The following is a 55,034-nucleotide window of genomic DNA, read 5'->3' on the forward strand; positions in this document are numbered from 1 at the left end:
GCCGCAGCGTGCGCGGCAGCAGGTAGGGCGCATCGCTTTCCAGCATCAGGCGGCCACGGGGAATTTCTTTGACCAGCGGATGCAGGTGCGTCCCACGGCGCTCATCGCAAATCCAACCGGTGATGCCGATATGCAAGTCGAGGTCGAGGTAGCTGAACAGCGCCTGTTGTTCGCCGGTAAAGCAATGCACCACCGCGGCGCTCAGGTGGTCGCGGTAGTCTTTGAGGATTTCCAGCAGGCGTTGGTTAGCGTCACGTTCGTGGAGAAACACTGGCAATTTCAGTTCAACGGCCAGGGCCAGGTGTTCTTCGAGGACTTTTTCCTGCTGTGGGCGCGGGGAAAAATCCCGGTTGAAATCCAGCCCACATTCGCCCACCGCACGCACACGGCTTTCGCTGAGCAAACCGCGCAATTGCCGCGCGCTGTCGCCGTTCCAGTCGCTGGCGGAGTGGGGGTGGATGCCGGCGGTGCTGAACAGGCGTTGGCCGTTTTCATCGAGTTTTACACACAATTCCAGGGCCTGTTCGCTGCCCTCGACACTGGTGCCGGTGAGCACCAATTGCTGCACGCCGGCGGCGTAGGCGCGGTCGAGAACGGCCTGGTGCCTCTCGTCGAAACTGGGGTTGGTCAGGTTGACGCCGATATCAATGAGTTGCATGGTGCTATCTCCGCCTGCGGCCGGAAAGCATATCAGAGCTGTAGATTTATAAGAAAAACGAAGAACTACAACGAGTTATAGCTGTCTTTGAACGTCGCAAGTGACATTGTGGTTGGCTACGCGCCCGCCGCGGTGCCGCCGTTGCGTGCCTTGCCAGCGCATAAAGCGCTCTGTTTCTGACCCCCAGCCCCTCGTCTTTCACGAAGGCGCTGGCCAGTATTCTTTCCGGAGAGCGGATGATCCGACCCTCGGCGTTGCTTATGTTGTGCCTGACGTTACTGCTGCCCATGGCGGCGGTCGCACGTTTGGACGGGCCGCTGGAAGTGACCAAGCCTGGCAAGGTCCGTGATCTGGCGCAGATACGCGCCAGTCGCACCCTGCGCGTGCTGGTCAACCAGAGCCGTAACAGCTCCGGTGAGGTCCAAGGCCAGGCCATTGGTGTCGAATACCACCGCCTGCGCGCCTTCGAACAGTACCTCAATGGTCACGCCCGTGACGGTGAAGAGATCAACCTCAAGATTATTCCCAAGGCCAAGGATCAACTGCTTGGCGCACTGGCCCGCGGAGAAGGCGATCTGGTCGCGCCCGGTGAATTGCTCGATGTGAAGGCCGCGCACAGGATCAGCACCAGTGACCCGATTGCCAGCGACGTGCCGTTGTGGCTGGTGGGAGTCAAGGGCGAACGACGCTTTACCAAGCTTGAGCAACTGTCCGGGCGTACCCTGGCGCTGACCACCGGCAGTGCGGCGGCGGATGCGATCAACCAAGTCAACCAGCAGTTGGCCCTGCACAAGCGGCCGCCGGTGAAGGTGGAATGGGTCGACCCGACGTTGGCCGTGGAAGATGTCTTGGAGATGGTCCAGGCCGGGATCTTCCACCTCACCATCGTCGAAAAACCGATTGCCGAGCGCTGGTCGAAAATCCTGCCTAAGTTGCGCTTTGATCGGCAAGTGGCGATCAGCGAACCGGGCGATGAATTCTGGTTCGTGCGCCAGGATGCCTCGATGCTGCGGGCCAGTATTGACCGTTTCCTCAAGACCTACCGAACCCCGTCCGACCAGGACGTGGCGTTCCAGCGTATCTATCGACGCCTCTATCAAGTGCGCAACCCACTGGCTCGCGCCGACCGACAGCGCTTGGAGAAACTGCGCCCGGTGCTGCAAAAGCATGCTCGCGAGCAGGGCATGGATTGGTTGAACCTGGCGGCGCTGGCATTCAAGGAATCGGCCCTTGACCCTGGCGCACGCAACAGCGGCGGGCCTACCGGGCTGATGCAGATCACGCCGTCGGCGGCGCAGCGGGTGGGCGTCAACAATATCGAGAGTCTGGACCGCAATGTGCAGGCGGGCGCGCGATACCTGGCGATGATCCGTCGCAAGTTCTTCGCCAGCCCCAAGCTGAACGAGCGTGAACGCATGGCCTTTGTGCTGGCGGCCTACAACATGGGGCCGGAGCGGGTGCAGGGCATGCGCGCGGAGGCTCGCCGCCGGGGGCTTAACCCTAATCAGTGGTTCTTCCAGGTCGAACGCATTGCCATGGAGCAGGTGGGAATGGGTGGCGTCAGCTATGTTAATAGCGTGAACAAGTATTATCTGGCGTTTGATCGGGAGCGGGAGTCCCTGGAACCGGTGACGCCAAAAGTCGCCTCACGCAAATAATCGGTTTTGTCGATAATTATTAAGCATTTTTTGCGCTTTTATCATTGTCTTATCCGATTAATATAGCGGCCAACCAACCCCTACTTTGAAAAGGATTAGCCCCATGAGCCCACTGATCAACCGCATCCTGTCCACCCGCGCCGGTTACGGTCTGACCATCCTGCGAATTTTTGTCGGCATCATCTTCGCGGCCCATGGCTCGCAAAAACTCTTTGGCTGGTTTGGTGGTGGCGGCTTGGCGGGCACTGCGCAATATATGGAAAGCCTGGGCCTGACACCGGGCACCTTGATGGCGGTGCTGTCGGGCGGTACGGAGTTCTTCGCAGGCTTGGCACTGATCATCGGTTTGCTGGCGCGCCCGGCAGCACTGGGCCTGACCTTCCTGTCGCTGGTAGCGATCTTCTCGGTGCATATCCATAACGGGCTGTTTATGGCTAACAATGGTTATGAGTTCGCACTGGCCTTGCTCGGCGGCTCGCTGGCGGTGCTGCTGGAAGGGGCGGGCAAATTGTCTGCCGACCGCGCCATCGCCAACTGAACCCTATATAAAACTCGGAAAAAGCCCGCCATCGGCGGGCTTTTTCGTTGCTCGGGATTCTTGACACTGCCCCACCGGCTTCTCTAGGATGATGTTCATGCGCCGATTTAAACAGCTAATTGCGGGGCGCCACTGGGCTCAATGTAGCCCGACAGAAGATGCACTCATTCAGAGTGAGGCTTCGAAATACCGCTAAAGCGCTGGTTCGGTGTTGCCTCTCACCTGCCCGCAGACTTTTGAGGCAGAGACACGACACGATGAATGCACTACGCCCCCTCATACACCTGGCCCCGATTACCGCGGACCTGACCCAACGCAACCCTAAAATTCTACTGGGCGGCAAGCACCAACCGACACTGTTGCGTTACCTGGACGGCTGGCCGCGTCGTACGGGGCGGCCTTCGGCGTTCCTGATCCAATTTGTGGAAGACGGCAATTCCCTGGCCCGCTTTGCCAGCAACAGCTTCGACCTCGCGGTTATCCAGGCGCCCAGCGCCAGTGACGCCGAGGCGGTTATCCGTCAACTGACGCGTATCGCCCGGCAAGGGCTGATTGCTCGTCGTTGACGCTTTGCTGTTGAGTTCTCAGCGAAGTAAAGCGCCAGCATGTGATCGACGGCGACGTTGGTACACAAACACTGCCCAGGCGATCAGGCACAACAGCAGCGGCACTGCGGCAATCATGAGCAGCTTCAGGTTGCGTTCCGTTCGGTGTGCTTGCGCGTAAGCCTCGACCTTGAGGGCATGCAGCTCCATGGGCAGTCGCAGGCGTTCCTTATTGAGCGCCTGCAACTGGGTATTGCCATTTACCGCCTGGGTGCCAAGGGTTGCGTTTGGCGGGTTCAATCGTTGCCACTCCTGCTCTGTTCGTTGAAGCCGTCGTTCAAGTTCACTCGCCTTTTGTGTGTAGGTTTGTGCTGCGGCGTCGCGCATGTGCTCCAGAGGGTTCTGAGGTTGGCCGGCTGTTGCGCGAGGGAGGATGCCGGCGAGAACATCGGGAGCCGCCAGGTTATCCAGTGTATTCAGTAGAAACGGCACGTTGCTGTTGGGCGCAGACTTGATGGCCGCGTCCATGAGTAAGTCCGTGTCGGCGACCACCACCACTTGGATGTTTGCGGTTTTTTGCAAACCGGACGGATTCCCCTTCATGCCGTCGGGAAATGCGGAATAGGCCGGCCCCTCGAGACGAGCGGCTATCAGCTGGCGTTGGCCGGGAGTGGCCGTCTCATCGAGCAGTGAGTCGGGGCTGGTAGCTGATGCAAAGCGCCTGGTATCCACTAGCGCAGACTGCCTGGAGCTTTGCAGCAGAGGGGTGAGGGTCGTACGGCTTTTTCTCAGTCGAGAAAGTGCGCCGCTGCTCGAGACGATCACTGAGTTCAATTTCCAGGCGCTGACGTCATTCACCGTCATCGCCTGCCGTGGCAGGCTTAACCTGGCAGGATGCAGGACCGTCTGTTCTCCCGGGCCGAATGAGGCCGATGAGGCGTAGAGATTATCGACCAGTAGCTTGTCCGTCGGCATCTGTATGCCCCATGCGGTCAGCAACCCATCCAGCCTGGAGTCTGCCGGTACTGTGCTGGCATCCATCTCGCTCATGGGGTCGATAAACATCATCAGCTTGCCGCCACTCAATACAAACTGTTCAATCCCATACAGGGTTTGCTCTGGCAGCGCGCGAGGATGCACCACCATCAGCGTTGTGATCGATTCAGGGATGCGTTCGGTGTTCGATGCCAACTCGACAAGGTTGAAGTGCCGCTGCATCTGCTCCAAAACTATTCCAGCAGGCTTATTCAATGGCAGCCCGGACAGAAGCCCGACAGTAGCGCGCTCGGGGTGCATCAACTTGTAGATCAGGTGGCTGATTTCATACTCAAGCAATGGCTCGTCGTCGAGGTCGAATAGGTCGATACGTTGTGCTGCCTGGCCTGCTCGCGTACCTATAAGGCCAAGAAAGCCGTGTGTACCGTCAAGGCCGAATAAGCCGGCTTTGTAGGCATCCTCTGAATAAGGTGAGGGATCAATAATGTGCAGGTTAATCATGCCTTTTGCCGCTTTTTCGTACTCCTTCAGTAGGTCTTCCACGCGCTCGCCATAGCGTTTTAAAGCTTGGCTTTTCTTCGGGCTGTTGCTTGAGTTGAAGTAATACAGGTCCAGTGGGTCTTCAAGCGTTGCGAGTAATTGCCGCGCCGGGGGCGATAACGTGTGGATTTTATGCTGTGAGAGATCCCAGCGGACATCGGGGAGATTGCTTACCCAAGTCAGATTAAAGGCCAGGAAAAGTAGCAGTATGACCATAAGTGTCATACCCGTACGAAGAACTGACCGCATACGTTGCTTTCCTTTTCAACTGGTTTTGTGGTTGAGGGTGACAATCGTTGCCGACAGAAAGGCAACGATCATGCTGATGAAGTACAAACTGTCATGGAGTGTAAACTTGCCATTGTCGATAGCGCTGAAACGCGCGATCGGATTAAGCGCAATCAAGCTATCGATCACCCAGATAGGTGCCTGATGATCAAGTGCATCCAAGACCGAAGAAAGCGCGCTGGCGATAAACAGCAAGCCCAGCGTCACTATAAAAATAACGATGCGCCGGTGCGTCAGTGCGCAGATAAAGCAGCCGACAGATAGGTAACTTCCTGCCAGCAATCCGCTGGCTAGAAATTGTGAAGTGATAACGATATTGTCCGCGGCGCCCAAGTAGTTGGCGACGATCACTACAGGAAACGTCAAGGTCAGGGCAACACCACACACGACCCATGCGGCTAGAAATTTCCCGATCACACGTTCGAACGTAGTAATGGGCAGCGTTTGCATAATATCGCGCAAGCCTGCGTCGCGTTCGTCCGACCAGAGTTGCGTTGATAAGGTGGGGATCAGCAGCAAATAGAGCCAGGGGTGTAACTGGAAAAAGACCTGCAAGTTACCGCTGTTTTGATCCATCCACTGGCTTGTATACAGCCCCATTGTTGTGCACAGCACCAGAAATGCAGCAACACTCAGGTATGTGCTTGGCGTGCAGGCATAGCTGGCGATCTGACGTTTGAATATGACGGGCAGCAGCTTCAAAGTGATACCTCTTGGCTCAGATGGTGAACAACTTCGTTCAGGCGCCCTGGCTCCAGATTCAGTGACGTTATGCTCCAGCCGCGGCTGGCGATGAGTGCGTTAATAGGGGGATAGATGTTGTGCCCCGGCATGGCCAGAACCGTCACCCTGCCAGGCGTGTGCCGGTCTTCTTCGATACCTGCAACGCCGGGTAATACGGCCAGGGCCAGTAGATCCAGAGGCGTTTCTGCGGCCAGGGTTACGGCTCGGAAATGTCGGGAGTTACGCTGCAAATCGGGCAGTGAGGTGTCAGCCATCAGGCGGCCTGCGGCGATAACCAGAGCGCGTTTGCAGATACTGGAAAGCTCATTACAGTGACGGGACGCAATGATGACCGTCATGTCTTCGGTCAAGGACTGGATAAGTGTCCTGAATTTAAGCAGTTGGTCAGTCGCCAGCCCCTCAGTCGGTTCATCCAGTAAGAGCAGGCTGGGGGTATGCAGGATCGCCTGGGCGATAGCGACTTTGCGCTTTAAACCGATGGAGAGTGTATGGATGGGGGCGTTGAGTACGCGTGATAACTCCAGGCGCATGGCGGCCCGATCCACCCGACTGCGTTTTTCGGCTCCGCTGAAGCCTCGAGTGGCAGCAATGAAATTGAGCACGTTTTTGACGGACATCGTGTGATGACTGAGCCCCCCTTGGGGTTGATAGCCGAGGGCTTTGCGAGCTTCAAGTGGATGAGTCTGGGTACTGAACCCCTGGATGTTGATATGCCCGCTGGAGGGCTTTACCAAACCGGATATTAAATTCAGCAGCGTCGTTTTACCTGCTCCGTCCTCCCCTAAAAGGCCTATGCATTCCTGGCGTTGGGCACTAAACGAAAGGTCAGTGATGACTTTCATTTTTCCCTGGTACTTTGTCAGGCTGCTTATCTCGAGCATCTTTTTACCGAATAAGTTTTGCAGAGCGTATGAAAATACGTCCGCCATGAGCGGTTGAGCGGCGAAAGGTTACGTTCAATCATTTGAATTGGGAACGTGGGGACATGTTTATCAGATAGTTCCTACGTCAAAATGGATAACTTGCTGAAACAATTGCGTTGTTTCGAGGCTACTAATGGGCGGATGTTTATCGGCTCTTTATGTGAGTCTTATTTTTTTGATATGAGGCCTGATTATCATGATGCTTCTACGTACTCTCGTGCTTGAACGCAGTGGTGAGGACGCGCCGGTCAACGGTGCATTGCTCTGTGGGTTTGCTGTCGCGCAAACCGACTCCAACTTTCTGGTCTATAGCCTGGATGAAGAGACCGAGCCCGGTAACTCCAGGGTCTATATCGCCGCGTTACGTAAGAAGCTCGACCGGTATTTTCTGGGTGGTGTTGAGTCCAAGGAGGACTTGCAAGTGGCCATGCAGGTCTTTAAGCAAATTTTGATGGCGGCCGCAGCCTCCGGCACTAAGACAGGGGCTGTTATCGAGACCGCGATTCCCTTTCATTTCATTGATTTGAAAGGCTGCAAGTTGCCGCCTGCCAGGCCTGAAGATCACCATTCAATGATCATCAAGAAGGCCTTGGTGATGAAGGTGATCACCTTGGGCATGTCTGCGCCCTCGTTACCTGCGATAGAAAGTGCTTCGTTGATCGTGCCGTCCATTCGCTTTTCGTCGCAAATGATCTCGCCGCCCAAGAACCCGCCTGCTCCAAAACCCATCGAGCAGCCGGTACATGAGCCTGTTGTTGCAGAACAGCTGGCCTCCTCCATTGTTAGTGCGCACGTAGTGGAGCCCCCTGAGCTCAGTGCGTCGCCTGCTCAATTTGAGCTAAGGGAACCTGCGCCGACAAAACTGCCGGTTCCGATGGAACACGCATCGATGCTTGAGGTTGACAGCACGCTGACCAGCCTTGCCAAGGTCGCCCAGGAACTGACGCAACAAAAACGCGTGGTCATTGAGCGTGAGGAGGCGCTTGAGCAGTGGCACGCTCGACTGCAGCAGGCGCAGGGCGACCTCGACGAAAAGAGCCGTGAGTTGGAGCAGCGCGATTCGCACTTGCAGAACCAACGAATAGAGTTTGACCAAGAGGCCGAAAGGCTGACGCAGGCGATGTCGCACTTGGTGGCTATGCGGCAGCGCCTGCAGGGCGTGCTCCTTGAGTTGGATCAAACCTTGGGTGGCTAGGCGTGAATCCATGTGTGCTCTGGCCTGGCTACTTTCCAGGGTTCATTTATCATCAACCCCTGCCAGTCGACGCCAGAGCATGAGGCCATGGCGTATCGGCACCATTGGACACTGCCTGGGGATGCAAGCGTTTGAGTACCAAGCTGATTACCAAAGAAGGTCATGAAGCGCTGAAAAAAGAGTTGGATTATTTGTGGCGCGAAAAACGCCCGGACACCACCCGCAAGGTGACCTGGGCTGCTTCCCTGGGGGATCGCAGCGAGAACGCGGACTACCAGTACAACAAGAAGCTGCTGCGTGAGATAGATCGGCGCGTGCGCTATTTGCGCAAGCGGCTTGAAGACATGCGGGTGGTGGAGTACATGCCCGAGCAGGAGGGCAAGGTGTTCTTCGGTGCCTGGGTCGATATCGAAAATGAGCAGGGCGAGACCAAGCGTTTTCGTATTGTCGGCTATGACGAGATTTATGAGCGCATGGACTACATTTCCATCGACTCACCGATGGCCCGCGCGTTGCTGCGTAAGGAAGTTGACGATGAGGCTATCGTGCAGACCCCGAGCGGCGACGTATGCTGGTGGATTACCGCTATCGAGTATGTGAAGTAGACGATGGCCGGCACGCTGGGGCGCGTGCTGGCCATCGGTCGTTTCAGCCTTCGCGCAGCACCGTCAACGGGCTGGCATTCAACGCGCGGCGCGTACCAAATACCCCAGCACCCCCGATCAGCACGGCACCGATCACCGGTAGCAGTAACAGCCACGGGTGAGGGTGCCAGGCCAGGTCAAACGCATAGCGGTACAACACCCATGTGACCAGCTCCGTGCCCAGTGCCGCGAGCAGGCCGCTGACCGCGCCCAGCAAGCCAAACTCGATGCGCCGTGCCTTGACCAGCAACTTGCGCTCTGCACCCAGGGCACGCAACAGCGCCCCTTGGCGAATGCGCTCATCCAGGGTGGCCTGTAAGCCCGAAAACAGCACCGCCATGCCTGCCGCCAGCACGAACAACAGCACGTATTCCACCGCCAGGGTTACTTGGGCGAGGATGCTGCGTAGCTGCTCCAGCAAGGCTTCGACCTGCAGGATGGTGACGGCTGGAAACGCCCGGGACAGGTCGACGATCTGCTGGTCATGCCCTGGCGCCAGGTAGAAGCTGGTCAGGTAGGTCGCGGGCAGGTCTTTCAAGGTGCCCGGTTGGAAGATCATGAAGAAGTTGGGTTGGAAGTTATCCCAGTTGATAGTACGCAAGCTGGTGACGCGCGCTTCGCGATTTTCCCCGCCGATGGTGAACACCAGATGATCGTCGAGCTTGAGCTTCAGGCTTTGCGCGACCTTGGCTTCCACTGACACCCCGGGGATTTCATCACTCGGTTGCTGCGTCCACCAGGAACCTGCGGTCAGCACGTTGCCCGGCGGCAAATCCGCCGCCCAGGTCAGGCTCAAGTCGCGCTGTACGGCGCGGTCGCCGCTGGAGTCTTTGCTGACGATCTGCTGCACCGGCTCGCCATTGATGCTGATCAACCGGCCCGGCACCACCGGGTACAGCGGCGCCGCTTGGGCCTGCACGTCCAGCAGGCGGGCACCAAAGGCATCCTTGTCGGCCGGCAGGATGTTCAGGGCGAAATAATTGGGTGCATCCTTGGGCAGTTGGTTTTGCCAAGTGTCCAGTAGCTCACCACGTAGCAGGGCGATCAAACCCATGGACAACAGGATCAAGCCAAACGCCAGTGACTGCCCAGCCGCCGCCAACGGGTGGCGCAGTAATTGGCCCAGGCCCAGGCGCCAGGGCAGGGAGGCGCGCGCCAACATGCGCCGCAGGCTTTGCAGCAGCAACAGCAGCAAGCCGCCGAGGATCAACGCAGCGACTACACCGCCGCCCAGCAAGGCGAAAGTCAGCACCAGGTCGAGGCTCAGGCGCCACATGATCAGGCCAAGTGCGAACAGCGCAGCGCCATACACCATCCAGGTGCTGGAAGGGATAGGCAGCAGGTCACGTCGCAATACCCGCAGCGGTGGCACACGGCCAAGCGCTGCCAAGGGCGGCAGGGCGAAGCCCGCGAGGGCTACCAACCCGGTGCCGATGCCTGCAACCGCCGGCAGCAGCCCACCAGCAGGCACGTCCGCGGGCAGCAGATCGTGCAGGAAATAGAACAGGCCAAACTGCGCCACCCAGCCCAGCAGGGCACCGGCCAGGCTCGCTGCCAGGCCCAGCACGCTCAGTTGCAGGCTGAACAGCAGCATTGCTTCGCGTCGTGACAAACCGAGGCAGCGCAGCAGCGCACTGGCGTCGAACCGGCGGCTGGCAAAGCGGTTGGCCGATAACGCCACGGCCACGCCAGCCAGCAGCACTGCCACCAGGCTGGCCATGTTCAGGTAGCGCTCGGCCTTGCCCAGGGCGCCGCCGATCTGCTGGTTGCCGTCGCGCGAATCCTGCAAGCGTTGATTGGCGGCGAGGCCTGGCTTGACCAGGTCACGATAGGTTTGCAGCGCCGTACTGCCTTGGGGCGCGCGCCACAGTTCGCGGTAACTCACACGGCTGCCGGGTTGCACCACGCCGGTAGCGTCCAGGTCTGCCAAGTTGATCATCACCCGTGGCGTGAGACTGTAGAAGTTGCCGGCGCGATCGGGCTCGTAAGTCAGTAGGCGGGTCAGGCGCAGGGGCTTCATGCCCACATCGATACTGTCGCCGACTTTCAGGTCCAGCGCCGTCAGTAGCCGTGCTTCCACCCAGGCTTCACCGGGCTTGGGGCCGCCGCCTGGGGTTTCAGCACCAAAGGGCTCGGTCGCACTTTTCAACTCGCCACGCAGCGGGTACTGCTCGTTGACCGCCTTGATGCTGGAGAGCTGAATGCCGTTATCCGTGGCGATAACGCTGGAGAACTCGACGATGCGTGCGTGATCCAGGCCTAACTCAATGCCGGATTTGATTTGCTCGGGGCGGGCCGGCGAGCTGCCTTCGAGCACCAGGTCGGCCCCGAGGAACTCGGTGGCACGCAACAGCATGGCGCCATTGAGGCGCGCGCCGAAGTAGCCGATGGCAGTACTGGCGGCCACGGCCACCACCAAGGCGAAGAACAGCACGCGCAGTTCGCCGGCGCGGGCATCGCGCAGCAATTGACGCATGGCAAGGCTGAACAGGCGCAACAGCGGCAAACGTGCCATCAAGGCTCCAGGGGCGCGACCATCAGGCCGGCTTCAAGGCGGATCAGGCGTCGGCAACGGTGGGCCAGGCGCTCGTCATGGGTGACCAGCACCAGGGTCGTGCCGCTCTCTTTATTGAGTTCGAACAGCAGGTCGCTGATGCGCTCGCCGGTGTGGCTGTCGAGGTTGCCAGTGGGTTCATCGGCAAACAGCACGTCCGGCTCGGCGGCGAAGGCTCGGGCGATGGCGACCCGTTGCTGCTCGCCACCGGACAATTGTCGGGGCGAATGGGTCAGCCGTTGGCCCAGGCCGACGCGCTCCAGCAGGTGCTTGGCGCGCGCGCGGGCGTCTTTACGGCCGTCCAGCTCCAGCGGCAGCATGACGTTTTCCAGGGCGTTGAGGCTGTCGAGCAACTGGAAGGATTGGAAGACGAACCCCACGTGCTCGGCGCGGATGCGCGCGCGCTGGTCTTCGTCGAGGGTGCTCAAGGCTTGCCCGGCGAGCGTGACTTCACCGCTGCTGGGCAGGTCGAGGCCCGCCAGCAGGCCGAGGAGGGTGGATTTGCCGGAACCGGAGCTGCCGACGATAGCCAGGCTATCGCCCTTGTTCAGTTCCAGGCTCAGTTCGTGCAGGATAGTCAGTTCACCTTCCGCGCTGGGAACCACTTTGCTAAGGTTCCGCGCGGTGAGAATGCTTGCGCCCATGGAGAATCCGATGCGAATGTGGTTTTTGAGTGCTGGCCTGGCCTTGATGTGCATGGCCCAGAACGCAGCGGCGGGTACAGTCCTGATCGTTGGCGATAGTATCAGTGCCGGTTTCGGCCTGGATACCAGCAAAGGGTGGGTGGCGCTGCTGGAGCAACGGCTCAAGCAGGAAGGGTTTGACGATAAAGTGGTCAACGCTTCCATCAGTGGCGATACCAGCGCTGGAGGCCTCGCGCGGCTGCCGGCGGCGCTTGCAGAGCATAAGCCGGACCTGGTGATCCTTGAGCTGGGTGGCAACGATGGCCTGCGCGGGCAGCCGCCAGCGCAATTGAAACAAAATCTTGCGTCGATGATCGATCAGTCCAAGGCGGGTGGCGCCAAGGTGCTGTTGTTGGGCATGCAATTGCCGCCCAATTACGGGCCGAAATACACCACGGCGTTTGCCGAGGTGTATGGCGCCCTGGCCAAGGAAAAAAGCATCCCACTGGTGCCGTTTTTCCTTGAGGGCGTAGGCGGCCATCCCGAACTGATGCAGGCCGATCAGTTGCATCCGGCGGTCGGCGCCCAGGGCAAGTTGCTGGAAAATGTCTGGCCGACGCTAAAACCACTGCTATGACGCTTTTCTACCGGCAGGCTTTCGGCTAAGGTGGCGCCCCCCCGATCTGGAGCCCCCGATGTCGCGCCCTGCCTGGTCCCTGTTCAACTACCAACTGATCGAGCCTGACGAGCAGTTGGATCTGTTCGCCTGCCAGGAAGTCCGGGTGCATCTGGTCGCGCGTCAACTGGAGTTGGGCGGCTCGATCGACCGTACGCTGTGCGGCACTTTATTGCCGGCACAACCTCGCTGGTCGTCGGTGGATCGCTCGATCTTCCAGGACCAGCGGCTGTGCCCGCTGTGCCGGGCTATTCTTGAATCGCAAAAGCGCGGCACGCCGCTGATCTGGCCGGAACTGCGCTTCGAATAATGGAAGCAGCTGCAGGCTTCTGGCTATAAGCTGTAAGCTAGTGACTGAAAGCTTGCAACTTGCAGCTCGCTTTTAACCTACCCGTCGTTCTGCGAAGGATTTACCGGATGTTTTCGCGCCTCTCCGTCGTTACTTGCTGCCTGTCTCTCGCTGCCCTGTGTGCAGCCGGTTCGGCTTCAGCCTTGCAGTTGCCCCTGCCGCCGCCGGGTGAAGACATCGTCGGTCAGGTCCAGGTGATCAAGGCCAAGTATGAAGATACCTTTGCAGACCTGGGCACTACCTATGACCTGGGCTATTCGGAAATGGTCGCGGCCAACCCGGGTGTTGATGCCTGGCTGCCCGGTGCAGGCACCGAGATTGTGCTGCCCACGCGGTTTATCCTGCCGCCTGGCCCTCGCGAAGGCATCGTGATCAACCTGGCGGAATACCGGCTCTACTACTATCCCAAGGGTCAGAACGTGGTGTACACGTTCCCGTTGGGCATTGGCCGAGAAGGCTGGGGTTCGCCGATTGCCCACACCAGCATTATCGCGAAGACGCCAAACCCCACCTGGACGCCGCCTGCGTCAATCAAGGCCGAGCACGCCGCCAATGGTGACCCGCTGCCTAACGTGGTGCCGGCCGGGCCGGACAACCCGCTGGGGCCGTTCAAGTTCACCTTGGGCACGCCGGGCTACTTGATCCACGGTTCCAACATGAAATTTGGTATCGGTACGCGTACAAGCCACGGCTGCTTCCGCATGTTTAACAACAATGTGCTGGAAATGGCCGGCATGGTGCCGGTCGGTACGTCGGTGCGCATCATCAACGATGCCTACAAGTTCGGCAGCAGTGGCGGCAAGGTCTACCTCGAAGCGCATACGCCGCTGAACGATGATGGCACGCCTTCTGTGGTCGACAAGCACACCGCGGTCATCAATGCCTTGCTCAAGCGCGAAGACCTGGCCAACAGCCTGCGGGTCAACTGGGATCAGGTGCGTGACGTGGTGGCGGCCGAAGATGGTCTGCCCACGGAGATTGGTGTGCCCGGTGCCAACACGCCAGTGGTGTCCAGCACGCCGGTCGACCTGCAGCAGTAAGCCTGCAGGGTCTATAACCCGTCCCGGACTTGCGCCGGGGCGGGTTTTTTATTGCCTGCGATTCGACGGCGCTGCGTTCAACCTGCAGGCCGTGTCATCGTTCACGACTTTCGCGGGCAAGCCCGCTCCTACAGGGGAAAGGGCAAAATCCAGGCAATAAAAAAGCCGACCCAAGAATGGGTCGGCTTGATAACAACCCCGAGGGATTATTACTTGCGGCTTGCTTTTTCAAGCATGCGCAGAGCGCGCTCGTTAGCTTCGTCAGCAGTCTGTTGTGCTTTTTGAGCAGCAGCCAGAGCTTCATCAGCTTTACGGTAGGCTTCGTCTGCACGAGCCTGGGAGCGAGCTGCTGCGTCTTCAGTTGCAGTCAGACGAGCTTCGGTTTCTTTGGAGACGCTGCTGCAACCGGTAGCCAGAACTGCGGCCAGAGCCAGAGCAGAGAATTTCAGAACGTTGTTCATCGTGTTCCCCTTCAAGGACTTTCTATTAAATGGCTACTTTCTCAGAGTGAGCTGATAGCCGGCGTACATACTACTCATTACTTGTAGTAAGTAAACTGACGTAGCGCAAGAAGCAAAAAAAATTCTTGTGCCGATTCTATTTTGGCTAATCTTTTGGCGGTTTGTATAAAAACCATCCAGATTTTTTCATTCTGACGGGAGCTGGGTCCAAGCTGAAAGGTCCGGCCCGCATGTGTCAGTGCGGCTAAACAGGTAAAGATTTATATATCCACGTTGACACTTATTTTCAGTTGGCCTTTACCGCCCCCGGCATCTTTTGCGCATGTAGAGGTGACTTTAAGAGCGCCAGTTCGTCTCAAGCTTCAACTGCCGGCAATGTTCAGGCTATCGATCTCTGATTGATCGGAGCCCTTTCTGTAACCGCCAGCGGTAGGGGATGACGAGTGCGCCTTGAGCAATTTCAGGATTGGTGCCTACTATTCCCTACGTGCTGGTTGTGAGCGCTTAGGTTTTCTCGTTGTCGAAACCGGCACGGGGTGGCGTAGATGTTCCTTCGCCGGAAAAACATCGGTAAGGTAGGGGTCGAAATCCAAGACCCGCGAGGAGTAGTGATGAGCGAGGCGTTGTCCATCCACCATGACCAGGCTGGTCATCAGTTCGAGACCAATGTGGACGGTCATCGTGCCTATCTGACCTATATGGACCTCGGGAAGCAAACCCTGGATATCTATCGCACCTTCGTGCCCAACGCTCTGCGGGGCCGTGGTATTGCGGCGGCATTAACCGAGGAAGCGTTGAAGTTCGCCGAAGAGGCTGGCTACACGGTCATCCCGTCCTGCTCCTATGTCGAACGCTACATGGAGCGCCATCAGCGCCATGCCGCGAAGCTCTGAATATTGAGTAAGGCGGGACGCGGAGCGTCCCAGGCTGCATACCCACGCAGAGCGGGGGAGCGATCAACCGCAGTATGAAAAACGCCGGGCTAAGCCCGGCGTTTTTGTGTGCGCTCGATTCAAATGCAGGAGCAGTGATTCAAGTGCGTTTGCGTTTGGGCAATACGTCCTTGAGCTTGGCGTGCATGCTGCGCAGGGTGGTCTCGGTGGCGCACCAGTCGATGCAGGCATCGGTGATCGACACGCCGTACTGCAAGTCGGCCAGGTCTTTTGGAATCGCCTGGCAGCCCCAGTTCAGATGGCTCTCGACCATCAAGCCGATAATCGACTGGTTGCCTTCGAGGATCTGGTTGGCGACGTTTTCCATCACCAGCGGCTGCAGGGCCGGGTCCTTGTTGGAGTTGGCGTGGCTGCAGTCGACCATGATGTTCGGCTTGATCTTGGCCTTGCTCAATGCCTGCTCGCAGAGCGCAACGCTGACCGAATCATAGTTGGGCTTGCCGTTGCCGCCGCGCAATACCACGTGGCCATAGGCGTTGCCTTTGGTGGTGACGATGGACACGCCACCTTCCTGGTTGATACCCAGGAAACGGTGCGGGCTGGACACTGATTGCAGCGCGTTGATCGCAACCGTCAGGCCGCCGTCGGTGCCGTTCTTGAAGCCCACGGCCGAGGACAGGCCGGACGCCATTTCGCGGTGGGTCTGGGATTCGGTGGTGCGCGCGCCGATGGCCGACCAGCTGATCAGGTCCTGCAGGTACTGCGGCGAGATCGGGTCGAGTGCTTCGGTGGCGGTGGGCAAGCCCATTTCGGCCAGGTCCAGCAGCAACTGACGACCGATGTGCAAGCCGTCCTGGATCTTGAACGAGTCGTCCAGGTACGGGTCGTTGATCAAACCTTTCCAGCCGACGGTGGTACGCGGCTTCTCGAAATAGACGCGCATCACCAGGTACAAGGTGTCGGACACTTCAGCCGCCAGCACTTTGAGGCGCTCAGCGTATTCGTGGGCGGCCTTGAGGTCGTGGATCGAGCAAGGCCCGATCACTACAAAGAGGCGGTGGTCAGTGCCGTCGAGAATGTCACGGATGACTTCGCGGCCCTTGGTCACGGTCTGCAGGGCAGCGTCACTCAGGGGGATTTCGCGCTTGAGCTGATCGGGTGTGATCAGCGTCTCGTTGGATTCGACGTTTAGGTCATTGATCGGTAAATCAGCCATCGTGTTACTCGTCAGGGTCACGGGTGCCGGCCGCCAGCCATCCCCGTGCGGCGGAGCACAGCATGATTTGAATGCAGGGGCAGGGGGAGGAACCTTAGCGCGTAACACGGGCCCGCGACAATGGGCAAAGCCGGGTTTAATCCAGCGCTGGCGCCACAACCGCCGCATGGGAGAACTCACCCGCATGGCGCGAGACCCACTCGCGGGCCATGGCTTCGAGTTCTGCAGGCGACGGCTCGGCGTGTTCGTGCAGGCGGCAGTAGCGTTCGATCTGGCACACTTGTTCACCCATTCGCGCACCGAACAAGGCGTGCTCATCGGTAAAAGAGATACCGACGCGATAGCCCTTTTCGACCTTGCGGCACCAGGCTACATAGCCCGGATAACGGGCGCTGGGGCCCAGGGAAGGGATACGCAGATCAACCGCCGTACCCTGGCGCCAGGCACGCGGGCAATTGCAGGCGACGCCGCCCAGGCCGATAGTGTGCAGGCGTTGGCGGGCAATGGCAGGAGCGGGACGTTGGATTAACTCGACAGCGACATCATCAGGGTGAGGTAAAAAACGACCCATGTACACGGACTCCGAGCACCGTCCAATTGACGGCAGCAGCAGTATAGTGAAGGAACTGGAATTGACCGACCTGGATATTGACCAGCAGTTGCTGGGATTGCCAGGTATTTCTCTTGTAGTGTTTACCAGTGTCGGCTGTTCCAGTTGCCGCTGGGCACGTCAGCAGTTGCCGGGTTGGCGCTTGCCGCTGGACCGCGTGTGCTGGGTCGATGCCGGGCACAACGGCGGTGCGGTCGAGCGCTACCAGATCTTTCATTTGCCCGCATTGTTCCTCGTGTGCGAGGGTCAATTTCTTGGGCAATTACAGACACGTCTTACCCATACCGACCTTACCGAAGCGATTAATCAAGCCCTTACCCGTACTCCAGAGGAACTGCCATGACAGCACAGTCGCCCCGCATCGGCATTATTGGCACCGGCGCCATCGGTGGTTTTTACGGCGTGATGCTGGCGCGTGCCGGGTTCGATGTGCACTTTCTGTTGCGCAGCGAATACGCGGCAGTCAGCGAGCACGGCCTGCACCTCAACAGCACGCTGCATGGCAAGTTGCACCTGCACCCGGTGCAAGCCTATGCCCGCGCTGCGGACATGCCAGCGTGCGATTGGCTGCTGGTAGGCACCAAATCCACCGGCAATGTGGACCTCGCGCCCACCATCGCCCAGGTTGCCGCGCCGGATGCCAAGGTGGTGCTGCTGCAAAACGGCCTCGATGTCGAAGACAGCCTGCGCGAACACCTGCCGCCGTCGCTGCACCTGCTGGGCGGCCTGTGCTATATCGGCGTGCACCGCTCCGGGCCGGGCGTCGTCGAGCACCAGGCCTTGGGCCGGGTGAATCTGGGCTATCACAGTGGCACGGCGGCCAACGATGAGACGCGTCAGAAGGCGATTGTCGAAGAGGGCGCCGCGCTGTTTCACAAGGCTGGTATCGAGTCCCAAGCCATGGCCAATGTGCACCAGGCGCGCTGGCACAAGTTGGTGTGGAATGTGCCGTACAACGGCCTCTCCGTGCTGCTGGGCACCGGCACCACCGCGATGATGGCCGATGAATCCAGCCGCGAGCTGATCCAGGCATTAATGGCCGAAGTGGTCAAAGGTGCGCGTGCCTGCGGGCATGAAATACCCGCCAGTTACGCCGAGCAGATGTTCGCCATGACCGAAACCATGGACGACTACCTGCCCAGCATGTACCACGACCATGTGCACAAACGCCCCTTGGAACTGGCGGCGATCTACGCCCGGCCATTGGCCGCTGCGAAAGCGGCGGGGTGCGAATTGCCACGTATGCAGGCGCTGTATCAGGCCTTGAGTTTTATTGATCGGCACAACCGTTGATTCGGGGGAAACACCATGGCAAAGGGATTGGGCGACAAGCTGGTACTGGCGATTTCGTCGCGGGCACTGTTCGACTTGAGCGAGAGCCACAAGATATACCTGGCCGAAGGTGTGGAGACTTACCGCCAATACCAGATCGAACATGAGGAGGAAATTCTCGAGCCCGGCGATGCCTTCCCGCTGGTCAAGAAACTCCTGAGCCTCAACGCCAGCCTGGGCCGCGCCCGGGTCGAGGTGGTGCTGGTGTCGCGCAACAGTGCCGACACCGGCTTGCGCGTGTTCAACTCGATCCAGCATTACGGCCTGGACATTTCCCGCGCCGCGTTTGTCGGCGGGCGCAGCCCTTATCCTTATCTGGCCGCCTTTGGTTGCCACCTGTTTTTGTCGACCCATGCCGAAGATGTGCGCAGTGCGTTGGATGCCGGGTTTGCGGCGGCGACCATTCTCTCGGGCGGCCCGCGTCGGGCCTCGAGTGAAGAACTGCGGATTGCCTTCGACGGCGACGCAGTGCTGTTTTCCGATGAGTCTGAGCGTGTCTATCAGGCGGGCGGCCTGGCGGCGTTCCAGGCCAGCGAGCGCGAGTCGGCGCGCGAGCCTTTGCACGGTGGTCCGTTCAAGGGGTTCCTGGCGGCCCTCAACCTGTTGCAGCGTGAGTTTGCCGACGAGGCGTGCCCGATCCGCACCGCGCTGGTCACCGCGCGCTCGGCACCGTCCCATGAGCGGGTGATTCGCACGTTGCGCGAATGGGACATCCGCCTCGACGAATCGCTGTTCCTCGGCGGCCTGGAGAAGGCCGCGTTTCTGGAGGCGTTCGCCGCCGATGTGTTTTTCGATGACCAGGCCGGTCATTGCGAGAAAGCCAGGGAAGTGGTGGCCACCGGGCATGTGCCCCATGGCATCAGTAATGAGTTGAAAATCCACACTGAGAGCTAAGCCGAACTCCCGTAGGCGCTGCTAAGCTCATTCAATCCCCGCCATCCTGGCCCTCCAGGAGGTTCTATGATTCGTTCGATGCTGTACGCCACGGATCTTGGTCTGTATGCGCCCTATGTCATGCAACATGCGCTGGCACTGGCCCGAACGTTCAAGGCGGATTTGTATGTGATTCATGTGGTCGAGCCGATTGGGCTGTTCGCCGAATCGGTGTTGCAGAGCTACCTTGATGAGAAGGCCTTGAGTGAATGGCAGAGCCAGGGGCTGACCACGGTGATGGCGACGATCGAGCAGCGGGTGCTGGACAGTTTTCGCGAGGAGTTGGGGGAAGGGGAGCAAGACCTGGAATTGATTCGCTCGGTGCGGGTGATCCAGGGGGACCCGAGCGAAGTGATTCTCGACCAACTGCGCAAACTTTCCGTCGACCTGTTGATCGTAGGTAGTCATAGCCACGCAACCGCAGCGGCCACACCGCTTGGACGCACCGCTGCACGGGTGTTGCAGCTGTCTACGGTGCCGGTTTACCTGGTGCCGTCGTTACAGCGTCGACGCAGTGATGACATCTGAGCGGTAAAAACGATAAAAAAGTTCTAGATTTATCCGTCTAACCTTTAATATAGTTATATACCGTCGCTGATACCCGTGGCGTCTATCTGCTTTGAGGGATACATATGAAGCTTCAACAACTGCGCTACATCTGGGAAGTGGCGCACCACGACCTCAACGTTTCCGCTACCGCTCAAAGCCTTTACACCTCGCAACCCGGTATCAGCAAGCAGATTCGCCTGCTCGAAGACGAGCTGGGCGTCGAAGTGTTCGCACGCAGCGGCAAGCACCTGACCCGCGTCACCCCGGCTGGCGAGCGCATCATCACCACCGCCGGCGAGATCCTGCGTAAAGTCGAAAGCATCAAGCAGATCGCCCAGGAATTCTCCAACGAGAAGAAAGGCACCCTGTCGATCGCCACCACCCACACCCAAGCGCGTTATGCGCTGCCGCCGGTGATCCGCGATTTCATCAAGCAGTACCCGGACGTCGCCCTGCACATGCACCAGGGTTCGCCGATGCAGATCGCCGAGATGGCCGCTGACGGCACCGTCGATTTCGCCATCGCCACCGAAGCCCTCGAGCTGTTCGGCGACCTGGTGATGATGCCGTGCTACCGCTGGAACCGTTGCGTCGTGGTGCCACAAGGTCACCCGTTGGCCAAGCTGCCGAAACTGACCCTGGAAGCCCTGGCGGAATACCCGATCGTGACTTACGTGTTTGGGTTTACCGGCCGTTCCAAGCTCGACGAAGCCTTCAGCCATCGCGGCCTCACACCGAAAGTGGTGTTCACCGCTGCCGACGCCGACGTGATCAAGACTTACGTTCGCCTGGGCCTGGGCGTGGGCATCGTCGCCAAGATGGCGGTCGACACCACCCTCGACAAGGACCTGGTCGTGCTCGACGCCAGTGAACTGTTCGAGTCCAGCGTGACCAAGATCGGCTTCCGCCGTGGCACGTTCCTGCGTGGCTTCATGTGCGACTTCATCGAGAAGTTCGCGCCGCACCTGACCCGCGAAGTCATGGCCAAGGCGATCCAGTGCCACAACAAGCAGGAACTGGAAGAGTTATTCGACGGCGTAGAACTGCCGGTTCACTGAGTGGTTTATCTGGCCTCGGTAACCGTAAAGTGTTGCCGAGCGCCCGCCACCAGAATCTCCACCTCATCCCCTTCGAACTTGCCCAACAGGCTTTTGCCCAGGGGCGAGCGCGGGGTGATGACGGTCACCGGTTGCCCAACCACATCGACCTTCAAGCCTGCCGCGTCCGGCGCCAGAAACAGCCATTGCTGGCGACCGTTTTCGTCTGCCAGGCCCAGCAGCGCGCCGACTTCTATCCCGCGTTGCTCATCGTAAGCCCGTAGCTGCAGGTTCTGGCACAGCGCCAGCGACTGCTTGATTTCCTCGACCCGTTTGGCTTGCCCGGCCGCCAAGTAGGACGCCTCCAGCCCGAGCGTGTCGTACTTGTTTTCGGCGATGTTTTCTTCGCGGGTCGCGGTCTCGTAGGCGGTCTGCGCGGCACGTTGAGCGATGTCGAGATCGACAGTGAGTTTTTCCAGGATCAGCTGGAGGACAGCGTGCTTATTCATGGGCATCAATCGCAGAATTGCAGGACATTCGCCTTGCTCTTTTCATTGGGCGCGTTCTGGTCCTGTTGCAGCCAGAACTGGCATTTGGGGTTGGCCAGGTTGCGCGCGTTGTTGCGCGCCTGGTCCAGGGTTTGCTGCTGTTCCTGCTTACGCAGGTTTTCCTGGTACTGCTCGAACATGCGGTTCGGCGGCTCAGGCGCCACAACGGTGGCGGGCTTGCCCAATTGCTGAACGGCCTGAGCCACCGGCGCCAGGCTTTGCGGAAACACATAGCGCGACGCCAGCCAGGTGGTCAGCACAATGGCGATAAACCCCAGCCAAAGGCCGAACGCCACTGCAATACTGAGCTTGAACAGCGACAACGAACGATCAGACATGATGGCCTCCTGGCGGCATTTACGGCGTGGTGGCGATTGTCGCACAGCCACTGTGCAGAATAATCGCGATCAAGCCTTCTGCATCGGCGCATTTATGCGGACAATCGAGCCTTTGAGCGTTGGAGCCCGGAATGAAAGCCCGCTGGGATATTTTTTGCAGCGTCGTCGACAACTACGGCGACATTGGCGTGACCTGGCGCCTGGCCCGGCAACTGGTGGTGGAGCACGCGTGTGAAGTGCGCTTGTGGGTCGATGACCTGCGGGCCTTCGAGCGCATGTGCCCCGAGGTTGATGTGCAGCGCGACCAGCAGTGGCAGGAGGGCGTGGAAGTGCGTCACTGGCCGGCGCAGTGGCGCGATACACCCTCTGCTGACGTGGTTATCGCCGCGTTTGCCTGCCAATTGCCGCCCGAATACATGGAAGCCATGGCCGCGTGCGAACGCACGCCGTTGTGGATGAACCTGGATTATCTGAGCGCCGAAGACTGGGTAGTGGGTTGCCATCGCCTGCCGTCGGTGAAGTTCAAGGGCGTGCAGAAGTACTTCTTCTTTCCTGGCTTTCGCCCGGGTACAGGTGGGCTTTTACGCGAACGCGGGTTGTTGGCGCAGCGTCAGGCCTTTCAGCAGGATCGCGCTGCGCAGCAACAATTCCTGCAAGCGCTGGGCGTGTTTCCGGCGGCGGGTGCGCGTTTGATGTCGTTGTTCGCCTACGAAAATGCCGGGCTCGCCAGTTGGCTGGACGTGCTGGCGACGGACGGGCGTGCCACTCATCTGTTGGTGCCGGAAGGGCGCATCCTTGGCGATGTGCAGCGCTGGCTCGGTGTAGAAGGGCTGGCGGCGGGAGCGGTGCATCAGCGCGACGCCTTGACCGTGCAGGTGCTGCCGTTCGTGCGCCAGGAGCAATATGACCGCCTGCTGTGGTGCTGCGACTTCAACGCCGTGCGCGGCGAAGACTCGTTCGTGCGCGCCCAATGGGCCGGGCGGCCGTTGCTGTGGCACATCTATCGCCAGGACGAAGACATCCACCTGGATAAGCTCGATGCCTTCCTGCAGCTGTACACGGCGGCCTTGTCGCCCGCCGCCAAGGCCGCCGTGGTTGCTCTTTGGCAAGCCTGGAACGTTGGTGGCGATATGGCACAACCGTGGAAAATGCTGCTGGAGCACTGGCCGCAGGTGTGTCAGAACGCCCAGACGTGGTGTCTGGAACAAGGCTTGCAGGCCGATCTTGCGACGGCGCTGGTACAGTTTTATGAAAGTTGGATATGATACGCCACCTTGATTTTTGTAAATCCCATCCAAATTTCGGATATATGCAATGAAAACTGGTAAAGAACTGAAACCCGGTACAGTGATCCGTCTCGAAAACGACCCTTGGCTGGTTCAGAAAGCTGAGTTCACCAAGTCTGGTCGTAACAGCGCAATCATGAAGACCAAGCTGAAGAACCTGCTGACCGGTTACAAGACCGAGATCGTCTACAGCGCCGATGACAAACTGGACGACGTGATCCTCGACCGCAAAGAAGCGACCCTGTCCTTCATCAGCGGCGACACCTACACGTTCATGGACACCACCGACTACACCATGTACGAGCTGAACGCTGAAGATATCGAAGCCGTTCTGCCGTTCGTTGAAGAAGGTATGGAAGACGTCTGCGAAGCGATCTTCTTCGAAGACCGCCTGGTTTCCGTAGAGCTGCCGACCACTATCGTGCGTAAGGTTGCCTACACCGAAGGTTCCGCTCGCGGCGACACTTCGGGCAAGGTCATGAAGCCTGCCAAGCTGGCTAACGGTACCGAGCTGCAAGTGGCTGACTTCATCGAAATCGACGACCTGATCGAGATCGACACCCGCGAAGGTGGTTCGTACAAAGGTCGCGCCAAGAAGTAATTCTGGCCCCGCCGATACGAAAAAAAGCCCGACCTAGCGTCGGGCTTTTTTATGGGCGTCTGTTAATCAGACGGTCACGTGCAGGCGTACATCGACGTTGCCACGGGTGGCGTTGGAGTACGGGCAGACTTGGTGAGCGGCGTCGACCAGGCTTTGCGCGTCGTCCTGGGCCAGGCCCGGCAGGCTCACGTGCAGGTCGATATCCAGGCCGAAACCACCGGGGATTTGACCGATGCCGACGTGGGCAGTGATCGAAGCGTCATCCGGGATTTTGCGTTGGGTCTGGCTGGCGACAAACTTCAGCGCGCCGATAAAGCAGGCCGAGTAGCCGGCAGCGAACAGTTGTTCAGGGTTGGTGGCCTGGCCGCCGGCACCGCCGAGTTCTTTGGGGGTGGAGAGTTTGACATCGAGGATATTGTCGCTGGAAACAGCACGACCATCACGGCCGCCGGTGGCGGTGGCTACTGCGGTGTAGAGAGTTTGCATGGTGTCGTCCTCTTGATTTTAGCGCTAAATAGTTGCGCGCTAAGTAGTTGGTGGGGCGAATGTATAGCGCTAATGTTTAGTGCGCAAGGTAAATGCACAAAAATATTCTGCGATGAGTCATCTCCTGACACACCACACCAACAAATGTGGGCGCTGGCTTGCCTGCGATTACGGTGTGTCAGCCGATGTATTCATGACTGATGTACCGCGATCGCAGGCAAGCCAGCTCCCACATTGGGTATTTGGCGTTGGGTCTACGGTGTCAGACGCTAGCCTGCAGATTTCTACGCAAGGCAATCAAATCGCTTTGCAACGTACGCAACTGCTCCAACTGCAGCCCGCTGGCGCCGAGGATGCACTGCGGAACCCCCATGGCTTTTTCCTGCAAGGCACGGCCTGCCTCGGTCAATTCCACCACCACCACGCGTTCATCTTCGCGGCTGCGGGTGCGGCTGAGCAGGCCTTCGGCTTCCAGGCGCTTGAGCAGCGGCGTCAGCGAACCCGGATCGGTCAGCAGGCGGCTGCTGATTTCGCCGACGGTCAAGCCATCCTCTTCCCACAGCACCATCATGGCCAGGTACTGCGGGTAGGTCAGGCCGAGGGCTTGCAGCAGCGGCTTGTAGACCTTGGTCATCAGCAGCGACGTGGAGTGCAGGGCGAAACACAACTGGTTGTCCAGCATCAGGTTTTCGCAGGGGGCGGGATTTTTGCTCATGGCGGTGCCTCGAAAAAGCGTGTCTGGGCTGGAATCTAGCGTTCAAATGTTTAATGCGCCAGATAATTCTGTCCGCAGGGTCAGACCAATCCGCTTTGCAACGCCAGGTCCCACGGCGGTATGGGGCTGAAGCGCGCCTTCAGGTATTCCAGCAAGAGGCGGCTGCGGGCGTTGGCTTGTTGTTCCAGGCGCAGCGCGTAGATACCGCTGGTTTCCGGGCTGGGCAGGCCGTTTTCGCAAAACAGCGGCAGCAGTTCGCCGCGCACCAAGTATTCACTGGCCAGCCAGGTGGGTAAATGCGCGATGCCCAGCCCGGCCAGGGCGCCGGAGAGCAAGGCTTCGGCGTTATTGGCACTCATGCGGATGCGCTGCGGGCGATAGGTGGCACGGCGCCCATCCAATTCGAAGCGCCAGGCGAACATCGGCGCCAGGCCGTCCCAGTCGAGGCCATCGTGTTCGCTCAGTTCTCGCGGATGCGTCGGCGTGCCACGGCTTTTCAGGTAGGCCGGGCTGGCGCAGGCGATGCGCACGATGCTGGCCAAGTGTGTGGCGATCAGCCGGGTGTCGACGATATGCCCGGCGCGCAGCACCAGGTCGACCTTGCCCAGGTGCGCGCCCTGCATGTCGACGAAGCTATCGATCAAATGCAGGTGCACATCCAGCCCCGGGTACACCTTCAGAAAGTCGGCAATCACCGGCGCCAAGTGCCGTCGACCAAACGCCGCCGGCGCGTCCACCCGAATCAAACCTTCTGGCGCATGGCTCAAAGACACCGCCTCGGCCCGGGCCAACTGCAACTCGCTGACAATCCGCCGCGCCCGCTCGGCAAAGGCCAGGCCTGCCGGTGTCGGCACCACCGCATGGGTGCTGCGCTGGAACAAGCGGCTGCCCACCGAGCTTTCCAGGCTGTCGATACGCCGTGCCACCGCCGACGGTGTCAGCGGGTGGCGGCGGGCGGCCGCGGAAAAACTGCCGGTTTCCAACACATCGAGAAACAGGCTCAGTTGGTCGGTCAGGGTGTTCGGGTTCATGGGCGCTTGCTTATGCGAAATTGGCACAGCCATTGTGCGTTGCTGTGCGTTTCCACGCCAGAGCCGACTGCGTAGCATGCATGGCTTGGGCTTTTGGAGTGATGCGCAGTGTTGGATTTAGCGATGTACCTGATATTGGGCGCGGCCCTGGGCACGGTCGGTGGCCTGTTTGGCATTGGTGGCGGGCTGATCGCGATTCCGGTGCTCGGGGTGTTGTTCGGCCTGGACCAGCAGCTCGCGCAAGGCACTGCGCTGGTGATGGTGGTGCCCAATGTGATGCTGGCCCTGTGGCGTTACCACCAGCGCAACCGCATCGAACTGCGCCACGCGTTGCCGCTGGGGGTCATGGGTTTCAGTTTTGCCTGGCTTGGTTCGATCTGGGCGGTCGGCCTGGATGCCGGCGCCATGCGCATTGGTTTTATCGCGTTCTTGCTGACGCTCTCGGCGTACAACTTGGTGCGTATGTTCACCCGCAATGCGCCGCCGACTGCGCAGATGCGCTATTCCTGGCCATGGCTTGGCGTGCTGGGTGCTGCGTCCGGCTCCATGGGCGGTTTGTTTGGCGTGGGCGGCGCGGTGGTTGCCACGCCGGTGTTGACGAGCCTGTTCGGCACCTCCCAAGTGGTCGCCCAAGGCTTGTCGCTGGCGTTGGCGCTGCCCAGCACCAGCGTGACCCTCGTGACCTATGCCTGGCACCACGAGGTGGACTGGATGATCGGCGTGCCTCTTGCGGTCGGTGGGCTGCTGAGTATCAGTTGGGGCGTGAAAGTCGCTCATGCGCTGCCGGAACGGGTATTACGCGGCCTGTTCTGTGGCTTTCTGGTCGTGTGTGCGTTGATGCTGACCTTTAAAGTTTGAAGCCTTCGAGGATGTACTCCGCCAGGCAATCGGTGATGGGGGAGTTCATGGACGGGTTACGCAGCAGCCGCAGGCTCATCGACGGCAACGCTGGAAAGCCCTCGTCGCTGCCGAGTATTCGCAGCTCTTCAGTGACCAGGCTTTCCATGCTGATCATGACTGCGAGGCCAGCGTTGACTACCGCCTGAATCGCCGCCACGTTGGAGCTGTGATAAGCCATGCGATAATCGCGCCCGGCCGCGTCCAGAGCCGTTCGCGCCCAATTCGTGTACAGGCAGTCAGCGCCGGAAATCGCCAGAGGCAAGGCCTCATGCTCGTCCACGCAGAAACACGACGAGGCGACCCACACCATACGATCAGTGCGCAACAGCTCGCCGATTTCACTGCCGGGTTCACGGCTGATAACCGTCAATGCCAAGTCCCGCCGCTGCATCAGCACCGTGGAAGACTCGCAATGCATCTCGATCTGGATCAGCGGGTACGCCTTGGAAAACCGTTTGAGGATGCCCGGCAGATAACGCATCACGTAATCGTCCGGCGTACCGATGCGCACCAACCCGACCATGTGCGGTTCGCGCAGCGTGTTGAACACTTCGCTGTGCAGCTTCAGGATGCGCCGCGCATAACCCAGTAGCACCTGGCCTTCGGGCGTCAGCCGCACCTGGCGGCCATCGCGCTCGAACAGCTTGCGCTGCAACACGTCTTCTTCCAGGCGTTTCATCTGCATGCTCACCGCCGATTGCGTGCGGTTGACCAGCTCGCCGGCGCGGGTAAAACCGCCTTGGTCGGCGATGGCGACGAAGGTGCGCAGTACTTCGGTGTCGATGCTGGGGTAGCCGGACAATTGATCAATCTCCGAGATGTATTGCATAAGAAACATTCGTTGGATTGATCATAAGGCCAGGCACACACTCTCGTCATCCCCACTGGAGGGCGAGAAGATGAAAGGTCAGAAAGGTTATGTGTTGATGGCGAAACGTCCGTTTTCCGGGCTGTTTCAGCGGGTGGCCCGTTGGCAGGCGCTGCATCATGAGCGTCAGACATTGGCGAGCTTGAGTGATGACGCGCTCAAGGACATCGGGCTCAATCGCGGCGATGTCGAGCAGGACCGTCACCTGCATTTCTGGCAAGACCCGCTGCGAAAGTAACCCAGGATGCAGTAGGGTAGTCGGCGAGCCCACACGGAGAAACCTATGCCCGCCGACCTGTCTTTTTCACTCAAGCAAGCTCGACGCATAGCACTGGCGGCCCAGGGTTTTTCCGGGCGCCAGGCGCCGGCACTGGTCAAGGCCGCGCACCTTAATCGTTTGATTGAGCGGTTGGGCGTGCTGCAGATCGATTCGGTCAATGCCGTGGTGCGCTCGCATTACCTGCCGCTGTTTTCTCGCCTGGGCAATTATTCCCCTTTGATGCTTGAGCAAGCCGCCTGGAGCCAGGGGCGACGGCGCTCGTTATTTGAATACTGGGGCCATGAGGCCTCCTTGCTGCCCATGGCGCTGTACCCGTTGATGCGCTGGCGCATGGAGCGGGCCAAGCTGGGGCAGGGGATCTATTCGCAGATGGCGCGTTTTGGGCGCGAGCAGCAGGCCACCATTCAGCGCGTGCTGCAGACCGTCGAGCAGCAGGGCGCGCTGGGTGCGGGCAGTTTATCGACCCGTGAGGAGCGCGCCGGCCCATGGTGGGATTGGAGTGATGAAAAGCACGCGCTGGAATGGCTGTTCGCTGCGGGGCTGGTCACGGTCGCGGGGCGGCGCGGGTTTGAGCGGCTGTATGATTTGCCCGAGCGGGTGATTCCCGCTGACATTCTTCAGCAAGCGCCCCTGAGCGAAGCCTGCGCCCAGCGCGGCTTGCTGTTGCACAGCGCAACCGCGTTGGGCGTGGGTACTGAAAAAGACCTGCGCGATTACTTTCGCCTGGACCCCGCCGACAGCCGCAGCCGCCTGGCGGAACTGGTCGAGGATGGGCAGTTGCTGGCGTGCCAGGTGCAAGGCTGGAAACAACCGGCGTACTGCCTGCCCGAGCCGAAAGTGCCGCGAAAGGTTCCGGCCAGTGCCTTACTGTCGCCCTTCGATTCGTTGATCTGGGAGCGCAGCCGTACTGAGCGGTTGTTCGCGTTCCGTTACCGGCTGGAGATCTACACCCCGCAAGCCAAGCGGGTGTACGGCTACTACGTGCTGCCGTTTTTGCACAACGAGCGAATCGCTGCACGGGTGGACCTGCGTGCCGAACGCGCCAACGGGCGCCTGGCGGTGCACGCGGTGCACGAAGAAGAGCCGGGGCTGGATGAGGAAGGCATGCAGGCGTTGGCCCTGAACCTGCGGCAGATGGCTGATTGGCTGGGGCTGGAACAGGTGCAGCTCAATTGCCAGCGGCCCAGTGCTGCTCGGTTAAGAGTGGCAATGCTACAAACATGAGTTGTAGCGGTTTTTTGTGGCGAGCGGGCTTGTCGTGGCAAGCCCACTCGCCACGGGAACCTCACTCGCCACAAAATCTCAGCGTTTAACCTGTTTCAAGGTCTCGGCAATCAGAAACGCCAGTTCCAGCGACTGATCGGCATTCATCCGTGGGTCGCAGTGGGTGTGGTAGCGGTCCGACAAGCCGTCTTCGGTGATCGGCCGCGCGCCGCCGATGCATTCGGTGACGTTCTGCCCGGTCATCTCGATATGAATCCCGCCGGCATAGCTGCCCTCGGCCTGGTGCACCTGGAAGAACTCCTTCACCTCGCCAAGGATCTGCGCAAAGTCGCGGGTCTTGTAGCCGCTGCTGGCCTTGATGGTGTTGCCATGCATCGGGTCGCTGCTCCACAGCACCTGCTTGCCCTCACGCTGCACGGCGCGGATCAGGTTGGGCAGGTGGTCGCCCACCTTGCCGGCGCCCATGCGTGCGATCAGGTTGAGGCGGCCGGGGTCGTTGTCCGGGTTGAGGATGTCGATCAAGCGGATCAGGTCGTCGGGGTTCATGCTTGGGCCGACCTTGACGCCGATCGGGTTGTTCACCCCGCGCAGGAATTCAACGTGGGCACCGTCCAGCTGACGGGTGCGGTCGCCGATCCAGAGCATGTGCGCGGAGCAGTCGTAGTAATCGTTGGTCAGGCTGTCGCGGCGCACGAAGGCTTGCTCGTAGTTGAGCAGCAGTGCTTCGTGGGCGGTGAAAAAGCTGGTTTCGCGCAGTTGCGGCGAGCTGTCCATGCCGCAGGCGCGCATGAACGCCAGGGTTTCATCGATGCGGTTGGCCAGTTGGCTGTATTTCTCGGCCAGTGCGGAGTTGGCGATGAAGTCCAGGTTCCACTTGTGCACTTGGTGCAGGTCGGCGAAACCGCCTTGGGCAAACGCGCGCAGCAAATTGAGCGTGGCCGTGGACTGGTGATAGGACTGCAGCAGGCGGTCCGGGTCCGGCACGCGGCTTTTCTCGTCGAAACCAATGCCGTTGACGATGTCGCCACGGTAGGCGGGCAGGGTGATGCCGTCGATGGTTTCATCATTGGCCGAGCGCGGCTTGGCAAACTGGCCGGCCATGCGCCCGACTTTCACCACCGGGCAGCCGGCGGCGAAGGTCATCACGATCGCCATCTGCAACAGCACTTTGAAGGTGTCGCGGATTTTCGCGGCGGAGAACTCGGCAAAGCTCTCGGCACAGTCACCGCCTTGCAGCAGGAACGCGCGGCCCTGGGTCACTTCGGCAAATTGACGGCGCAACTCGCGGGCTTCCCCAGCAAACACCAGCGGCGGGTAGCTGGCCAGGTTCTGCTCCACTTGCAGCAAGTGTGCAGCGTCCGGGTACTGGGGTTGTTGCTGGATCGGCAGGGCGCGCCAGCTGTCGGGGCTCCAGGGTTGGCTCATCATGAACTCGATTGGTTGATTGACGGTCGGGCGCCAATGTTATCAGCAATTAGTGCGTGACCTGTTGCCGCTGGTTGGCCGACAATCGCGCCTTTGCCGTACGGTAAACCCTTTAGGAGTAGTGATGACCGAGGAGCGTGTCGAGCGCCTGCTGGCTGAAGTCCATGATGATTTCGGCATGATCCGTGTGCTCGAAGTGGCGGATTACCGCTTTCTCGAGTTTGGCGACGCCATCGAGCAAAGCTGCGTATTTACCGCCGACCCGAGCTGGCTGGAATACGACTACACCCGCGCCATGTTGGTTGGCGCGTTGTGCCATGAGCAACCGGAGAGCGCGCTGTTCCTTGGCCTGGGCGCCGGAACGTTGACCCAGGCGTGCCTCAAGTTCTTGCCGCTGGAAGACGTCGAAGCCATTGAACTGCGCCCGGATGTGCCGCGCCTGGCCATTGAATACCTGGGGCTGGATGACGACCCCCGCTTGTACATCCGCATTGGCGACGCGCTGCAATTGCTCGACAGCGCTGAATCGGCCGACCTGATTTTCGTCGACCTGTATACGGATGTCGGCCCCGGCGTCGGCCATCTGGCCTGGACCTTCCTGGAAAACTGCCAGAAGAAACTCAACCCCGGCGGTTGGCTGGTGATCAACCAGTGGGCCACCGACGATGGCAAACCGCTGGGGGCGGCGCTGCTGCGTGGGTTGTATCACCGCCATTACTGGGAGCTGCCGGTGAAGGAGGGCAATGTGATTTTGTTGGTGCCTTCGGAGTTGGATCAGGAGTTGGACCTGGGGGCGCTAACGGCGCGCGCAGAAGCCTTGGCGCCGCAGTTGGGGTACTCGTTGCAGGCGTTGATCAAGGCTATTCGGCCGGCCACTTAGTTGCCTGTACTGACGCCATCGCGGGCAAGCCTGCTCCCACATTTTGAATGCATTTCAACAGGTGAACACCCTTCAAATGTGGGAGCCGGGCTTGCCCGCGATGGCGTCAGCAGCCTGTTCAGATACCTTTGAACACCCCCGGCCGCTTCTCAACCATCGCCCGCACGCCCTCTTTGGCATCTTCACTGTTGAGCAGCTTCTCCACCACCGCTTGCAACCCTGGCGCCGCGACGGCTTCGCCTTCCATGCGCGCCAGGCGTGCCGACATCAGCGTCGCCTGCACACCCAGCGGCGCCTGGCGGGCAATACGGCTGGCCAGTTCAATGGCGCGGGGCAGCAAGTCTTCGCTGGCCATCACTTCCTGCACCAGGCCCAGACGCAGCGCCTCGTGTGCATCAAATTCATCGCCGGTGAGCAACCAGCGCATCGCATTGCCCCAGCCGGCCACCTGATGGAAGCGCAACGTCGCGCCGCCGAATGGGAAGATCCCACGCTGCACCTCCATCTGCGCAAAGCGCGTGTTGCTCGCGCAGAGGTTGATGTCCGCCGCCAGCATCAACTCGATGCCGATGGTCAGGCAGTAACCTTGGGCGGCGACGATCACCGGTTTGCTGACCCTGGGCCCGGCGAACACGCCCCACGGATCGCAGCCGCCCAGCGGCGGTTGCCAGCCTCCCGACATCACGGCGCTGACATTGGCCAGGTCCAACCCTGCGGTAAAGTGATCGCCGTGGGCAAACACCACGGCCACCCGCGCCTCATCGTTTCGATCAAATTCACCATAAGCCAGGCTCAGCTCATTGAGCAGGTCCAGGTCAAAGGCATTGCGCTTGGCGACCCGGTCCAGGCCTAACAGCAAGACATGGCCCTGTAATTCACGGCTGACGCGACTGCTGCTGGCTTGATTCATCGGGTGCGCCCTCAGGGCTTGGGTTGAGTTTCAGACTAAAGGTCTTGTTCGACAGGTGAACCGTTTAAGCGTTATGACCAACAGGGCCGGGCCTTTGAAAAATAGCCCCTGGCGCAGCTATCCGCAAAGGCTTTGATGCAGCGCGGTTTATCGGTGCTTTTCTATAAAAAAAGCTCCCTTTTTCAGCTATTTCCGGTATAGTGCGCGCCGGCCTTTAACCGGGCCGCGTTTAGGTAGCGCAATTCCCCGAAGTCAGCTTCGGCTGCACGTCCGTACAGCGGACTCTCCCTTGACGAATCTTTTTCATTCATTCGTTTTCGCAAATCCCCGCCGACAAAGCAGCCAGGGCGACTCTTGAGTCTCAACACGGCATGCGCAGCTTTGGAGCATGGGTCTTTGCGGATGCACTTAGAGGCAGACCCATGACCCAGGAAACCGGCGGCTTCGCCGCTTTTAATCTTAACCCGAACATTCTTGCTGCCGTCATCGCGACTGGCTACGAAGAACCTTCGGCTATTCAGCAGCAATCGATCCCGATCATCATGGCCGGCCAAGACATGATTGGCCAGGCGCAAACCGGTACCGGTAAAACCGCCGCGTTCGCCCTGCCTATCCTGCACTGCATCGATCCTGCCAAGCGCGAGCCGCAAGCCCTGATCCTGGCGCCAACCCGTGAGTTGGCGCTGCAAGTAGCAACCGCTTTCGAAACCTACGCCAAGCAAATGCCAGGCGTAACCGTTGTGGCCGTTTACGGCGGCGCGCCTATGGGCCCACAACTGAAAGCAATCCGTAACGGCGCACAGATCGTTGTCGCCACTCCGGGCCGTCTGTGCGACCACCTGCGTCGCGACGAAAAAGTACTGTCGACCGTGAACCACCTGGTTCTGGACGAAGCTGACGAAATGTTGAAGCTGGGCTTCATGGACGACCTGGAAGTCATCTTCAAGGCGCTGCCAGCAACCCGTCAGACCGTACTGTTCTCGGCTACCCTGCCACAGTCGATCCGTGCCATTGCCGAACGCCATCTGCGCGATCCGCAACACGTGAAAATCCAGACCAAGACTCAGACCGTTACCGCGATCGAACAGGCTCACCTGTTGGTTCACGCTGACCAGAAGACCTCGGCTGTATTGAGCCTGTTGGAAGTCGAAGACTTCGACGCCCTGATCATGTTCGTGCGCACCAAGCAAGCGACCCTGGACCTGGCCAGTGCCCTGGAAGCCAAAGGCTACAAAGCCGCTGCGCTGAACGGTGACATCGCCCAGAACCAACGTGAGCGCGTGATCGACTCCCTCAAGGATGGCCGTCTGGACATCGTTGTAGCGACCGACGTTGCTGCTCGTGGCCTCGACGTTCCACGTATCACCCACGTGTTCAACGTTGACATGCCTTACGATCCAGAGTCCTACGTTCACCGTATCGGCCGTACCGGCCGTGCGGGTCGCGAAGGTCGCGCACTGCTGCTGGTGACTCCACGTGAGCGCCGCATGCTGCAAGTGATCGAGCGTGTAACCGGTCAAAAAGTTGCTGAAGTCCGCCTGCCGGATGCCCAGGCAGTTCTGGATGCGCGCATCAAGAAACTGACCAACAGCTTGTCGCCACTGGTGGCTGACGCTGAATCGACCCACGGCGAACTGCTGGACCGCCTGACTGCCGATATCGGTTGCACCCCACGTGCCCTGGCTGCAGCCTTGCTGCGCAAAGCTACCAACGGCCAAGCCTTGACCCTGGCAGCCATCGAGAAAGAACGCCCACTGGTACCGAACAACGCGCCACGCGGTGATCGTCCAGAGCGTACTGGCGACCGTCCAGACCGTGGTGATCGTGAGCGTCGTGCTCCGGTTCCATTGGCTGAAGGCCGTGCTCGCTGCCGTACCGCGCTGGGCGCGCGTGATGGTATCGCTGCCAAGAACCTGCTGGGCGCTATCCTCAATGAGGGTGGCCTGGCTCGTGAAGCCATCGGTCGCATCCAGGTCCGTGACAGCTTCTCCCTGGTGGAGCTGCCGGAAGACGGTCTGGAAAAACTGCTGGCCAAGCTGAAAGACACTCGCGTTGCCGGTAAGCAGCTGAAGCTGCGTCGCTACCGCGAAGATTGATTCGCCCTTGGGCTGATTGATCGCACATAAAAAATCCCCGACTGGTTCGGGGATTTTTTTTGCCTGACATTTGCCGCACTCAATCAAATGTGGGAGCTGGTTTGCCTGCGATAGCCATAGGTATCTACACATCTTTTTATGGGTTGAATTCTTTGGTTGTCGTGGGGTGCATATCCGTTATTTGGGTAACGGCTGCTATGGGTTCCGCCCTTACGGCGGGTCACTTTTGGAAAAGAGCCCCAAAAGTAACCAAAAGGGCTCTTGCCCCACCACTCGGCACCTCGCTTAGGCTCGGTGTGCCCTTGTAAGATGATTTTCATCTGCTTCAGACCGTTATGCCCTCGGATTTCGAGATCGTGAGTGAGCGTGGGTCGAAGCAGATTCCTTCCTAAACTAGTCCGAACGGTTGCCAGGGCGCGAAGCCCGATTCTGCAAGGTTGGACGTGAGGAAAACACCATGGACCATGACTCTGCGTTTGTCGGAATTGATGTTTCCAAAAACAAGCTCGACTCATTTGTCAGCACCACTGGCCAAGTCGAACAGTTTTTCAATACTCAAGAAGGTATCCAGCGTTTAGCTAAACATCTCAAGGCTCAGGAGCCGGTTTTGGTGGTGTTGGAAGCAACTGGGGGGTATGAGCGGCTTGCGGCTGCGGAGCTTTGCGCTGCGGGACTGCCAGTCGTTGTCGTCAACCCCCGCCAGGTGCGTGATTTCGCCAAAGCTACCGGTCGGTTGGCTAAAACCGATGCTCTGGATGCCCAGGTGATTGCGGAGTTTGCCCAGGCGGTCAAACCCGAGATTCGAGAGATGCCAGATGAACACACTCGTGAGCTGGCAGATCTACTCACTCGACGCCGCCAACTCATCGACATGATCGTGGCGGAGGAGTCTCGGCTGAAGCAGGCGGTATTCAAGGCACTTCGAAGAGACATCAAGGCACATATCACCTGGCTTCAAAAGCGGCTTAAAAGCACAGACGATGACTTGCACGAAGCCATCAAGGCTTCCCCGGTCTGGAAGGCCAATTATGATTTGCTACGCGAGGTCGCTGGTGTTGGCAACGTGCTCGCACTTTCGCTGCTGGCGATGGTTCCGGAGCTGGGCAAGGTTAATCGCAAACAAGTGGCTGCCTTGGTTGGTGTGGCGCCTTTTAACTGCGATAGCGGCCTCTACAAAGGGCGTAGACGGATATGGGGTGGTCGAGCTGAGGTTCGAAGTGTGCTTTACATGGCCGTCTTGTCCTCGAAGAGCCATAACCCGGTGATCGAGAGGTTCTACAACCATCTGCTTGCTGCAGGAAAGACGAAGAAAGTAGCGCTGGTTGCATGCATGAGAAAGCTGCTGACGATCTTGAATGCGATGGTGCGCGATCAAAAGCATTTCGCTGAAATGGCTTGAATTTCGACACGGTTGCTCACTCCGGCTTTGGACCGTGGGCCGCCGCCATGGGCCATCCTTGGCCCATCGCGGCTAAACCGGCGTCCTGCCGGTTTACCCCCGCTCCAAAGCCTGCGTTCGGCCATCGTGGTTTAACGGGGCGCCTAAGATCAAGATCAAGATCAAAAGCAAGAGCACGGCGGCCTAGTAGCCGACCTGAGTGGTTAGATCAAAAGCAAAACCGAGGCGGCCTGACAGCCGACCTGATCTTGATGGCTGAACTCAATCTAATGTGGGAGCTGGCTTGCCTGCGATGCAGACACCTCGGTCCATCAAGTACACCGAGTTGATGCCATCGCAGGCAAGCCCGCTCCCACATTGGGATCTCAGTACATCAGCTAGAAAGGGTGGTGCTTTGCTTCTGCTTCTGCTTCTGCTTCTGCCCTGCTTTTGCTTCTACCACTCAGGTCGGCTACTAGGCCGCCGTGCTCTTGCTTTTGATCTTGATCTTGATCTTGATCTGAGGCGCCCCGTTAAACCACGCTGGCCGAACGCAGGCTTGAATCCGTGGGTAACCCGGCAGGACGCCGGGTTAGCCGCGATGGGCCAAGGATGGCCCATGGCGGCGGCCCACGGATTCAAGCCGGAGTGAGGGCATGCCGAGCCTAGGCGAGGCACCGAGTGGTGGGGCAAGAGCCCTTTTGGTTACTTTTGGGGCTCTTTTCCAAAAGTGACCCGCCGTAAGGGCGGAACCCATAGCAGCCGTTACCGCAGCAACGGATATGTACTCAATCTACCTAAACCATCGCAGGCTAAAAGCAACACAAAAAGTTGTGTAGATGCCTATGCTGCGATAGCGGTACATCAGTAAGCGTATCTTTCACTGATACACCGCTATCGCAGGCAAGCCAGCTCCCACCTTTAGATCTCCGTCAGCCGAAACGGTAGATGTCCATGCCCAGCGCGCCCAGGGTGAAACCTTGGTGCGCCACGCTGAATTCGCCACCAGCGCCGCGCGCAAAGTACAGCGGCAGCAGATGCTCGTCACTAGGATGGCTGCGCACCGCATGGGGCGCCTGGCGACGGTAATCGTGCAAGGCCGTTTCATCGTTAGCGGCGAGTTTATCCACCACCCAATCACGAAAATCCCGTGCCCAAGGCTCGATGCTCTCAGGTCCGGCCTGCCAGTTCAGCTCGCCCAGGTTATGGGTGATGCTGCCGGAGCCGATCAACAGCACGCCTTGCTCGCGCAGGCTGGCGAGTGCGTGCCCGACCTGGGTCTGCAGGGCAGGGCCCATACGGCTGGGCAAGGAAACCTGGACCACGGGGATATCTGCCGCAGGGTACATCAGCGACAGCGGCACCCAGGTGCCGTGGTCGAACGGGCGTTGATCATCAATTCGCGCATTCAGGCCATCGGCGTTGAGCAATTCGACAATCTCAGCGGCTAACGGCGGGTTACCCGGTGCAGGGTATTGCACCGCAAACAGTTCGCGCGGGAAGCCGCCGAAGTCGTGCCAGGTTTGCGGGGCGGCGCTGCCACTGACGAGTAATTCCTGGCTTTCCCAGTGCGCCGACACCACCACAATCGCCTTGGGCCGTGGCAATTGCGCGGCCAGGCGCTTGAGCGCCGGGCCGCTGGCGCCGGGTTGCAGGGCAAGCATGGGCGAACCGTGGGAGATAAACAGGCTGGGGAGCATAAGTGGGGTCCTGAGCGTTAACATAGGCCCATCTTCAATCAGATCATTGATCTAAATCTAATATAAGTTTTAGCGCTTTTTGATCGAATTTTCAGGGTGATTCCATGGAGCCTAAGTTTTGGCAAGAGCGCTGGGCACGTAACCAGATCGGCTTTCATCTTCCCGAGGCCAACCCCTACTTGCAGCGCCACTGGCCGCAACTGACGCTGCCGGAGGCGGCAAAGGTGCTGGTGCCGCTGTGTGGCAAAAGCCTGGACCTGATGTGGCTGGCCAGTTGCGGGTATCGCGTGCTGGGCGTGGAGCTGTCTGAGCAGGCGGTGGAGGCGTTCTTCAGTGAGCAAGGGCTTGTGCCCAGGATCAGCCAGAGAGGCGTGTTCAAGGTGTACCAGGCTGATCTGGTCGAGGTGTGGTGTGGTGACTTCTTTGCCTTGGGCGCCGAGGCAGTGGCTGATTGCACTGCGCTCTATGACCGCGCAGCGTTGATTGCGTTGCCGCCGTTGATGCGGGCGCAATATGCTCGGCATCTGAACCGCCTTCTGGGATCGGGTTGCAAGGGGCTGCTGATCACCCTCGACTACGACCAGACAAAAAAGGCCGGCCCGCCCTTTGCGGTGATCGATGATGAGGTGAAGGTGTTGCTGGGGTCGCACTGGGCTGCGCAGGTGGTGGAAGAGCAAGACATCCTGGGCGAGAGCTGGAAGTTCGTGCAGGACGGCGTCACGCGGCTGGAAGAGCGTGTGTACCAACTGACAAAGTACTGACCCTCTTATCGCCGTCGCGGGCAAGCCCGGCTCCCGCATCGACCGCCTCGTCTACAGTTTATGTGAACCTGAGCAGATCCCTGTGGGCGTCGGGCTTGCCCGCGATGGCGATTCAAGCACCCACAAAAAAGGGGCGATCAGATCGCCCCCTCCAGTGTCACTGCCTAGCTATCAGCCCCGGCGACGCAGTGCGTCGATCCGCTCTTCCAGCGGCGGGTGGCTCATGAACATGCGTGCAAAGCCTTGCTTGATGCCACCGTTGATACCAAACGCGGTCAGGCTGTCGGGCATGTGCACCGGCAGGCCCTGTTCGGAGCGCAGGTGCTGCAACGCGGCAATCATCGCCCCGGTACCGGCCAGGCGGGCACCGGCTTCGTCTGCGCGGAACTCGCGTTTGCGCGAGAACCACATGGTGATTGCGCTGGCCAGGAAGCCCAGTACCACTTCGGCGAAGATAGTTGCCACGAAGTAGGCAATGCCACGGCCGCCTTCGTTTTTGAAGATCACTTTGTCGACAAAGTTGCCGATGATCCGCGCGAAGAACATCACAAAGGTGTTCACCACGCCTTGTACCAGCGCCAGGGTGACCATGTCGCCGTTGGCCACGTGGCCGATCTCGTGGGCCAGTACTGCCTTCACTTCATCGTAGGAGAAGCGTTCCAGCATGCCCTGACTCACCGCAACGAGCGCGTCGTTCTTGTTCCAGCCGGTGGCAAAGGCGTTGGCTTCATAGGCCGGGAAGATCCCGACCTCAGGCATCTTGATGCCGGCCTCGCGGGACAGTTGCTCAACGGTTTGCAGCAACCATTGCTCATGCCGGGTGCGTGGCTGGGTGATGACCTGGGTACTGGTGCTCATCTTCGCCATCCACTTGGAGATGAACAGCGAGAACAGCGAACCGGCAAAACCAAAGACTGCACAGAAGACCAGCAGCTGATTGAGGTTCAGATCAACCCCGTTGGCCGCCATGAACCCGTTGAAGCCGAAAAGGCTCAGGGTGATGCTGGCAATCAGCACGACCGCCAGGTTAGTGGCCAAGAACAGCAGGATGCGCATCATGGTTGTAGAATTCTCCTCATGCTTAATATGTCGCGTACTGCGGGGTATATAAGGTGCGGCCTGGGGTGATTCAACCGAGCGACTATTTCAAACTGTGTCCTACAGCAAGAATGAAGCGCCTTGAAGGGATTTTCCGACCTGCAAAGCAAGCATAGGTCACTGCACTCATGCCTTCGCGTCCCGTAATTGCAAGGGGCTGACCGGTCCATGGTGTGCAGCGATAGCGGGAGAGGGGTGTAGCGCAGAGAAGTGTTGCCAGATACTCGCTGTACGACCGAATGCCGGTCGTACAGCGTCACATGCGTTACTGGCGATAGGACTTGAGGAAGTTGCCGATGCGACCAATGGCCATCTCCAGGTCATCCACGCGCGGCAACGTCACCACACGGAAGTGATCCGGCCACGGCCAGTTGAACGCGGTTCCCTGCACCACCAGCAGCTTTTCCGACAGCAGCAGGTCGAGCACGAACTTCTCGTCGTTGAGGATCGGGCAGACTTTCGGGTCGATCCGTGGGAACGCATACAGTGCGCCCATGGGTTTCACGCAGCTGACACCCGGAATCGCGTTGAGCAACTCCCAGGTGCGGTTGCGCTGTTCCAGCAGGCGGCCCTGGGGCAATACCAGGTCGTTGATGCTCTGGTAGCCGCCAAGCGCAGTCTGGATCGCGTGCTGGCTCGGCACGTTGGCACACAGGCGCATGTTGGCCAGCATGTCGATGCCTTCGATGTAGCTCTGGGCGTTGTGCTTGGGGCCCGAGATGGCGATCCAGCCGGAGCGGAAACCCGCCACGCGGTAGGACTTGGACAAGCCATTGAAGGTCAGGCACAGCAGGTCCGGCGCCAGGGAGCCGGTGCAGATGTGCACGGCGTCATCGTAGAGGATCTTGTCGTAGATCTCGTCGGAGAACACCACTAGGTTGTGCTGGCGTGCCAGTTCAAGCATGCCCAGCAGCACTTCCTTGGAGTACACAGCGCCGGTTGGGTTGTTCGGGTTGATGATCACCAGGGCCTTGGTGTTCGGGGTGATCTTGGCCTTGATGTCGGCCAGGTCCGGGAACCAGTCGGCACCTTCATCGCACAGGTAGTGCACCGGGTGGCCGCCGGCCAGGGTCACTGCGGCGGTCCATAGCGGGTAGTCGGGCGCCGGCACCAGCACCTCGTCGCCGTTGTTGAGCAAGGCCTGCATGGACATCACGATCAGCTCGGACACGCCATTGCCCAGGTAGATGTCTTCGATGCCGACACCTTCCACCTGCTTTTGCTGGTAGTACTGCATCACGGCTTTACGCGCGCTGAACAGGCCTTTGGAGTCGCTGTAGCCCTGGGCGGTCGGCAGGTTGCGGATCACATCCTGGAGGATTTCGTCCGGCGCTTCGAAACCAAAGGGCGCCGGGTTGCCAATGTTCAGCTTGAGGATGCGATGGCCTTCCTCTTCCAGGCGTTTGGCGTGCTTGAGCACTGGGCCGCGAATGTCGTAGCAGACGTTGGCGAGCTTGTTCGATTTGCTGACCTGCATGGCGATGTGATCCTGAAAATGAACGATCCAGACGGTGTGGACACTACACGTACTGTGAATCCTGCGAGGCCTGCACCCATAAATACGTTTGAATGCCGATAGCGCGGGTGCCAGACTGGCGTTTTGAAGAGGCGCAATCATACGTGCCGCCTGATCCATGGAAAAGACACAGATCAGGGTTTTTCAGTTGCCGAGGTGTACCGATGGAAAAGTTGCAGAAAACCGTTGATGAATGGAAGGCGATGCTCGATCCAGAGCAGTACAACGTGTGCCGTCTCAAGGGCACCGAGCGACCTTTCAGCGGTAAGTACAATGGCACCAAGACAGATGGCATATACCACTGCATTTGCTGCAATGAGCCACTGTTCGACTCCAAGACCAAATTCGATTCCGGCTGCGGCTGGCCGAGCTTCTACGCGCCGATTGCCGGCAGCGCGATGATCGAGATCCGCGACGTCAGCCACGGCATGATCCGCACCGAAGTCACCTGCGGCAAGTGCGATGCGCACCTGGGTCACGTGTTCCCGGACGGCCCGCCGCCGACGGGCCTGCGTTACTGCATCAACTCGGTGTGCCTGGACCTCGTCCCGCGCTAGGGCAGGCAACACCTACCCAATGTGGACGTGTGTGGGAGCTGGCTTGCCTGCGATGCAGGCACCTCGGAGCAACTGAGAGACCGAGGTGCCTGCATCGCGGGCAAGCTCGGCTTCCACATTTGAACCGAGTACGCATCATCAATCCGATCAATTAAATTGCGTGCAATTGAATTGCCTACTATCTTTCTGTGTCTTCCCCTTTATTCGAGGCACTGCCATGAGCGACAACCTGCTGAGCATCCCGTGCACCACCCTCAAGGGTGAGCAAAAGACCTTAGCCGATTTCGCCGGCAAGGCCATTTTGGTGGTCAACACCGCCAGCAAATGTGGCTTCACCCCGCAATACAAAGGTCTTGAACACCTCTGGCAGCAGTACAAGGACCAGGGCCTGGTGGTGCTGGGTTTTCCCTGCAACCAGTTCGGTAAGCAGGAGCCGGGTAACGAAGGCGCGATTTCCGAGTTCTGCGAGTTGAATTTCGGCGTCAGCTTCCCGCTGTTCAAAAAGATCGACGTCAACGGCAGCGAGGCCCACCCGTTGTTCGTGCAGCTTAAAAAACAAGCGCCTGGGTTGCTGGGTTCCAAAGGTATCAAGTGGAATTTCACCAAGTTCCTGATCGGCCGCGATGGCCAGGTGGTCAAGCGTTTTGCCCCGACCACCAAGCCCCAGGACCTGACCCAAGAGATTGAAGCCCTGCTCAAATGATCGACGCCCCCACTGTGTCCCTGGCCTTGGACGATCAGCTGTGTTTCAAGCTTTACGCCGCATCGCGGGCAGTGACACGCGCCTACAAACCGATGCTCGACCTGTTGGGCCTGACTTACCCGCAATACGTGGTGATGCTGGTGTTGTGGGAATGGCACGACGCAACCCCGCCGCAGCCTACGGTCAAGGCGTTGGGGGAGCGGTTGATGCTCGATTCGGGCACGCTGACGCCGCTGCTCAAGCGCCTTGAACAGCTTGCCTGGGTGCGGCGCCAACGCAGCGCGCGCGATGAGCGGGAAGTGCACTTGAGCTTGACCCCGGCTGGCGTGCAATTGCGCGACCAAACCCATGGCCTCAAGACCCGGCTGTTGTGCGACAGCGGCATCGACCTGAACCAGGCCGATGCCTTGCGCGATGGCCTCGATCAGTTGCTGGCGCAGATCAAAGGCTTGTCGTCTGCGGCACCCACAGATCCAGCAAAGCCTTGAGTTCTTCGCGGCGAAACGGCTTGGCCAGGTAATCACTCATTCCGGCGGCCCGGCAACGCTCGCGCTCCTCCGGCAAGGCGTTGGCGGTCAACGCGACGATAGGCAGGTCCGGCCAGCGCCCGCTGCGACGAATCTGCCGGCTGGCCTCATAGCCGTCCATCACCGGCATATTGCAGTCCATCAACACCATGTCGAAGCGCTGTTCCTCGAGGAGCTTGAGCGCTTCGCCACCATGGGCCGCCACAATCACCTCGCACCCCAGCTTGCTGAGCATGCCCTTGGCCACTAGCTGATTGACCGGGTTGTCCTCCACCAGCAGGATGCACGCCCGGTGTGCGAAGGGCGCGGCTTCCATCTGGAGGGTGTCGAGGATCAGTTGCGCGTCGCTGCGCAAGTTGCGTTGCAGGATCTGGTACAGCGCGTTGCGACTCAGCGGGCGCGCCTGTTGCTGCAATGGCGCCAGGGCCGCGACTTCTTCGCTGGGCATGAAGTTGCCATACGAGGTGACCAGAAGAATCGGCGCGCTGATCGCCGGGCGCAGGCGGAACAGGCACTCCGGGCAATCGGTGATCAGCAGGTCGGGATTTTGCCCACTCAAGTCATCGTCTTGGGAATAGACACGCGGGGCCAGCCCCCAATGGGGCAGCAAGGTGGTGAGCAATTCCGTCAGGCCGCTGCCGGCGCTGGTGATGACAATCACTTCACCGGCCAGCGGCGCCTGCCGCGCTGCGGGCAAATGCGTGGGCAGCGGCAGATCGGCACAGAACTGGCTGCCAAAGCCGACTTCCGAGCTGATGCTCAAGCGGCCTTTCATTGCGTCACACAGGTTGTGCGTCAGCGCCAGCCCCAGTCCCGTGCCGCCAAACTGGCGAGTGATACCCGCGCCCGCCTGGGTGAACGGTTGGAATATCTTGACCTGCGCTTCCAGGGCAATGCCGATGCCGGTGTCACACACTTCGACTTTCACCCGGCCATCGTGGGCGCTGAGGCGTACATCCACGCGGCCAAAGCGGGTGAACTTCAAGGCATTGGAGAGCAGGTTGCTGACGATCTGGCGTACCCGTGTCGGGTCGCCAATCACCTGGGCGGGAAAGAGCGGGTCGATCAGGCAGGTCAACTCGACACTCGGCGCGGCGTTCTGCGACAGCAGGTTGGCGGTGTCTTCTACCAGCGAGCCGAGGTCGAAGGGAATGTGCTCGAGTTCCAACTGGCCGGCGTCGAATTTCGACAGATCGAGGATGTCGTTGAGCAACTCCACCAACACCTTGCCCGAATCGTGAGCGATGGACAGCTGCTGGCGCTGTTCGGCGTTCAGCGTGCTGTCCAGTGACAGCGCGATCATCCCCAGCAAGCCATTGAGCGGCGTGCGAATCTCGTGGCTCATATTGGCCAGGAACGCAGCTCGCGCCTGGGCCATGCCCAAGGCGGTCAATTTTGCCGCCTCCAGTTCATCGTTGGATTGGCTCAAGCGTTGGTTGCTGGCCTTGAGTTCTAGGGTGCGCGCAGAGACGATGTCTTCCAGTTGGCCCAAGTATTCGGTGAGGCGGTCTTCGGCGTGGCGGCGTTGCTGGATCTCGGTCTCCATGTTTTCGAACTGCTGGTTGGCGACGCTGACCAGCACGCCGATTTCATCGTTCTCGTGCCCCGGCGGACAATCCAGATGGGCCTGCTTGCGGGTGCTCAGTGCCCGGATAACGCGCACCAGCGGTTGGGTCAGCATCACGTAGAACAGGCCTAGCAGGATGCCGGTCAGCAGCAGGCTGCGGGCAAAGCCGTTGAGCAGGGTGATCTCGGCACGGTGCAGGAAACGGCTGCCAAAGGCGTAGGTGTCGACGTCCAGGCGCAGCACACCGAGGGAATCGTTGGGCATATGTTTGAGGAACAACCGGTCTTCGAACTGACGGTTGGCGCCGAATAGAAAGTCGCTGATCGGCCGGTAGGTGCTTTCCTTGCGCGGGCGATCGACATCGGCCAGCACCACGCCATTGTTGTCGACCAGTTGTGCACGGATGATCGCCGGGGAGTGCAGCAGGCCCAGGGTCAATTCCTGGGCAAGTTCGGCGTCGATGTTGTAGGCAATACGTGAGGCAGGGTTATGGCTGATTTCGATCAGTGAGCGTATTTCACGGTTGATGGATGCGTCTTCGCTGGCATAATCAATGCCGATTTGGATCAGACTGAGCAAGGTTCCCAAGACGAAACCGACCAGCACAGTCAATTGAGCTTGTTTATAAGACAAGCGGTGGGCGAACTTGATATCCATCGGGTGTTGAACCACTTTACGTTTCCCTTCGCCCGGCAAGCATAGCTGAACATCCACAGGCTCTGGCTTGACCGGCATGAATCGTTTTTTTACGCAGCCTTGTGCGGTCTGCCCGCAGGGTTGCCAATACGCCATCTTTTGCAAGAACTTGCCAGAGGAATAATCGTGGATTCTCGATTGAATGCCTTTCTTGAGCGGGCCGATGCAGTACTTGCTCGCTTGGAACCGCTGTTACCTGCACCACGCCACGCCATCGACTGGAACCATTGCCTCGCCGCCCGTTGGCAGCGCGAAGGCCGCAGCGGCTTTTTGCTGCCGCTGGAAGTCAGCCTGGACATGCGTCTGTCCGACCTTATTGGCGTAGACAAGCAACGCGAGCAATTGGCTCGCAACACCCAACAATTTCTCGATGGCCTGCCCGCCAACCATGCGCTGCTGTGGGGCTCACGCGGTACCGGCAAATCGTCGATGGTACGCGCACTGCTTGCCCAGCACGCCAAGGCCGGCTTGCGCTTGATTGAAATCGAGCGTGATCACTTGGCTGACCTGCCGCGGGTGGTCGAGCAACTGCTCAAGCTGCCGCAGCGGTTCATCCTGTTCTGTGATGACCTGTCTTTCGAGGCCGGGGAAGGCGATTACCGCGTGCTCAAGAGCGTGCTGGACGGCTCGCTGGAGCAGGCGCCGGAAAACGTGTTGCTGTATGCCACCTCCAACCGTCGTCACCTGGTGCCGGAAAACCAGAGCGACAACGACAACTGGAAGCGAGTGGATGGCGAGTTGCACCCCAGTGAGGCGGTGGAAGACAAGATCGCCTTGTCCGACCGTTTTGGCCTGTGGCTGTCGTTTTACCCATTTAGCCAGGAACACTTCCTGAAGGTGGTCGAGCACTGGATCGGCGAACTGGCGAGCAAGTCGGGTTTGCAATGGCAGCGCGATGAAGCTCTCGACATTCTTGCCGTGCGTTGGGCCACCGGGCGTGGCAACCGCAACGGCCGTTGCGCGTATCAATTCGCCCGTTACTGGGTGGGTCTCAAGTTGTTGGAGCGTCAACCATGATCGATTTACAACAGGCCGGCACCGGCCTGGACGGCTATGCCATGTTGTGCGCGCAGTTGGAGTCGCTGCTGGCCGATGAGCGCGATTTCATTGCCAACAGTGCGCAGTTTTCTGCGTTTCTGTTCAACCAACTGGACGACCTGAACTGGGCAGGCTTCTACCTCAATCGTAATGAAGAGCTGGTGCTTGGCCCGTTCCAGGGCCAGATCGCCTGTGTGCGCATTCCGTTCGGGCGTGGGGTGTGCGGGGCTGCAGCGGCATCGCGGCAAACCCAGCGGGTGGAAGATGTTCACGCATTCCCCGGGCATATCGCCTGTGACAGCGCGTCTAACAGCGAGCTGGTGGTGCCGCTGGTCAAGGACGGCGTGTTGATCGGCGTGCTGGACCTGGACAGCCCGTCGCTGGCCCGTTTCAGCCTTCAGGACCAGGCGGGTATCGAGCAGTTGGCGGCAATTTTCCTGCGTTTGACCGACTGCTGATGAGTGAGGAGGGGCCAGCCTCGGTTAGTGGCTGGCCAGATTATGGAGTTGCACTTGCAGCGTCCTCTCCAGTTCCAGCATGAGTTTTTCCAGGGACTTCACGTACGCCTCGATCATGGCGCGATCATCGCTGCGGGCACAGGCCTGCTCGAGTGCTTCGCATTGCGCGGCCAGCGGGCCGGCCTGAACGATCCGGGCAGCGCCCTTGATCTTGTGGGCTTGCTCAATGATCTGCTCGGGCGAGGCCTGTTGAGCCAGGAGGGCGACCAGTTCCTGGCGGTCCTGACGGCTGCTGCTTAACAGTTCCTCCAGCAGGCGACGGCTCAATAGCGGATCGCCACCGGTCAACGCGTCCAGGCAGCCCAGGTCCAGCAGCAAGCCCGCAGCTTGAGGCTTGATCTGCGCCAGTTGCTGCTCCAGTGCCGTGAGGCTGATAGGTTTGAACAGGCAATCGTTCATGCCCGCTTGCGCACAGCGGTGTTTCTCCTCGGGTTGGGCATTGGCGGTGAAACCGAGAACCACACAAGGCGCCAATTGCTCTCGATGTTCGTATTCACGGATCGAGCGGCTCAACTCGTAGCCATTCATAACGGGCATGTTGCAGTCGGCTATCACCAGGTCGAAGCGCTCCTGTCGCCAGGCCTGGAACCCGGCGGCGCCGTGCTGGGCGGCCGTGAACTGATGCCCCAGGTAACCCAATTGCTGGCACATCAACAGGCGGTTAGCCGGGTGGTCGTCCACTACCAGCACATTGAGGACCGGCGTGGCGGTGGGCGCCTGCGACTTGAGTTCGTCCACCACCTCGACCGGCTGCAGGCGCGTCATCTTCAGGCTGACATGAACCTGCGTGCCGACCATCGGCACGCTGCTCAGGCTCAGTTGCCCACCCATCATCGCGCACAGGCTGCGACAGATCACCAGCCCAAGGCCTGCGCCGCTCCTGGCTAAGTGCCCGGAGTTGTCGGCCTGGGCAAAGGGCTCGAACAGTCGCAACTGGTCGTCTCGGCTGATGCCGATGCCGGTGTCCTCGACCACCAGTTTCATCTGGATTTCTTGCGGCAGCTCGGTGGCTTGCACTTGTACCTTGATTTTCACCTGCCCGCGTTCGGTGAACTTGATGGCGTTGCTGACGAGGTTGGACAGCACCTGCTTGAAGCGCAAGGGGTCGATCAGCACGGCGGTGTCGTCGAGAACGGGGTCGAACTCAAGTAGCAGGCTGAGGGTTTTCTGGCGGGCCAGGCCATCAAAGACGCGCACCACCGATTCGATCACCTCCCGCAGGTTCACGCGCTCTGGGGCCAGGCTCAGACGGCCGGACTCGATGCGCGCAATGTCCAGGATGTCGCCGATCAGCTCCAGCAGGTCCTTGGCGGAGTTGTAGGCCACTTCGATAGCCGGGCGATCGAGGTGGCCCTGGTCGGCGCGCTTGAGGGTCAGCTCCAACATACCGATCACGGCGTTCATCGGCGTGCGGATTTCATGGCTCATGGTGGCGAGAAAGGTACTTTTGGCGCGATTGGCTTCGTCGGCGCGTTCCTTGGCGGCGCGCAGTTCGTCGAACAGCTGACGCCGCTCACTGATGTCGATCCAGCCGCCGATGATGCCTTGCACTTCGCCGACCGAGTCGCGATAGGGCAGGATCCAATGGTAGATCGTCAGTTTTTTACCTTGGATATGCAGGGTGCGATCAAGGATCAACGGGTTGCCTTCGACCACTACCCGTTGGTAGTCGGCGTGGTACTGCGCCGCCTCCGACTCCAGGGCCATGTCCATCTGGACAACACTTTTGCCGATCACCTCTTCGCGCTTGACGTCGAACACCTGCAGGTAACTGTCATTGCAGGTTTGCAGCAGCCCCTTGCGATCACGCACATAGATCGGGTGCGGCGTTTCGTTGACCAGTGCGCGCATGAATTCGAACTGGTCGCCGAGGGCGCGCTCGGCCATCTTCCGTTGCTTGATCTGGCGGCGCATGTAGGCGTTCCAGGTCAGGGAAATCAGCAACAACAGCCCCGTACCGATGATGATTTGTGCGATCAGTTGGTGGTAATTGCGCCAGTAACTGTCGGAGGCAGCGGTGTAACCGCGCCAGCGACTGTTGATCACGCCCATTTCGTCTGGCGCAATGCTCAATAGCGCCTTGTCCAGGATTGAACTCAGTTCGACGGCGCGGCGCGGCGTTGCCAGGGCGAATGTCGCGGGCAGGGTGCCGATGCTGGAACTGATCTGCAGCTTGTCCTGGAACACTTGCGAGGACAGGAAGTAGTTGGCGATCACCAGCGAGTTCACCGCCCCGTCTACATTCCCCTGGGCCAGCAGTTCTGAGGCCTTGAAGGTGTCACTGACTTGCACCAGGTGAATCAGTGGAAAATCCTCGCGCAAGGTTTTTTCCAGTGGGTTGCCTTCGGTGATTGCCAGGCGCATGCCTGCCATCTGCTCCAGGTTCGAGGGCGCGTTGGGCTCTTTACGGGTCAGCAGGACGTAGGAGTTTTCCAGGTAGGGGCGGCTGAAACTGAGCTGGGCTTCTCTTTCGGCACTCGGCGCGATGGCCCCAATGATATCGGCTTTGCCGGAGACGACCTGTTCGATCATCGCGTTGACTTCGCGACTGCGCTGGATTTCGAAACGCAAGCCGGTACGCAGTCGGATCAGCTCCAGCAGGTCTGCGGTGATGCCGCGAAAGTTGCCGTCGGCATCGAAGAACGTCAGGGGCGCGAAGGTCTCGTTTACAACGACGTTCACCACCGGATGCTCTTTCAGCCAACGCTCTTCGCGCTGCGTCAACTGCAGCTTTTTGTCGGTCAGCAAGATATCGCTGCCGGCGCTCCAGCGCTTGGCGATGCTGTCCCGCTCGTTGATGGGCACGGCGGCCAGCACCGAGTCGACGATACCGAGGAGAATGTGTTGGTCCTGGCGCAACGCAAAGCTGAAACCATAGGCTTCATGTTTGCCGAAGTTGGCCATGCGGATGTTCTTCAGGTAGCCCTTGTTAATCATGTAATGGGTAGAAATGGTGTCGCCGAGAAACACATCCGCCTGATCGAAAGCCACCGCATTCAAGGCGTTTTGATACGAGGGATAGGCGCGGATTTGTGCTTGCGGGTACATCTTTTCCACTTCGTTGAGCGGCAGGTAGTGGTAGACCAGGCTCAAGCGCAGACCGGCCAGGCCGTCGCTCAAGCTGCGTGTTTCGCCCTCGCGGGTCACCAGTACAGGCTGATCCACCGCGTACGGCTGCGACAGGATGAGGTTCGAGTTGGCGGCCTCAAAGCCATTGGAGGAGCCCAGTAAGTCAATTTCGCCCGTTTCCAGGGCATGTATCGACGCCTCTCGCGAGGGGTGGCGCACAACCTTGACCGGCATCGCCAGGGCTTTGGCCAGCAGCCCCGCGTAATCGGCGGTCAGGCCCTCATAGTCACGGCCGCTGGAGGTGAGATCGAAGGGCGGGTAATCAGGTGCCGAGGTGCCCAGCACCAGCTCGCGTTTGTTCTGTAGCCACTGACGCTGAGCCTTGTCCAGTTGAAGATCCAGTTGAACGGCACCCGCACGGCTCAATAAGGTGAAGTGTTCCGGGCCGGCTTGAGTGCTCGCGGGCACAGCAGTGCTGAAGCACACGCCGGCGATTAATATAATTAGATAGTCCTTTATACACCTGGGCATCCGCTTTCTCACACTAGCGCGTTTCGTTTTGCCATCTCGATAAGTTCTACCAAGGATTTGGCTTTAAGTTTTTGCATCAGCCTTTTTTTGTAAGTGCTTACTGTCTTGTTACTTAAGAACATGCCTTTGGCTATTTCTTTGTTGGTGCGACCTTGTGCAAAAAGTTGCAAGACCATCAGTTCTCGGTCATTTACCGTCTTGAATAATTCAAGTTCCAGGTAATCCTTGCCGTCGGTGCCATTGGCATTCAATGCCTGGCTGGGGAAATAGTTGTAGCCGGAGAGCACCGCGCGGATGGCGCTCAGCAGCTCGCTCAGGTCACCTTCCTTGCACACATAGCCATCGGCGCCCGAGCGCATGCACCGCGTGGCGAACAGCGTCGGGCTTTGGGCGGTGAGAATCAGGGTTTTCATGGATGTGCTCATGGCGTTGAATCGGCACAGTACCTCGAGGCCATCAAGTTTAGGAATACTGATATCCAGGATGATCAGGTCCGGCAGGCATTCGCGAACCATTTGTATTGCATCACAGCCGTTGTCCGTTTCACCGACGACTTTATAACCTTCATGTTCCAACAACATCCGAATTGCCAACCGGATAACGGGGTGGTCATCAATGATAAAAACTGTGTTCATAATCACATTCCATGCAAGTGCAAATAAAGCGGGCACATTAGCTCAGAAGATGAGGGAGGAGCATGAGCCTTGGAGGGAGTAGGTATAAAACAAGAGAATTCCTACATAAAAAAAGGTAACTGCCCACCGGCTGGTAAGGCTTTGTGTCGGTAGGTGTAAGCAATTATTGGAATCATGCATTCAGGAGCGGTGCGAGGGGTTTAGCTGAGGTTTTCAGGTGATCTTTCGTAAGTGGGCGCGTTTAAAGTCCTACATTTATAAATGGAGTAGTGGCGCTATTAACGTTGCCAGTTCGTCTTTGTTTAGGGGTTTTAATAAATAGCCAAGCAGTGGCAGGTTGCGTTGCAAGGCTTGGGTGGTCAGGTTAGACAGTTCCGCAAGAGGCAGCCCGCTCAGTAGAATCGCGCCCCTTATAAAGTGTCGCCGACTGGCGATTTCCACCAGTTCCAACCCAGGTAAATCAGGCAGGCATTGGTCGCATAGCATGAGGTCAAAGGGCGCCTCGGACTGTGACATTACGCGGATGGCCTGTTCAGCATTTTCGGCGAGGCTCAGTTGGTTAAAACCGAAACTGTTGAGCAGGCACTGAGTGGCCAGGAGCTGAAAGGGGTGATCCTCCACCAATAGGATTCGAAGAGCGAGTCTGGGCATAAGAGGCACACGTGTCAGTCAAGCGTCGATGGGGTAGGGCGTAGGAATTACTCGCCAGGTCCGCCAGAAGCGTGCGCGATTATTCCTTGAGTGGCTGTGCGAATTCGATCAGGCCGCTCTGTTCCCGTCGTAGGTAAAATCTGTTCGGGCAACAGGCGGCGTGACCAGTCTGTTCACTGTGGGCTGGAACGCCCCGTCATCTCCCGTGCCATCTCGGTGGCGTAGCTGTCGGTCATGCCGGCGATAAAGTCGATCATGCGCAGGAACGAGGCGTGCAACGACCCGTGCGGGTTAGGTGCACTGTTACCCAGCAAGTCGAGGATGCGCCGGTTCTTGAACGACGGCGTGCGCCCGCCATGCTGCTCCAGCGCTGCGCCGCAAAAGGCGTTCAAGAGGATTTCCAGCGTGGTGTAGGCGCCGATTTCATGCAGGGTCTTGCGCTTGTCCTGGAAGATTTTCTTGCGGGCCATGTCCTTGGCATCCAGAACGCAACGCTTGGCGGGGCCATGCATGTGCTCCACCAGATCGCCTGGGAGCGTGCCGGCGAGCAAGGCATCCTGTTGTTCGACAAAGGCCCGCGCGGCGGCATTGGTCAGGTGTTCGATGGCCTTGCCACGCAGGATCGCCAGCTTGCGTCGGCGCGAGTCCTGGGAACCCAGTTGCCGGTACGTCTGAGGCAGGTCGTCGCCCACCAGGTCGAGCAGCAATGACTCGACCTCGGCATATTGCAGCAACTCCATTTCCAGGCCGTCTTCGAGGTCGATCAAGGCGTAGCAGATATCGTCTGCCGCCTCCATCAGGTAAACCAGCGGGTGACGGGCCCAGCGTTGTTCTTCCAGCTGTGGCAGGCCGAGCTTACTGGCGATCTGCTCAAGGATCGGCAGCTCGCTCTGGTAGCAGCCGAACTTATGCTTCTTGTAGCCCAGCGAGTCCGCGTGACGGGCGGTCCAGGGGTATTTCAGGTACGTGCCCAAGGTGGCGTAGGTCAGGCGGGTGCCACCGTCGAACTGGTGGTATTCAAGCTGAGTCAGTACGCGAAAGCCTTGGGCATTGCCTTCGAAATTGAGGAAGTCATTGCGCTCGGCGGTGCTCATGTCATCCAGCCAGCCACGACCCGCCGCCTGTTGGAACCAGTGCCGAATGGCATCTTCACCGGAATGCCCGAACGGTGGGTTACCAATGTCATGGGCCAGGCAGGCCGATTGCACCACCATGCCCAGGTCGCTCGGGTCGCACCAGTCGGGCAGGGCGCTGCGCAGCGTTTCGCCAACGCGCATGCCGAGGGAGCGGCCCACACAGCTGACTTCCAGGGAGTGGGTCAGGCGGGTGTGGATATGGTCGTTGCTGGACACCGGGTGCACTTGGGTCTTGCGGCCCAGGCGGCGGAACGCGCCAGAGAAAATAATGCGGTCGTGGTCCTTGTGGAACGGGCTGCGGCCCAGTTCTTCCGGGCTATGCAGGGGCTTTCCAAGACGCTCGCGGTTAAGCAGGGTGGGCCAATCCAAGGCGGGTGCTCTCCGTGTGGTGAATGACACCGCCCAGCTTCCCGGTTCCGCCTTGGCGGAGCAAGCGAAAATCTACAGGCCGACCGCATCAATATCGATTAACAGCAAACGCTGACCGTTATTGAAGAATTGTCCGGCGGTCAGGCAATACTGGTTGGTGGTGGCATCGCGGTAGGTCGAGGACAGCGTCAGGCGTCGTTCCTCCCAGCCTTCGGCGAGCAAATGATAGAAGTAGGGCCGCCACGACCAGTTATGCCCCAGGTAACGGCTGTCGGCCTGCCAGGCGTCCTGGCGCCATTCGAAGTTGGGCGTGAGTTGAGTGCCATGGCGGTCGCACTGGTAAAAACGCAGCAACCAGGGGAAGTCCGGCAATTGCGGTAATTGATCAAGCGGCGCCTGGCCCTGTGCCCAAGCCTGCAGGATCTTCATCAGCTCGGCCAGTTTCAGGCGCAACTGCATGATACGGCCGCGCTCGGCGAGTTTTTGCTTCACGTAAACCGTGCGCAGTTGGGCAAAGCGCGCCACGAAGGCATCGGCGGAAAACCAGTCTAACTGCGCCTGGGCAAACAGATAGCCCTGTACGTAGCGCGCGCCGCATTCCAGGGCGAAGCTCAACTGTGCCTCGGTTTCCACGCCCTCGGCGATGATCCAACAGCCGGTCTTTTCGGCCATTTGCGCCAGTGCCCGTACCACCTCGCTGCTCGGCCCGCCCTTGGCCGCTTCCTGGAACAGGCGCATGTCCAACTTGAGAATATCTGGCTGCAACGCCAGCACCCGGTCGAGCTGCGAATAGCCGGCGCCGAAGTCATCAATGGCGATGCGTGCTCCGGCCTCGCGATAACGCGCCACCACGTCGGCCAGGCGCTGGATGTCGCCGCCCAGTTCGGTGATCTCGAACACTATGCGCTGCGGGTCAACGCCGTGCGCATGCACCTGCTTCAAGCTGGGCAAGGCTTGGCCGGGACGCAGGCGGTTGATCCAGCGTGGGGAGATGTTCAGGCTGAGGAACCAGTCTTCGGGCGCCTCGTGCAGGCGGCTCAAGGCATTGTCGCGGATCTGCCGGTCGAGGCGGCGCAAAGCCACACCAGGCGTGCGTCGGTCGGCGAACAGTGGGCCGACCGACTGCAAGCTGTCATCCGCCTGGCGCAGGCGGCCGAGGGCCTCGACGCCGGCGATGCGCCCAGTGGCAGTGTCGATAAATGGCTGGAAACAGGCGAGCGGTTGCCCGTCGATCACGGGGCCTCCTTAAAAACGTCGGCGAAAAAAAGGCCCGGCCCTCAGTGACGAGGGCCGGGCCGATTCTGTTTGCAAGAATGCAGCCAGCAGCGCTTAACGCTTGCGCCCTGCCATGGCCAATTTGATCAGCGGGATCAAACCGGCCCCCAACCGCACCAGGCGCGTCAGGCTGCTGATACTGCCGCCCTTGGCACCTTTGCCGGTGAAAAAGCCCATCAGCGTCACCGCTGCCACGCCCCACAGCGGCGCGTGCTTGATGCCCAGGCTGTCCTGCCAGTTGTGGCGCAGGTCGCGCACTTTATTCAGGGGCACCATGAGTTGCTGGGACTCGTGGCGAATCTCCTGGCGGTGCATTTCCATGCGCAGGCGGATCAACGCCTTGCGCATTTCCCGGCGGGAAGTGTTTTGCGGGATTTCAGTCAAGCTCATGGCAGCAGGCGCTCCCGATCATTGGCCAGCTCTTCGAGGGTGGCGTGGAAGGGCGTTGATTCATCGAATATCGCCGCTTTCAAGCGCACACCGCAGAAGGCCGCGGCCAGGGTGTAGAACACGCACAGGCTGATAATCCCGGTGAGGCGGTAGGTGTCCCACACCAGAATCATCACCAGTGCCGATAACCCCACCAGCAACAGCAAGGCGAACACCAGTGCCAGGCCCGCAAACAACAACAAGCTGACCGTGCGGGATTTCTGCTCCTGCAACTCTATGCCAAACAATTCGACGTGGCTGTGCAGCAAGCCCAGAACGGCCGCGCCCAG

At 59.5% G+C, this 55,034-nt stretch carries 56 protein-coding genes (2 of these 56 cut by a window edge); 28 read left to right on the forward strand and 28 right to left on the reverse strand.

What is annotated here, in order from left to right:
* Positions 1 to 658: the 5' portion of a TatD family hydrolase gene (locus KZH41_RS09915; RefSeq protein ID WP_094953745.1), read on the reverse strand. The gene continues 149 nt to the left of window position 1, outside the view; only the first 658 of its 807 coding nucleotides appear in the window; it begins with the start codon at positions 656 to 658; its stop codon lies beyond the left edge, outside the window.
* A gap of 236 nt (positions 659 to 894) precedes the next feature.
* On the opposite strand from KZH41_RS09915, the gene KZH41_RS09920 reads away from it, so the two are divergent.
* The 3 genes from KZH41_RS09920 (at position 895) to KZH41_RS09930 (ending at position 3,420) form a co-directional block, all read left to right on the forward strand.
* The gene (locus KZH41_RS09920) at positions 895 to 2,316 is read left to right on the forward strand and encodes a transglycosylase SLT domain-containing protein (RefSeq protein WP_263274757.1); all 1,422 of its coding nucleotides are present in this window, start codon (positions 895 to 897) and stop codon (positions 2,314 to 2,316) included.
* Between the two features lie 103 nt (positions 2,317 to 2,419).
* The gene (locus KZH41_RS09925) at positions 2,420 to 2,854 is read left to right on the forward strand and encodes a DoxX family protein (protein WP_094953743.1); all 435 of its coding nucleotides are present in this window, start codon (positions 2,420 to 2,422) and stop codon (positions 2,852 to 2,854) included.
* Positions 2,855 to 3,111: 257 nt separating this feature from the next.
* Complete coding sequence (locus tag KZH41_RS09930) at positions 3,112 to 3,420, forward strand: class I SAM-dependent methyltransferase (RefSeq protein ID WP_263274758.1); 309 nt, start codon at positions 3,112 to 3,114, stop codon at positions 3,418 to 3,420.
* Positions 3,421 to 3,438: 18 nt separating this feature from the next.
* Here KZH41_RS09930 and KZH41_RS09935 read toward each other — a convergent pair whose 3' ends face one another.
* Genes KZH41_RS09935 through KZH41_RS09945 form a run of 3 tightly spaced genes read right to left on the reverse strand, consistent with a single transcriptional unit; the run spans position 3,439 to position 6,848 of the window.
* On the reverse strand, positions 3,439 to 5,184 hold the full coding sequence (locus KZH41_RS09935; protein ID WP_263274759.1) for a Gldg family protein: 1,746 nt from the start codon (positions 5,182 to 5,184) through the stop codon (positions 3,439 to 3,441).
* 15 nt (positions 5,185 to 5,199) lie between these two features.
* Positions 5,200 to 5,925, reverse strand: a complete 726-nt coding sequence (locus KZH41_RS09940) for an ABC transporter permease (RefSeq protein ID WP_094952457.1) — start codon at positions 5,923 to 5,925, stop codon at positions 5,200 to 5,202.
* Positions 5,922 to 6,848: an ABC transporter ATP-binding protein gene (locus tag KZH41_RS09945; RefSeq protein ID WP_094952460.1), complete on the reverse strand. Its 927-nt coding sequence runs from the start codon at positions 6,846 to 6,848 to the stop codon at positions 5,922 to 5,924. Before KZH41_RS09945 ends, KZH41_RS09940 begins: the two co-directional genes overlap by 4 nt.
* A 238-nt stretch (positions 6,849 to 7,086) precedes the next feature.
* On the opposite strand from KZH41_RS09945, the gene KZH41_RS09950 reads away from it, so the two are divergent.
* Entirely contained in the window at positions 7,087 to 8,085 is a 999-nt protein-coding gene (locus KZH41_RS09950) for a hypothetical protein (RefSeq protein WP_263274760.1), read from the forward strand.
* Positions 8,086 to 8,216: 131 nt separating this feature from the next.
* A complete protein-coding gene (gene greB / locus KZH41_RS09955; RefSeq protein WP_094952455.1) occupies positions 8,217 to 8,690 on the forward strand; it encodes a transcription elongation factor GreB in 474 nt (157 codons plus the stop codon).
* A 43-nt stretch (positions 8,691 to 8,733) separates the two neighbouring features.
* Here the strand turns inward: greB and KZH41_RS09960 are convergent, their stop codons facing one another.
* Positions 8,734 to 11,244, reverse strand: a complete 2,511-nt coding sequence (locus tag KZH41_RS09960) for an ABC transporter permease (RefSeq protein ID WP_263274761.1) — start codon at positions 11,242 to 11,244, stop codon at positions 8,734 to 8,736.
* Positions 11,244 to 11,927, reverse strand: a complete 684-nt coding sequence (locus KZH41_RS09965; protein ID WP_094952453.1) for an ABC transporter ATP-binding protein — start codon at positions 11,925 to 11,927, stop codon at positions 11,244 to 11,246. The genes KZH41_RS09960 and KZH41_RS09965 overlap by 1 nt, the downstream gene beginning before the upstream one ends.
* A gap of 10 nt (positions 11,928 to 11,937) precedes the next feature.
* Between KZH41_RS09965 and KZH41_RS09970 the strand changes: the two genes are divergently transcribed.
* From KZH41_RS09970 to KZH41_RS09980, 3 genes are all read left to right on the forward strand, one after another.
* Entirely contained in the window at positions 11,938 to 12,543 is a 606-nt protein-coding gene (locus tag KZH41_RS09970; protein ID WP_164487917.1) for an arylesterase, read from the forward strand.
* Between the two features lie 58 nt (positions 12,544 to 12,601).
* Positions 12,602 to 12,892, forward strand: coding sequence for a hypothetical protein (locus KZH41_RS09975; protein ID WP_058414681.1), 291 nt, complete (start codon positions 12,602 to 12,604; stop codon positions 12,890 to 12,892).
* Positions 12,893 to 12,999: 107 nt separating this feature from the next.
* A complete protein-coding gene (locus tag KZH41_RS09980) occupies positions 13,000 to 13,971 on the forward strand; it encodes a L,D-transpeptidase family protein (RefSeq protein ID WP_094952451.1) in 972 nt (323 codons plus the stop codon).
* Positions 13,972 to 14,180: 209 nt separating this feature from the next.
* On the opposite strand, the gene oprI is transcribed toward KZH41_RS09980, so the two are convergent.
* Positions 14,181 to 14,432: an outer membrane lipoprotei OprI gene (oprI, locus tag KZH41_RS09985; RefSeq protein WP_003172710.1), complete on the reverse strand. Its 252-nt coding sequence runs from the start codon at positions 14,430 to 14,432 to the stop codon at positions 14,181 to 14,183.
* A gap of 611 nt (positions 14,433 to 15,043) precedes the next feature.
* Between oprI and KZH41_RS09990 the strand changes: the two genes are divergently transcribed.
* Positions 15,044 to 15,325, forward strand: a complete 282-nt coding sequence (locus KZH41_RS09990) for a GNAT family N-acetyltransferase (RefSeq protein ID WP_003189869.1) — start codon at positions 15,044 to 15,046, stop codon at positions 15,323 to 15,325.
* Positions 15,326 to 15,464: 139 nt separating this feature from the next.
* On the opposite strand, the gene KZH41_RS09995 is transcribed toward KZH41_RS09990, so the two are convergent.
* Positions 15,465 to 16,541, reverse strand: a complete 1,077-nt coding sequence (locus KZH41_RS09995) for a 3-deoxy-7-phosphoheptulonate synthase (RefSeq protein ID WP_263274762.1) — start codon at positions 16,539 to 16,541, stop codon at positions 15,465 to 15,467.
* A 136-nt stretch (positions 16,542 to 16,677) separates the two neighbouring features.
* Entirely contained in the window at positions 16,678 to 17,112 is a 435-nt protein-coding gene (locus tag KZH41_RS10000) for a PilZ domain-containing protein (RefSeq protein WP_242155120.1), read from the reverse strand.
* Between KZH41_RS10000 and KZH41_RS10005 the strand changes: the two genes are divergently transcribed.
* From KZH41_RS10005 to cysB, 5 genes are all read left to right on the forward strand, one after another.
* A complete protein-coding gene (locus tag KZH41_RS10005; protein WP_263274763.1) occupies positions 17,111 to 17,494 on the forward strand; it encodes a thioredoxin in 384 nt (127 codons plus the stop codon). The two genes, KZH41_RS10000 and KZH41_RS10005, sit on opposite strands and share 2 nt — an antisense overlap.
* Entirely contained in the window at positions 17,491 to 18,444 is a 954-nt protein-coding gene (locus KZH41_RS10010) for a putative 2-dehydropantoate 2-reductase (RefSeq protein WP_094952447.1), read from the forward strand. The genes KZH41_RS10005 and KZH41_RS10010 overlap by 4 nt, the downstream gene beginning before the upstream one ends.
* Before the next feature lie 15 nt (positions 18,445 to 18,459).
* A complete protein-coding gene (locus KZH41_RS10015) occupies positions 18,460 to 19,377 on the forward strand; it encodes a 5'-nucleotidase (RefSeq protein ID WP_094952446.1) in 918 nt (305 codons plus the stop codon).
* A 66-nt stretch (positions 19,378 to 19,443) separates the two neighbouring features.
* The gene (locus tag KZH41_RS10020; RefSeq protein WP_263274764.1) at positions 19,444 to 19,944 is read left to right on the forward strand and encodes a universal stress protein; all 501 of its coding nucleotides are present in this window, start codon (positions 19,444 to 19,446) and stop codon (positions 19,942 to 19,944) included.
* Between the two features lie 104 nt (positions 19,945 to 20,048).
* On the forward strand, positions 20,049 to 21,023 hold the full coding sequence (cysB, locus tag KZH41_RS10025) for an HTH-type transcriptional regulator CysB (RefSeq protein ID WP_094952444.1): 975 nt from the start codon (positions 20,049 to 20,051) through the stop codon (positions 21,021 to 21,023).
* Between the two features lie 5 nt (positions 21,024 to 21,028).
* Here the strand turns inward: cysB and KZH41_RS10030 are convergent, their stop codons facing one another.
* Entirely contained in the window at positions 21,029 to 21,511 is a 483-nt protein-coding gene (locus tag KZH41_RS10030) for a GreA/GreB family elongation factor (protein WP_263274765.1), read from the reverse strand.
* Positions 21,512 to 21,516: 5 nt separating this feature from the next.
* Positions 21,517 to 21,888 carry a hypothetical protein gene (locus KZH41_RS10035; RefSeq protein WP_094952443.1) on the reverse strand — a complete coding sequence of 124 codons (372 nt, stop codon included), beginning with the start codon at positions 21,886 to 21,888 and terminating at the stop codon, positions 21,517 to 21,519.
* Between the two features lie 131 nt (positions 21,889 to 22,019).
* Here KZH41_RS10035 and earP point away from each other — a divergent pair, with 131 nt between their 5' ends.
* Positions 22,020 to 23,153, forward strand: coding sequence for an elongation factor P maturation arginine rhamnosyltransferase EarP (earP, locus tag KZH41_RS10040; RefSeq protein ID WP_094952442.1), 1,134 nt, complete (start codon positions 22,020 to 22,022; stop codon positions 23,151 to 23,153).
* A gap of 49 nt (positions 23,154 to 23,202) precedes the next feature.
* The gene (locus tag KZH41_RS10045) at positions 23,203 to 23,775 is read left to right on the forward strand and encodes an elongation factor P (protein ID WP_003218698.1); all 573 of its coding nucleotides are present in this window, start codon (positions 23,203 to 23,205) and stop codon (positions 23,773 to 23,775) included.
* A gap of 66 nt (positions 23,776 to 23,841) precedes the next feature.
* Here the strand turns inward: KZH41_RS10045 and KZH41_RS10050 are convergent, their stop codons facing one another.
* The 3 genes from KZH41_RS10050 to KZH41_RS10060 all read right to left on the reverse strand — a co-directional run bounded on the left by KZH41_RS10050 (position 23,842) and on the right by KZH41_RS10060 (position 26,007).
* Entirely contained in the window at positions 23,842 to 24,261 is a 420-nt protein-coding gene (locus KZH41_RS10050) for an organic hydroperoxide resistance protein (protein ID WP_094952441.1), read from the reverse strand.
* A 262-nt stretch (positions 24,262 to 24,523) separates the two neighbouring features.
* Positions 24,524 to 24,976: a MarR family winged helix-turn-helix transcriptional regulator gene (locus KZH41_RS10055; RefSeq protein WP_094952440.1), complete on the reverse strand. Its 453-nt coding sequence runs from the start codon at positions 24,974 to 24,976 to the stop codon at positions 24,524 to 24,526.
* 80 nt (positions 24,977 to 25,056) lie between these two features.
* Positions 25,057 to 26,007: a LysR family transcriptional regulator gene (locus KZH41_RS10060; RefSeq protein WP_094952439.1), complete on the reverse strand. Its 951-nt coding sequence runs from the start codon at positions 26,005 to 26,007 to the stop codon at positions 25,057 to 25,059.
* A gap of 108 nt (positions 26,008 to 26,115) precedes the next feature.
* Between KZH41_RS10060 and KZH41_RS10065 the strand changes: the two genes are divergently transcribed.
* A complete protein-coding gene (locus KZH41_RS10065) occupies positions 26,116 to 26,865 on the forward strand; it encodes a sulfite exporter TauE/SafE family protein (RefSeq protein ID WP_242155136.1) in 750 nt (249 codons plus the stop codon).
* On the opposite strand, the gene KZH41_RS10070 is transcribed toward KZH41_RS10065, so the two are convergent.
* Entirely contained in the window at positions 26,855 to 27,736 is an 882-nt protein-coding gene (locus KZH41_RS10070; protein WP_094952437.1) for a LysR family transcriptional regulator, read from the reverse strand. The genes KZH41_RS10065 and KZH41_RS10070 overlap by 11 nt on opposite strands.
* Positions 27,737 to 27,806: 70 nt before the next feature.
* Between KZH41_RS10070 and KZH41_RS10075 the strand changes: the two genes are divergently transcribed.
* Positions 27,807 to 28,013: a DUF1127 domain-containing protein gene (locus KZH41_RS10075; RefSeq protein ID WP_242155138.1), complete on the forward strand. Its 207-nt coding sequence runs from the start codon at positions 27,807 to 27,809 to the stop codon at positions 28,011 to 28,013.
* Between the two features lie 45 nt (positions 28,014 to 28,058).
* The gene (locus tag KZH41_RS10080) at positions 28,059 to 29,279 is read left to right on the forward strand and encodes a winged helix-turn-helix domain-containing protein (RefSeq protein WP_094952435.1); all 1,221 of its coding nucleotides are present in this window, start codon (positions 28,059 to 28,061) and stop codon (positions 29,277 to 29,279) included.
* A gap of 78 nt (positions 29,280 to 29,357) precedes the next feature.
* On the opposite strand, the gene KZH41_RS10085 is transcribed toward KZH41_RS10080, so the two are convergent.
* Positions 29,358 to 30,704, reverse strand: a complete 1,347-nt coding sequence (locus tag KZH41_RS10085; RefSeq protein ID WP_094952434.1) for a class II 3-deoxy-7-phosphoheptulonate synthase — start codon at positions 30,702 to 30,704, stop codon at positions 29,358 to 29,360.
* A 124-nt stretch (positions 30,705 to 30,828) separates the two neighbouring features.
* Here KZH41_RS10085 and KZH41_RS10090 point away from each other — a divergent pair, with 124 nt between their 5' ends.
* Complete coding sequence (locus KZH41_RS10090) at positions 30,829 to 31,584, forward strand: spermidine synthase (protein WP_094952433.1); 756 nt, start codon at positions 30,829 to 30,831, stop codon at positions 31,582 to 31,584.
* A 118-nt stretch (positions 31,585 to 31,702) separates the two neighbouring features.
* Here the strand turns inward: KZH41_RS10090 and KZH41_RS10095 are convergent, their stop codons facing one another.
* Positions 31,703 to 32,494 (reverse strand): crotonase/enoyl-CoA hydratase family protein, encoded by a 792-nt coding sequence (locus KZH41_RS10095; protein WP_242155141.1) that lies wholly within the window; start codon positions 32,492 to 32,494, stop codon positions 31,703 to 31,705.
* Positions 32,495 to 32,916: 422 nt separating this feature from the next.
* Between KZH41_RS10095 and KZH41_RS10100 the strand changes: the two genes are divergently transcribed.
* Together KZH41_RS10100 and KZH41_RS10105 are read left to right on the forward strand one after the other, a co-directional pair.
* The gene (locus KZH41_RS10100; protein ID WP_094952431.1) at positions 32,917 to 34,590 is read left to right on the forward strand and encodes a DEAD/DEAH box helicase; all 1,674 of its coding nucleotides are present in this window, start codon (positions 32,917 to 32,919) and stop codon (positions 34,588 to 34,590) included.
* Between the two features lie 457 nt (positions 34,591 to 35,047).
* Positions 35,048 to 35,989 carry an IS110 family transposase gene (locus KZH41_RS10105; protein ID WP_263274766.1) on the forward strand — a complete coding sequence of 314 codons (942 nt, stop codon included), beginning with the start codon at positions 35,048 to 35,050 and terminating at the stop codon, positions 35,987 to 35,989.
* A gap of 911 nt (positions 35,990 to 36,900) precedes the next feature.
* Here KZH41_RS10105 and KZH41_RS10110 read toward each other — a convergent pair.
* Entirely contained in the window at positions 36,901 to 37,668 is a 768-nt protein-coding gene (locus tag KZH41_RS10110) for a DODA-type extradiol aromatic ring-opening family dioxygenase (RefSeq protein ID WP_094951862.1), read from the reverse strand.
* A 104-nt stretch (positions 37,669 to 37,772) separates the two neighbouring features.
* Between KZH41_RS10110 and KZH41_RS10115 the strand changes: the two genes are divergently transcribed.
* Positions 37,773 to 38,429 (forward strand): thiopurine S-methyltransferase, encoded by a 657-nt coding sequence (locus KZH41_RS10115; protein ID WP_094951863.1) that lies wholly within the window; start codon positions 37,773 to 37,775, stop codon positions 38,427 to 38,429.
* Between the two features lie 171 nt (positions 38,430 to 38,600).
* Here KZH41_RS10115 and htpX read toward each other — a convergent pair whose 3' ends face one another.
* Positions 38,601 to 39,488 carry a protease HtpX gene (htpX, locus tag KZH41_RS10120; RefSeq protein ID WP_083359430.1) on the reverse strand — a complete coding sequence of 296 codons (888 nt, stop codon included), beginning with the start codon at positions 39,486 to 39,488 and terminating at the stop codon, positions 38,601 to 38,603.
* Positions 39,489 to 39,792: 304 nt separating this feature from the next.
* The gene (locus KZH41_RS10125; protein WP_110623348.1) at positions 39,793 to 41,004 is read right to left on the reverse strand and encodes a pyridoxal phosphate-dependent aminotransferase; all 1,212 of its coding nucleotides are present in this window, start codon (positions 41,002 to 41,004) and stop codon (positions 39,793 to 39,795) included.
* A gap of 203 nt (positions 41,005 to 41,207) precedes the next feature.
* On the opposite strand from KZH41_RS10125, the gene msrB reads away from it, so the two are divergent.
* The 3 genes from msrB (at position 41,208) to KZH41_RS10140 (ending at position 42,791) form a co-directional block, all read left to right on the forward strand.
* Positions 41,208 to 41,600, forward strand: coding sequence for a peptide-methionine (R)-S-oxide reductase MsrB (gene msrB / locus KZH41_RS10130; protein ID WP_094951864.1), 393 nt, complete (start codon positions 41,208 to 41,210; stop codon positions 41,598 to 41,600).
* Positions 41,601 to 41,817: 217 nt separating this feature from the next.
* Positions 41,818 to 42,303 (forward strand): glutathione peroxidase, encoded by a 486-nt coding sequence (locus tag KZH41_RS10135; RefSeq protein WP_094951865.1) that lies wholly within the window; start codon positions 41,818 to 41,820, stop codon positions 42,301 to 42,303.
* The gene (locus tag KZH41_RS10140) at positions 42,300 to 42,791 is read left to right on the forward strand and encodes a MarR family winged helix-turn-helix transcriptional regulator (protein WP_263274767.1); all 492 of its coding nucleotides are present in this window, start codon (positions 42,300 to 42,302) and stop codon (positions 42,789 to 42,791) included. Before KZH41_RS10135 ends, KZH41_RS10140 begins: the two co-directional genes overlap by 4 nt.
* Here the strand turns inward: KZH41_RS10140 and KZH41_RS10145 are convergent.
* Positions 42,745 to 45,054 carry a response regulator gene (locus KZH41_RS10145; RefSeq protein WP_094951892.1) on the reverse strand — a complete coding sequence of 770 codons (2,310 nt, stop codon included), beginning with the start codon at positions 45,052 to 45,054 and terminating at the stop codon, positions 42,745 to 42,747. The two genes, KZH41_RS10140 and KZH41_RS10145, sit on opposite strands and share 47 nt — an antisense overlap.
* A gap of 165 nt (positions 45,055 to 45,219) precedes the next feature.
* On the opposite strand from KZH41_RS10145, the gene KZH41_RS10150 reads away from it, so the two are divergent.
* The gene (locus tag KZH41_RS10150) at positions 45,220 to 46,110 is read left to right on the forward strand and encodes an ATP-binding protein (protein ID WP_094951867.1); all 891 of its coding nucleotides are present in this window, start codon (positions 45,220 to 45,222) and stop codon (positions 46,108 to 46,110) included.
* On the forward strand, positions 46,107 to 46,589 hold the full coding sequence (locus tag KZH41_RS10155; RefSeq protein ID WP_094951868.1) for a GAF domain-containing protein: 483 nt from the start codon (positions 46,107 to 46,109) through the stop codon (positions 46,587 to 46,589). Before KZH41_RS10150 ends, KZH41_RS10155 begins: the two co-directional genes overlap by 4 nt.
* Positions 46,590 to 46,613: 24 nt before the next feature.
* On the opposite strand, the gene KZH41_RS10160 is transcribed toward KZH41_RS10155, so the two are convergent.
* The 7 genes from KZH41_RS10160 to KZH41_RS10190 all read right to left on the reverse strand — a co-directional run.
* Positions 46,614 to 50,249, reverse strand: a complete 3,636-nt coding sequence (locus KZH41_RS10160) for a transporter substrate-binding domain-containing protein (protein WP_242155146.1) — start codon at positions 50,247 to 50,249, stop codon at positions 46,614 to 46,616.
* A gap of 8 nt (positions 50,250 to 50,257) precedes the next feature.
* On the reverse strand, positions 50,258 to 50,884 hold the full coding sequence (locus KZH41_RS10165; RefSeq protein ID WP_094951870.1) for a response regulator transcription factor: 627 nt from the start codon (positions 50,882 to 50,884) through the stop codon (positions 50,258 to 50,260).
* 255 nt (positions 50,885 to 51,139) lie between these two features.
* Positions 51,140 to 51,535 (reverse strand): response regulator, encoded by a 396-nt coding sequence (locus KZH41_RS10170; RefSeq protein ID WP_094951871.1) that lies wholly within the window; start codon positions 51,533 to 51,535, stop codon positions 51,140 to 51,142.
* Between the two features lie 173 nt (positions 51,536 to 51,708).
* Positions 51,709 to 53,040: a deoxyguanosinetriphosphate triphosphohydrolase gene (locus tag KZH41_RS10175; protein WP_094951872.1), complete on the reverse strand. Its 1,332-nt coding sequence runs from the start codon at positions 53,038 to 53,040 to the stop codon at positions 51,709 to 51,711.
* Between the two features lie 72 nt (positions 53,041 to 53,112).
* Entirely contained in the window at positions 53,113 to 54,276 is a 1,164-nt protein-coding gene (locus KZH41_RS10180; protein ID WP_094951873.1) for an EAL domain-containing protein, read from the reverse strand.
* A gap of 93 nt (positions 54,277 to 54,369) precedes the next feature.
* Entirely contained in the window at positions 54,370 to 54,705 is a 336-nt protein-coding gene (locus KZH41_RS10185) for a hypothetical protein (protein WP_242155148.1), read from the reverse strand.
* Positions 54,702 to 55,034, reverse strand: the 3' portion of a protein-coding gene (locus KZH41_RS10190; RefSeq protein ID WP_083359418.1) for a phage holin family protein. Its footprint extends 54 nt past the window's final position; the window shows 333 of its 387 coding nt (coding positions 55–387); its start codon lies beyond the right edge, outside the window; its stop codon occupies positions 54,702 to 54,704. The genes KZH41_RS10185 and KZH41_RS10190 overlap by 4 nt, the downstream gene beginning before the upstream one ends.

Source organism: Pseudomonas sp. YeP6b (genome assembly GCF_025642995.1).
Taxonomy (GTDB): domain Bacteria; phylum Pseudomonadota; class Gammaproteobacteria; order Pseudomonadales; family Pseudomonadaceae; genus Aquipseudomonas.

Excerpts from the sequence above, each read along its gene's own strand:
- KZH41_RS10015 (WP_094952446.1), top strand. The coding sequence starts at position 18,460 with ATGGCAAAGGGATTGGGCGACAAGCTGGTACTGGCGATTTCGTCGCGG.
- KZH41_RS09980 (WP_094952451.1), top strand. The coding sequence starts at position 13,000 with ATGTTTTCGCGCCTCTCCGTCGTTACTTGCTGCCTGTCTCTCGCTGCC.
- KZH41_RS10185 (WP_242155148.1), bottom strand. The coding sequence starts at position 54,705 with ATGAGCTTGACTGAAATCCCGCAAAACACTTCCCGCCGGGAAATGCGC.
- KZH41_RS10085 (WP_094952434.1), bottom strand. The coding sequence starts at position 30,704 with ATGAGCCAACCCTGGAGCCCCGACAGCTGGCGCGCCCTGCCGATCCAG.
- KZH41_RS10020 (WP_263274764.1), top strand. The coding sequence starts at position 19,444 with ATGATTCGTTCGATGCTGTACGCCACGGATCTTGGTCTGTATGCGCCC.
- KZH41_RS10125 (WP_110623348.1), bottom strand. The coding sequence starts at position 41,004 with ATGCAGGTCAGCAAATCGAACAAGCTCGCCAACGTCTGCTACGACATT.
- KZH41_RS09930 (WP_263274758.1), top strand. The coding sequence starts at position 3,112 with ATGAATGCACTACGCCCCCTCATACACCTGGCCCCGATTACCGCGGAC.
- KZH41_RS10145 (WP_094951892.1), bottom strand. The coding sequence starts at position 45,054 with ATGGATATCAAGTTCGCCCACCGCTTGTCTTATAAACAAGCTCAATTG.
- oprI (WP_003172710.1), bottom strand. The coding sequence starts at position 14,432 with ATGAACAACGTTCTGAAATTCTCTGCTCTGGCTCTGGCCGCAGTTCTG.
- KZH41_RS09960 (WP_263274761.1), bottom strand. The coding sequence starts at position 11,244 with ATGGCACGTTTGCCGCTGTTGCGCCTGTTCAGCCTTGCCATGCGTCAA.
- KZH41_RS10165 (WP_094951870.1), bottom strand. The coding sequence starts at position 50,884 with ATGAACACAGTTTTTATCATTGATGACCACCCCGTTATCCGGTTGGCA.
- KZH41_RS10010 (WP_094952447.1), top strand. The coding sequence starts at position 17,491 with ATGACAGCACAGTCGCCCCGCATCGGCATTATTGGCACCGGCGCCATC.
- KZH41_RS09990 (WP_003189869.1), top strand. The coding sequence starts at position 15,044 with ATGAGCGAGGCGTTGTCCATCCACCATGACCAGGCTGGTCATCAGTTC.
- KZH41_RS10050 (WP_094952441.1), bottom strand. The coding sequence starts at position 24,261 with ATGCAAACTCTCTACACCGCAGTAGCCACCGCCACCGGCGGCCGTGAT.
- KZH41_RS09975 (WP_058414681.1), top strand. The coding sequence starts at position 12,602 with ATGTCGCGCCCTGCCTGGTCCCTGTTCAACTACCAACTGATCGAGCCT.
- KZH41_RS10110 (WP_094951862.1), bottom strand. The coding sequence starts at position 37,668 with ATGCTCCCCAGCCTGTTTATCTCCCACGGTTCGCCCATGCTTGCCCTG.
- earP (WP_094952442.1), top strand. The coding sequence starts at position 22,020 with ATGAAAGCCCGCTGGGATATTTTTTGCAGCGTCGTCGACAACTACGGC.
- KZH41_RS10055 (WP_094952440.1), bottom strand. The coding sequence starts at position 24,976 with ATGAGCAAAAATCCCGCCCCCTGCGAAAACCTGATGCTGGACAACCAG.
- htpX (WP_083359430.1), bottom strand. The coding sequence starts at position 39,488 with ATGATGCGCATCCTGCTGTTCTTGGCCACTAACCTGGCGGTCGTGCTG.
- KZH41_RS10140 (WP_263274767.1), top strand. The coding sequence starts at position 42,300 with ATGATCGACGCCCCCACTGTGTCCCTGGCCTTGGACGATCAGCTGTGT.
- KZH41_RS10070 (WP_094952437.1), bottom strand. The coding sequence starts at position 27,736 with ATGCAATACATCTCGGAGATTGATCAATTGTCCGGCTACCCCAGCATC.
- KZH41_RS10080 (WP_094952435.1), top strand. The coding sequence starts at position 28,059 with ATGCCCGCCGACCTGTCTTTTTCACTCAAGCAAGCTCGACGCATAGCA.
- msrB (WP_094951864.1), top strand. The coding sequence starts at position 41,208 with ATGGAAAAGTTGCAGAAAACCGTTGATGAATGGAAGGCGATGCTCGAT.
- KZH41_RS10075 (WP_242155138.1), top strand. The coding sequence starts at position 27,807 with ATGAAAGGTCAGAAAGGTTATGTGTTGATGGCGAAACGTCCGTTTTCC.
- KZH41_RS09920 (WP_263274757.1), top strand. The coding sequence starts at position 895 with ATGATCCGACCCTCGGCGTTGCTTATGTTGTGCCTGACGTTACTGCTG.
- KZH41_RS10135 (WP_094951865.1), top strand. The coding sequence starts at position 41,818 with ATGAGCGACAACCTGCTGAGCATCCCGTGCACCACCCTCAAGGGTGAG.
- KZH41_RS10155 (WP_094951868.1), top strand. The coding sequence starts at position 46,107 with ATGATCGATTTACAACAGGCCGGCACCGGCCTGGACGGCTATGCCATG.
- KZH41_RS10115 (WP_094951863.1), top strand. The coding sequence starts at position 37,773 with ATGGAGCCTAAGTTTTGGCAAGAGCGCTGGGCACGTAACCAGATCGGC.
- KZH41_RS10000 (WP_242155120.1), bottom strand. The coding sequence starts at position 17,112 with ATGGGTCGTTTTTTACCTCACCCTGATGATGTCGCTGTCGAGTTAATC.
- KZH41_RS10170 (WP_094951871.1), bottom strand. The coding sequence starts at position 51,535 with ATGCCCAGACTCGCTCTTCGAATCCTATTGGTGGAGGATCACCCCTTT.
- cysB (WP_094952444.1), top strand. The coding sequence starts at position 20,049 with ATGAAGCTTCAACAACTGCGCTACATCTGGGAAGTGGCGCACCACGAC.
- KZH41_RS09935 (WP_263274759.1), bottom strand. The coding sequence starts at position 5,184 with ATGCGGTCAGTTCTTCGTACGGGTATGACACTTATGGTCATACTGCTA.
- KZH41_RS09995 (WP_263274762.1), bottom strand. The coding sequence starts at position 16,541 with ATGGCTGATTTACCGATCAATGACCTAAACGTCGAATCCAACGAGACG.
- KZH41_RS10105 (WP_263274766.1), top strand. The coding sequence starts at position 35,048 with ATGGACCATGACTCTGCGTTTGTCGGAATTGATGTTTCCAAAAACAAG.
- KZH41_RS10030 (WP_263274765.1), bottom strand. The coding sequence starts at position 21,511 with ATGAATAAGCACGCTGTCCTCCAGCTGATCCTGGAAAAACTCACTGTC.
- KZH41_RS10095 (WP_242155141.1), bottom strand. The coding sequence starts at position 32,494 with ATGAATCAAGCCAGCAGCAGTCGCGTCAGCCGTGAATTACAGGGCCAT.
- KZH41_RS10035 (WP_094952443.1), bottom strand. The coding sequence starts at position 21,888 with ATGTCTGATCGTTCGTTGTCGCTGTTCAAGCTCAGTATTGCAGTGGCG.
- KZH41_RS09925 (WP_094953743.1), top strand. The coding sequence starts at position 2,420 with ATGAGCCCACTGATCAACCGCATCCTGTCCACCCGCGCCGGTTACGGT.
- KZH41_RS10100 (WP_094952431.1), top strand. The coding sequence starts at position 32,917 with ATGACCCAGGAAACCGGCGGCTTCGCCGCTTTTAATCTTAACCCGAAC.
- KZH41_RS09950 (WP_263274760.1), top strand. The coding sequence starts at position 7,087 with ATGATGCTTCTACGTACTCTCGTGCTTGAACGCAGTGGTGAGGACGCG.
- KZH41_RS10090 (WP_094952433.1), top strand. The coding sequence starts at position 30,829 with ATGACCGAGGAGCGTGTCGAGCGCCTGCTGGCTGAAGTCCATGATGAT.
- KZH41_RS10060 (WP_094952439.1), bottom strand. The coding sequence starts at position 26,007 with ATGAACCCGAACACCCTGACCGACCAACTGAGCCTGTTTCTCGATGTG.
- KZH41_RS10045 (WP_003218698.1), top strand. The coding sequence starts at position 23,203 with ATGAAAACTGGTAAAGAACTGAAACCCGGTACAGTGATCCGTCTCGAA.
- KZH41_RS09965 (WP_094952453.1), bottom strand. The coding sequence starts at position 11,927 with ATGGGCGCAAGCATTCTCACCGCGCGGAACCTTAGCAAAGTGGTTCCC.
- KZH41_RS09945 (WP_094952460.1), bottom strand. The coding sequence starts at position 6,848 with ATGCTCGAGATAAGCAGCCTGACAAAGTACCAGGGAAAAATGAAAGTC.
- KZH41_RS09970 (WP_164487917.1), top strand. The coding sequence starts at position 11,938 with ATGCGAATGTGGTTTTTGAGTGCTGGCCTGGCCTTGATGTGCATGGCC.
- KZH41_RS10160 (WP_242155146.1), bottom strand. The coding sequence starts at position 50,249 with ATGCCCAGGTGTATAAAGGACTATCTAATTATATTAATCGCCGGCGTG.
- KZH41_RS10005 (WP_263274763.1), top strand. The coding sequence starts at position 17,111 with ATGTACACGGACTCCGAGCACCGTCCAATTGACGGCAGCAGCAGTATA.